The organism is Agrobacterium vitis, from assembly GCF_014926405.1.
Taxonomy (GTDB): domain Bacteria; phylum Pseudomonadota; class Alphaproteobacteria; order Rhizobiales; family Rhizobiaceae; genus Allorhizobium; species Allorhizobium vitis_H.
Map to the genome: position 1 here is coordinate 2,065,661 of NZ_JACXXJ020000005.1, position 57,671 is coordinate 2,123,331.

Sequence of the window (57,671 nt, forward strand, 5' to 3'; positions counted from 1 at the left end):
CTCGGTGGCGCTACAGCGCCGATCCGCATCCTGACCGGCCCTTAAACCGGCCCGCGCCAGCAGCGTGGCTTGAGCGTGTTCTGTGTGCATGGTTAACTGAGCGTGAGTGCTGCGCCCACCGGTTTTCCCTTTCGAAGGCTTACCAAGCCACGGTGGAATTTATTGAGTAAGTCCTTGCACTATCTCGGAAATTTCCGCACCCTCCGACCCGCAGGATAGCGGAATAAAAATCGAGATGACGCCTATATCCAGACAGAACAGGCAATCACCGATTTGTGTAGTGCGCCGCACGCTTTCGCCCCGGTTTGAGCCACCATCCCCCTCTTGACTTTGCGCAGACAGAGGCGCAGCTAATATGAACGAGCGGGAACTTCCCGCACGGATATCAACGGAGTCATCGATAAGATGCCAAGCGACAGTAGCAGTCGATTGTCCATGCCGTACGCGGCCTTCCTGCTCTGACGGTTCCGTCAGCTTGCCGGTCGGTTGCGCTACGGCGGATCGACGGAAAGGCAAGCACAATGAACATCCAACGCCTTCCTCTGCGGGCCGGTCATGCTGCCCGCCACCTTCTCAACGACAGCCTCAATGTCGTCACCGTTACGGACCGGATCGAACAGCTGAATGCGCTGGACGTTTCCGAGGCCGCCGCCATGCTGGCAAACCTGCCGCAGCCAAAGGCGCTACGCGTCATTGCCCGCCCAGAATTGGTGCATGCCGCCGACATCATCGCGACCCTGCCGGTCGATACAGCCGTGCGCCTGCTGAAAGCCACCGCCCACGACCGGGTCGCCGACATTTTCCAGGCGATGGACGACCGCTGCCGCATGGTGATCTTTTCGCGGCTCGATCCGGCCACGGCCCATGCCGTCGAACATTTGATGGCCTATCCGCAGCGCACCGCCGGATCGATCATGACGACGGAATTCGTCAGCGTTCCCGATGATTTCACGGTGGCTGAAACGCTGGCCCATGTGCGGATGGTCGAAAACGCCAGCGAGACCGTCTATGCGATCTATGTGCTTGACCGTATCACCCGCACGCTCATTGCCGTGGTCACGCTGCGGCGGCTGATCACCGTAGAGCCCGAGGCGTCCATCCTGTCGGTCGCCCAATGTCATGGCGTCGTGCATGCAGGCCCGTTGATGACACAGGAGGAAGTGGCTCGCCTGATCCGTCGCAACAACCTGCTGGCCCTGCCCGTCACTAACGACACAGGCCAGATGCTGGGCATTGTCACGGTCGATGACGTGATCGACACGATGATTGCCGACACGACTGAAGACGCCCAGAAATTCGGCGGCATGGAAGCGCTGGGCAGGCCCTATATGCAGATCGGCTTTGCCGGGATGATCAAGAAGCGGGCCGGCTGGCTGGCTGCCCTGTTCCTTGGCGAAATGCTGACGGCCAGCGCCATGCAATATTTTGAAGGCGAGCTGGAAAAGGCCGTGGTGCTGACCCTGTTCATTCCGCTGATCATGAGCTCAGGCGGCAATTCCGGCTCGCAGGCCACCTCGCTGATCATCCGGGCGCTGGCGGTGGGAGAATTGAAGCTCTCGGACTGGTGGCGGGTTGCAATCCGTGAATTGCCCACGGGCATGACGCTGGGGACCATTCTCGGACTCGTTGGTTTCGTTCGCATCGCGCTGTGGCAGCATATGGGTCTCTATAATTACGGCGACCATTGGCTGCTGGTTGGCTTCACCGTGTTTGCCGCCCTGATCGGCATCGTCACCTTCGGCTCGATGGCGGGCTCAATGCTGCCCTTCCTGCTGCAACGCCTGCGCCTCGACCCCGCCAGTGCCTCGGCCCCGGCCGTGGCAACGCTCGTCGATGTCTCCGGCCTAGTGATCTATTTCACCGTTGCGCTGGTGATTTTGAGCGGGACGCTGTTGTAAGCAACCAAGTGTCGCCCATCCCCGCGATGGGCGACACCCTCACCGCTCCGACAGAATATAATCTCGCGTCAGCGGTAGGACGTTGTTTTTCTTGGTTATCTGGATCTGGAAGACCACGAGATCCTCGTGATAGAAGGCGGCCTCGGCGGTTGATAGATAATAGTCCCACATCCGGCAGAAGCGCTCGTCATAGAGGGCAGCCGCCTCTGCCCAGCGGGCGGTGAAGCGGTCTCGCCAGTGGCGCAAGGTCTTGGCATAGTGGATGCGCAGCACCTCGACATCCGTGATCGTCAGGCCAGCCTTCTCGATTTCAGGAACGATTTCCGAGAGCGCCGGAATATAGCCGCCAGGGAAGATATATTTGTCGAGCCATGGCGTGGTGAAGCCCGGCGTTGCGGAACAGCCGATCGTGTGCAGCACCATCACGCCATCATCGGCCAGCAGTGTGCTGCATTTGCTGAAAAATGTCCTGTAGGCCGCAAGCCCGACATGCTCGAACATGCCGACCGAGACGATGCGGTCGAATTTGCCGTCCAGACTGCGATAATCCATCAGCCGGAAATCGACATTGGCTGCTTCTGTCGCAGGCTTGCGGGGCCGCTTGAGCGCATAGGCTAGCTGCTCTTCGGACAAGGTGACGCCCACGACCTCTCCACCCACCGCCCTATCGGCCAGATGAAGGGCGAGACCGCCCCAGCCGCAGCCAATATCCAGCACACGGTTTCCCGGCTTGAGGCGCAGCTTGGCGGCAAGATGGTCTTTCTTGGCGCGCTGGGCATCGTCCAAGCTCTGGATATCATGCTCGAAATAGGCGCAGGAATACTGCCGGTCTTCATCCAGGAAGAGTTCGTAAAGCCGTGCATCCAGATCGTAATGGTGCGCGACATTCTGTTTGGATCTGGCTGGAAGATTGCGATGGCGAAAGATCCTGAACCGGGTCCGCACATCGTCGATCATTCGGGCGATCAGCGGATGGGTAGCGTTTTGCGCCTCCCGCAACACCATGGATACGAAATCGAACATGGTTCCCTGATCGACAAAGAACCGCTCATCCATATAGAGCTCGCCCAGCCGCATATCAGCATCGATCAAAAAAGCCCATTGGGCAGCCGTATCGGCGAAGCGAACGGTGACAGGGTCACCCGTACGGTCACCAAATGAAAGCGTCTTGCCACTAGCCGTCACAATATCAAGACACCCAATGGTGACGATGCGCGACAGCGCCGAGGCCAAGGCCCAATCCGAAATGGCGTTAAAAATGGATCTTGGTGGTTGTTTCAAGCGGTCTGCATTTCCGGGATGCACTGCCATGATCTTCAACAGCCCTTACAGTCTGTCGGGGAAAGGTTAATGCGATTTTCCCGAAAGACAAACGAGAACAAAGGAAGCGTGAGTTTGCTTGGCTTGCAAGGGAAACCTGCGTACCTAACCAGGCAAACCATAAGAACAAATTATGCGCAAAATGTGAAAATCTACAGACAACCGTAGAATGTGCGGTGTTTTATATTGCACGTCATGCAGTAAATCATGCCGAAACATAGAAAAGAAAATCATATTTACTATTGAGAATATAATTAAAAAGGCCGGGATCACTCCCGGCCTTTTGTATCAGACGCCTTCGATCCGCCGCACCCAGCCATGCGGGTCATTGCTCTTGCCGCGCTGGATATTGACCAATTGCTCGCGGATTTTCAGGGTGGTCGGGCCGGTCTCGCCATTGCCGATCACAAAGCCACCGTCGGTGAATTTGACTTCGCCGATGCCAGCCACCACAGCAGCCGTGCCGCAAGCGAAGGCTTCCTTCAGCTTGCCACTTTTAGCATCCGCCTGCCACTCATCGAAGGAATACGGGCGTTCATGCACAGTCATGCCCTGGTCTTTGATGAGCGAGATCAACGAATTACGGGTAATGCCCGGCAGGATGGTGCCGCCTAGAGGCGGCGTCACCAGTGAACCGTCGTCCATGACGAAAAACACGTTCATGCCACCCAGCTCTTCCAGCCACTTGTGCTCGGCGGCATCCAGGAAGGCCACCTGATCGCAGCCATGCTCAACCGCTTCCTGCTGGGCAATCAGGCTTGCCGCATAATTGCCGCCGCATTTGGCGGCACCGGTGCCGCCGGGCGCGGCGCGGGTGTAGTTTTCCGAAACCCAGATCTTCACCGCCTTGGCGCCGCCCTTGAAATAGGGGCCGACCGGCGAGGCGATGACGCAGAAAATATAATCTCGTGCCGGGCGCACACCGAGAAACGCTTCGCTGGCGAACATGAAAGGCCGCAGATAAAGGCTGCCCTCACCGTCTGGAATCCACTTCGCATCGGCCTTGACCAGTTTATCGATGGCTTCGAGAAACAGCTCCTCGGGAATTTCCGGCATCGCCATGCGTCGTGCAGACTCGTTAAAACGGCGGGCATTTTCGTCCGGGCGAAACAGCACGACGCGACCTTCCGCCGTCCGGTACGCCTTCATCCCCTCAAAAATTTCCTGGGCGTAATGCAGCACTGCGGCTGCCGGATCGATGGCAAATGGCCCGCGCGCGGTAATCTCCGCCGAATGCCAGCCCTTCACCACATTCCACTGAATCACCGCCATATGGTCGCTGAACAGCGTACCAAAGCCCAGGCTCTGGAACGCCTCAAGGCGCTCTGTTTCCGGCATGGGGTTCGCATTCGGCTTGACGATGAATTCCGGCTTTGCAGTTGCGGCAGACATGACAGGTGATCTCCTCAAATCGGTCAATAGGTCAACATTACTGACCTATTGACGTTTCGTATAGACGATCACCAGCTTTCGCAAGGCATTTCAAGTGCAAACCGGTACGGTTGACAAAAATATCCAACCAACGGCCTTATTCAGGCATTAAGGACGTGCGGGCCGCCTCACCCGAACATTACATGTTCGGATAAACCGGCCCTTCGCCTCCTTGTGGCGGCACCCAGGTGATGTTCTGGTTCGGGTCCTTGATGTCGCAGGTCTTGCAGTGGACGCAGTTCTGGGCGTTGATGACGAAGCTCGGCTCGCCCTCCTTCTCCACCCATTCATAAACCCCGGCGGGACAGTAGCGGCTGGACGGACCGGCATAGACGCCAAGCTCGGAGCTCTTCTGCAGGGCCATGTCCTTGACCTTCAGATGCACCGGCTGGTCTTCCTCGTGATTGGTGTTGGACAGAAACACCGAGGACAGGCGGTCGAAGGTCAGTACACCATCAGGCCTGGGATAATCGATCTTCTTATGCTGTGCCGCCGGTTCAAGGCTCTGGGCATCGGTCTTGCCATGTTTCAGCGTGCCGAAGACAGAAAAGCCGAGGAGCTGGTTGGTCCACATGTCCAGCCCGCCCAGCGCCACGCCGAGCACCGTGCCAAGTTTCGACCACAGCGGCTTGACGTTTCGCACTCGCCGCAAATCCGTGCCGATTTCGCTGCCGCGCCAGCTGTTTTCGATCTCGACCGGCTCATCATTGGCGCGGCCTGCGGCAATTGCCTCAGCAATCTTTTCCGCCGCCATCATCCCCGACAGCACAGCATTATGGCTACCCTTGATGCGCGGCACATTGACCATGCCCGCCGAACAGCCCAGCAACGCCCCACCGGGGAAGGACAATTTCGGCACCGACTGATAGCCACCTTCGGTAATCGCCCGCGCTCCATAGGAAATCCGCTTAGCACCCTCAAAGGTTTCACGGATCGCCGGATGGGTCTTGAAGCGCTGGAACTCCTCGAACGGATAGAGATAGGGGTTCTTGTAGTTCAGATGAACGACAAAGCCGACCGCGACCTGATTATCCTCGAGATGATAGAGGAAGGAGCCGCCACCGGTTTTCATGTCCAGTGGCCAGCCGAAAGAATGCTGGACCAGGCCAGGCTTATGGTGCTCAGGCTTGACCTGCCACAGTTCCTTGATACCGAGGCCGAATTTCTGCACATCGCTATCGCGTGACAGATCGAATTTGGCGATCAGCTGCTTGGCAAGCGAGCCACGCACGCCTTCGCCGATCAGCACATATTTGCCCAACAATTCCATGCCGCGCGTGTAACTGGAACCGGGTTCGCCGTTCTTCTCGATGCCCATGTCGCCCGTGGCAACACCAATCACCGCGCCAGCCTCATTATAAAGCATTTCAGTGGCGGCAAAGCCCGGGTAGATCTCGACGCCCAGCGCCTCGGCATGGCCCGCCAGCCAGCGACAGACGTTGCCGAGCGAGACGATGTAATTGCCGTGATTGTTCATCAGCGGCGGCATCAGGGCGTTGGGCAGGCGAATGGAGCCTGCGGGACCGAGAAACAGGAAATGGTCGGCGGTGACTTCGGTCTTGAACGGATGATCGGCTTCCTGGCGCCAATCCGGGAGAAGCTTATCGACGCCAACCGGATCGACCACAGCCCCGGAGAGAATATGGGCTCCGACTTCCGCACCCTTTTCCAGCACGACAACCGTCAGATCGGGATTGACCTGCTTGAGGCGAATGGCAGCCGATAGGCCCGCAGGCCCTGCCCCAACAATCACCACGTCAAATTCCATGCTCTCGCGCTCGGGCAGCTCTTGTTCGCTCATCGTTGTTCTCCGCTCGGCTTTTTCCCCAGATGGACCTCTTCCTTGTCAAATCAAACCGGGCTTGTCGAGCCAGGTTGCGACAGGGCAAGGCGTGAAATCCCTGCTGGGTGCTATGAGGCGCAAGAATATCTTCCGTTTACGTGCACGTCAATTACTGCAAGAGCAGGAAATGTGTGACATCCTTGATCACCGAAGCTTATCGCTTTCTGCGCCTTTGATTTTGCATCCCCGCTTGTTACGGTCTGATCGACATCGCATCGTCATTCACAAAAAGGAATTCACAATGGATCTCGGCATTTCCGGCAAGCGGGCGGTTGTTCTCGCCGCATCCCGCGGACTTGGGCAAGGCATCGCCAATGCACTGGCCGCCGAAGGCGCACATGTGCTGATCTGCGGACGCACAAAAGATAAGCTCGAGGCCAATTGCGCTGACATCGTCAAGGCTGGCGGCAAGGCGGACTATGTGGTGGCGGATCTCTCGGATACTGATTTCGTCGCCACGCTCGTAGAAGCGATCGCCGCAAAACTTGGCGGCATCGACATCCTCGTCAACAATACGGGTGGGCCGACACCCGGCACCGTGGAAGACATGGACGATGAAAAGCTCCACACCTTCTTTCAATCCATGGTAGTGCGTATCATTACGCTGACCAACGCGCTGGTTCCCCAGATGAAGGCGCAGGGCTTCGGACGCATTCTCACCGTTGCTTCGTCTGGCGTGATTGAGCCAATCGCCAATCTGGCACTTTCCAACACGTTGCGCGGCGCGTTGGTCGGCTGGAACAAGACGCTGTCTTCCGAAATCGCCTCCTTCGGCATCACCGCCAATCTACTCCTGCCTGGAAGGATCCATACCGACCGGATTGATGAACTGGACGGCGCCAATGCCAAACGCCAAGGTAAAACGCTGGAAGAGGTTCGCGAAAGCTCGATCAAAACCATCCCGATAGGACGGCTTGGCAAGGTGGAAGAATTTGCCGCCGCAGGTGCTTTTCTCTGCTCGGTCCCTGCCGCATACATCACCGGCACGATTCTGCGGGTCGATGGCGGCGCCGCCAAATCTCTTTGAACACAGTAGCCCAATCGCCGTATTTAGTGACGAACGAATGTTACTGTCACTAAATACGGGTTTATTACAAGAATTTAAGGATAACTCACCGCGAGTTGATCGATAGTGTGCTTCACTGTTATTTTCGCGGTGCATTAATTCAATAATGATAGGATGAACGACCAGCTCAAGCTTTATCAGGCCCTGACACATGAAAAAATTCTGGACCGCCTCCAGCATCATCGCAATCCTTGCCGTCGGCGGGTGGATATATCGCGACCATATTCCTTATCTCGACAAGGTTCCGTTTCTGAGCCAAGCCAGCCAGACGGCGGGCCACAAACCGGGTACCGAACAGGCAGCCCAAGCCAATGGGCAGCCAGCAGGACAGGAAGCCGGCAAACCGGCTGGCCAGGGAAGTGGCCAAGGGAGCGGCCAGGGGAACGGAAAGAGTGGTGGCCGGCGCAATGGCGGGCCAGCATCGGTCAAGACCGTTGCCGTCAGCATGGGCAATCTGCCAATGGATGCCACGGCGACTGGCTGGGCCGAAGCGGAGGATACCACGACACTGGCGGCCCTCAAGAGCGGTCTGCTTCAGGACGTGATCGCCAAGGACGGACAGGAAGTAAAGGCCGGAGATCTGATTGCCCGGCTGGATGACCGGATCGCAAAGGCGACAGTGGACAAGGACCAGGCCAATATCGTTTCCGATCAGGCCAGCCTGGCCGAATACGAGGCTGCCTTGACGCGCGCGGAAAGCTTGCTCAAGCAGAATGCGCAATCACAGCAGGCCTACGAACAGGCAAAGGCCTCGCGGGATTCGGCCGCCGCCAAGGTTGACGCCGATAAGGCCACGCTGGCCTCAGATATGGTCGACCTGGAGCACATGAAAATCCGGGCACCCTTCGATGGCCGGCTCGGAAGTATCCAGCTCAGCATCGGCGCCTATGTCAGCGCCGGAACCGCCATCGTCAGCATCACCCGTTACAACCCGATCTATGTGAAGTTCCAGATGGCGGAACGCTACCTGCCGCAATTGCATCAGGCGTTTGCCGGCAAGGATGTTGTGGTCGATGTCGATCCAGCCTCGACCGGCGGCGTGCCGGTTCAAGGCAAGCTGTCCTTCTTCGACAATAGCGTGGACACCTCCTCGGGGACTATTCTCGTCAAGGCAGAGTTTCAAAACGACAAGGGCATTCTTTGGCCCGGACAGAGCGCCAATGTTACTGTTCGCTTCCAGACCGAAGACCGCAACATCCTAGTGCCAACTGTCGCGGTTCGCCCCGGCGCTGAAGGCTTCTTTGTCTATACGGTCAATGGCGATAGCAAGGTCAAGGCGACCAAGGTTTCCGTCCTGCGTGCCAATGGCGACATGACGGCGATTGCCTCGGGTCTCAAGGAAGGCGATCACGTCGTGGTCGAAGGCCAGGTGCAGCTTGCCGACGGCCAGACTGTTCTGGAACAGTTTGCCGGCCAGAAAGTGGCTGAAAACGAGCCGAAGGATATCACCCGATGATCCCTGCTTTTTGCATCAATCGGCCTGTTGCCACTATTCTACTTGCCATCGGCCTGGTCCTGGCTGGATTGGCCGGTTATCGGCTTTTGCCGGTGGCCGCTCTGCCCAAGGTGGACTTTCCCACCATCAACGTGACGGCGACCCTGTCAGGCGCATCGCCGGAAACCATGGCGACGTCGGTTTCCACCCCGCTGATCAAGCAGTTCGAGACCATCCCCGGGATCAGCGAAATCAGCGCGACCAACTCGCTGGGCAATTCCTCCGTCGTTCTCCAGTTCGATCTGAACCGTGATATCGATGCCGCCGCCGCTGACGTTCAGGCGGCAATTTCCCGCGCCAGCCGCCAGTTGCCCAGCAACATGACGTCGGATCCGAGCTATCGCAAGACCAATCCAGCCGACTCGCCGGTGCTGCTCCTGGCCATCAACAGCGATGAGATGCCGCGCAGTCAGGTGGATTCGATTGCCGAAAATATCATTTCCCCGCTGCTGTCGACACTGAACGGCGTGGCGCAGGTCAGTATCTATGGTTCGCAGACCTACGCGGTGCGGATCGGTGTCGATCCCGCCAAGCTGCAAGCGCGCGGGCTTGGCGTCGACACGCTGACCTCGGCGATTGCCGATGCCAATAGCCAGGTGCCGATCGGCACCTTGCAGATGGCAAATCAGTCGCTGACCATCAATGCCAATACTCAGCGCACCAATGCCGAGGAGTTCAAGTCACTGGTGATCTCCACCAGCAATGGCGCCCCCATCCACCTTTCCGATGTCGCCAATGTGCGCGACAGTGTCGACAATCTCGACGCGGGCAGTTGGTTCGATGGCAAACAGGCGATCATCCTCGCCATTCAGCGACAGCCGGACGCCAATACCGTCGAGGTGGTCGACGAGATCATGGCAAAGCTGCCTGCCCTGCAAAAACAGCTGCCGCCTTCGTTGAAGATCAATGTGATGAACGATTCGTCAAACTCGATCCGCGAGGCGATCCATGACGTTCAGTTCACGTTGTTCCTCACCATCGCCCTTGTCATCCTGGTCATCTATCTGTTCACCGGCCATCTGACCGCGACCCTTATTCCCGGTCTTGCCGTGCCGCTTTCGCTGATTGCCACCTTTGGCGGCATGTACGTGCTTGGCTACAGTATTGACAATATCTCACTGCTCGGCCTGACGCTGGCAGTCGGCCTGGTGGTGGATGACGCTATCGTCATGCTGGAAAATATCCTGCGCCATGTCGAAGAAGGCATGCCGCCGCTTCAGGCCGCCCTTAAAGGCGCCGGCGAGGTCAGCTACACGATTATTTCCATGTCGATCTCACTGGTGGCGGTATTCATTCCTATCCTTTTGATGGGTGGTGTTGTCGGACGCCTGTTCAATGAGTTCGGCATGGTCGTCACCATGGCCATTCTGTCTTCCGCCCTGGTGTCCCTGACGGTCACGCCAATGCTGGCAGCCCGCATTTCCTCCCACAGCAGTCGCCCTCCGCTGATCGTGCGCTGGTTCGACGCCGGTTTTGCCAAGACGCAGAGCGGCTATGACAAGTCTGTCCGCTGGTGTCTCAACCACCGTTTTGTGGTGATGATGGTCTTTGTGGCCTCCATCGCAGGCTCCGGCTGGCTGTTCCACACGCTGCCATCCAGCTTCTTCCCACAGGAAGATATTGGCCGGCTGACGGTCAGCACCCAGGCCCGTGAGGATATTTCCTATGCGGCCATGCGCGATCTTCAGCAAAAGGTCGCTGACGAATTAAAGACCAATCCGGCTGTCGATCATGTTACCTCCATCGTCGGTGGCTCAAGCCGCAGCCCGCTCAACAACGGCACGATCTTCGTGCAGCTGAAACCGAAGGACAACCGTCCGCCTCTCGCTCAAACCCTCAACGAGATGCGACAGAAGCTGTCCAAGATCGCCGGCATCCGCAGCTATATCACCCCACAGCAAAATCTGCGTTTCGGCGGCCGAAGCACCGCCAGCCAGTATCAGCTCGTCGTCCAGGCACTGAGCACGACAGCAACCGATGAATGGTCATCGAAGATCCAGGCCGCTATGCGCCAGGACCCGTTGTTTACCGATGTGACCAGCGATGCGCAGAACAATGCTATTGCTGCCGATATCAACATCGACAACGGCAAGGCCGCCGCTTTCGGCATTACCAACGACCAGCTTCGCAAGACCCTGGAAATGGCGTTCAGCGGCTATAATGCTGCCCAGATTCAGTCGACCGGCGACAGCTACGATGTCATCGTCGAGTTCGACAGGAACAAGCCATGGGACGACGAGTTCCTGCGCGATATCCTGGTGCGGTCATCGTCCACGGGAACGCTGGTGCCGCTGTCGAACTTCGCCACCGTCAAGCGTCATAATGCGCCTGTCACTGTGAACCAGACCGGCCAGCTGGTCTCGACCACGGTGTCGTTCAACCTGCCTGACGGCATATCGCTTAGCGACGCTACCGCCCGGATCGATCAGATCAAGACCGAGATTGGCGTGCCCAATGACGTCTTCACCTCCTATGGTGGTACGGCGGCGATTTTCCAGCAGTCGCAAAGCAATACCGGCCTGCTGATCCTGGCTGCCGTGCTGACGATCTATGTGGTGCTGGGCGTGTTGTATGAGAGCTTCATCCATCCGCTCACCATTCTCTCCGGCCTGCCAGCGGCGGCTTTCGGGGCGCTTCTGGCCTTGAAACTGCTGAATTTCGACATGTCGGTCATCGCACTGATCGGCCTGCTGATGCTGATCGGCATCGTCAAGAAAAATGCGATCATGATGATCGACGTGGCGGTGGAATTGATCCGCGAGCATGGCGAGACACCGGCAAAGGCCATTCACGAGGCCTGTGTGCGGCGTTTCCGGCCGATCATGATGACCACCTTCTGCGCGCTTCTCGGAGCACTGCCCATTGCGCTTGGCCATGGCGCCAGTTCCGAACTCCGCCAGCCACTTGGCATCGCCGTTGTCGGCGGCCTGATCGTCTCACAATTGCTCACACTGTTCATCACACCTGTCATCTTCGTGGAAATGGACCGGTTCGGCAAATTCCTGACCCGGCTCGTTCGCCGCGACAAGGGTCACCACGCGGCAAACAGCGAAGATGGGCCATCCAAACCAGCCATGGCGGCTGAATAGCGGGAGCAAGTCAAATGATTGTCGTGCGTTGGGCTTTAACAATTGTCGGCTTGCTGGCCATCGCCATGGGCATTCTGTGGATGGCGCAGGGTGCCGGGATTTTCCCCTACCCACAATCCAGTTTCATGATCAACCAAAGCCCCTGGATCATCTGGGGGGGCTTGCTGGCCCTGTTCGGCCTTGTCCTAACCTGGGGGTCGGGCCGGATTTTGCGATAACCTCGCGCAGTTCATAATTGCCGCTTCAAAGCGCCGCGTTTGACCGAACGCGGCGCTTTCATCTGTCAAGCCGTAGACGCGCTGGCAGCGGCTCTTTCTGGAAATCGATCCTTGCATCCTGCCCCAGCCTGTGTCATCAGGCCCGCTCGTTAAGCAAAGCCCCTCTCAGGCAGAGGCGCGCCCGCAACCGTCCAATCATTCACGCCAATAGACAGGCATCAGGGAGCAGCAGCCATGGCAAACGCGCTTGGGCTTGATTTCGGCACGACCAACACGGTCCTGGCACAGAGCATCGACGAGACCACCACCCATTCGGTGCAGTTCACCTCCATGGCCGGAACCACTGACAGCATGCGCACGGCGCTGTCCTTCATGAAGGATGCCCAGCTTGGCGCGCGCGCCCTGAAGGTGGAGGCCGGGCAAGCTGCTATTCGCCAGTTCATCGACAATCCCGGCGATTGCCGTTTCCTGCAATCGATCAAGACCTTTGCCGCCTCGGCACTGTTTCAGGGTACGTTGGTCCATGCGCGACGGTTTCAGTTCGAAGACCTGATGGAAGTGTTCCTGAAACGGCTGGAAGCCTATGCTGGCAATGGCTGGCCTGCGAATGCCAGCCGCATCGTCGCGGGCCGGCCCGTGCATTTCGCCGGTGCCTCCCCCGATCCAGAGCTTGCCATGCGCCGCTACAACGAAGCGCTGACCCGGTTGGGCTTTCCGGAAATCCACTATGTCTATGAGCCGGTGGCCGCGGCCTTCTATTTCGCCCAGCACCTGACGACGGATGCCACGGTGCTGGTGGCCGACTTCGGCGGTGGCACCACCGACTATTCGCTGATCCGGTTCGAGCGCAAGGCAGGCGTATTGTCCGCAGTGCCGGTCGGCTATTCCGGCGTCGGATTGGCCGGCGACCAGTTCGATGCGCGGATCATCGAGCATCTGGTCGCCCCTGAAATCGGCAAGGGCAGCCAGTTCAAGAGTTTCGACAAGATCCTGGATATTCCGAGCAATTATTACACCAGTTTTTCGCGCTGGAACCAGCTGTCGGTGTTCAAGTCCTCCAAGGAATTCGCTGATCTGAAGCAATTGGTGCGCCAAAGCCTTTCCCCGGACAAACTGGAGCTGTTTATCGATCTGGTCGAGCATGACGAAGGCTATCCGCTCTACCAGGCGGTATCCTCCACGAAAATGGCGCTGTCTGCGGCGGATGAAGCGGAATTCAACTTCTCGCCACTTGGCGCGGCCGGCCGCAAGACCGTCAAGCGCCAGGATTTCGAAAGCTGGATTGCCGACGATCTCACACGCATCGAATCGGCACTCGATGATGTTCTCACCCGGACAAACACCGAGGCAGGCGCCGTGGACAAGGTGTTTCTGACCGGCGGCACATCCTTCGTTCCGGCAGTGCGACGGATCTTCACTGAGCGCTTCAGCCAGGACCGAATCGAGAGCGGCGGCGAAATGGTATCGATTGCCCACGGACTGGCGCTGATTGGCGATCGCGACGATATTGCTCTTTGGACCGCATAACCGGGAGAAAATACGGTTTTCTGTTCCTTTCTGCCAATTGCTTGTCTAGAACAGACCAATGATTACCGCTCAGGACATGACTGCCGCCGAACTTGCCGCCCTTCTGGCTTTTCACGCCGAAGCCGGGGTCGATTGGCTTGTGGAAGATGCGCCTGTTGACCGGATCGCACAATTTGCAGCAGAACGGCAGGCGCGGACCAGGGGTGCGCCACAACAGGCCCCAGTTCAGGCCCGGGACCAACGGACCTCAGATCAGCGGATGGCGACCGCCCCTGTCGGTTCGCAGAATGGCCCTGCCCTCAACCGCGACCGCCCGGCGCCTCGGCCTGCTGCATCGACACCGCTTGCCATTCCCGATGAAACGGCAATCAACGACGCCCGGTTTGCCGCCGAGAGCGCTCGTTCGCTGGCTGAGTTGAAAGCGGCTTTGGAAGGATTTTCCAGCTGCAATCTGAAGACCAGTGCCCGCTCCACCATCTTTGCAGAAGGCCTCGCTGAGGCAGGCATCATGGTGATCGGCCCCATTCCGTCAGCCGATGACGATCGCGAAGGTCTGGCCTTTTCCGGCCGGACTGGCGCGCTTCTCGACCGGATGCTTGCTGCCATTGGCCTTCGTCGCGACGCGCTGCTATTGACCACCGCCATTCCCTGGCGCGGCCCTGGTGACCGCATGCCGACCCCGGCTGAAGCCGCCATCTGCCGACCCTTCATAGAGAGACAAATCGCACTGGCTGAACCGAAAGCCGTTCTCCTGCTCGGCAATTTCACCGCCCGGTTCTTCTTCGGTGGAACGGCGACAATCCATTCGATGCGCGGAGAGTGGCGTGACGTGGCCGCAGGCGGTCACGGCGTTGCGGCCATGGCAACCTTTCATCCGCAGGAATTGCTGCAAGCCCCGGCCACCAAGGCACTAGCCTGGCGAGATCTTCTCGCCTTCCGGCAGCGATTGGCTTGACACACAGCTTGCGACGATTGCCGGTTGTTCGCTTTCTCAACGAACCCATGCGCAAACCGCATGGCAGTCATCATTTTAGAGCCATTGAATTTTCTATATTGCAGTGCAATATATCCACTGTTGCAGGTGTTTGTCGGACATGAATGGTCGGCAATCGCCGCAAAGTCTTGGGAGGACCCTTTACAGGAACCAGGACGATGAACCGGAAACGCATTACACGGCCAATCCATAGCAAGTTCGAAACAGTGCGCGGGCAAATCCGTTCGCTTAAGGGCCTGCATAGCTATTACCGCATGGGCTATGTCGCCTGCGAACAATTGGCCTCTACGGCCTGGATACGATTGGAAAGAGACATTCGATGACCCACAGTTTCGACGGGACAAAGGCCAGACGCCTCGCAATCCGCCCGATGCGGGCTATTCAACAGATCCACGCGGCGGTCAGCGCATCGCGCGATTTCAGCCGTTCCGCCCGCACCGACGGGGATGACACCGTGCTGCAGGCAGCCATTCCATTTTAAAATGATCCCGCTTGAAAGCGGGACGGCGGTTTTCATCTGGAATGGATTTTGACTGAAACATCCTTGGTTGCGGCGTCTCGTTCAGCATCCTCTGCTTGATACCGAACGCGCTGCCGCAATAGGTTCGTTTTGCGGATGTGCTTGCTCCACTCCTGCGGCCAGCATCACCTCTTTTTCAAAGACCGCATCGAGAATAGCTGATTTGCGCGCCAGCCAATCGCGATATTCCTGATAGAAGTCTGCCGCCAGCCAGATGTGGCTGGCCCGGCCCGATCCGTTACGGCGAATGCAGCCGTGCTGTTCGGCCTTTCTCAAAGCCCTTTGCAGATGAGTGCGTGACATGACGAAACGTTCTGCCATGGCCGGGATGTCAATTGTCCCCAAATCGTAGAAATCATCCTCAAGGACTGCATTGGGTGTGAGGGATATGAACCTATCCATCACCAGAGCACCACTTTCCGTCCAAAGAAACAGGCCGATACGCTCACCTGGCTCGCGCCATTGCCGATCATCAAGGCACAGGCGCGCAAATTCCGGCTGAACCAGGAAAAGCAATTCTGGACGCTGCCGAAAGTGCTGCAATCGCTCACCACCATCGACATGATCGAGCACGGCGAGATTAACGCCAAGCCATCGCTGCATGGCGTCAATGCTGGCCTCGCTTGCCTCAAAACTGCGCGGGCGCTTGGCGCTGGCGGGGTGAAGGCGGATGAAGCGATAGGATAATAGTTGATCGACATAGGTCAGAACCGTATTGCGGCTGGCAATTTCGGTCTGGCAAATCCAGTCCACCAAGCCGCTGGCCGTCATTCCAGGACCGCTACTGCGTCCCGCCAGGTGATCCGCATAGAGCGCAAAGGCGGCTTGGGTCATCATCCAGCGCTGGTGCGAAACAAGCGCACGCGCCAATCGTGGCGTCTCATCGAACTGATCGCCGAACTGTGCCGCCATGACAGCTATCGCCTCGGCGAAGCGCCAGGAGGATGCAAGCGTTGCAACAGAAAGCGCCATGGACAATCCCAAGTTCAGCAATACATGAATAAGGAAAGCAGCAAAAGCCTACACCCAGCGAGCCATCGCCACCTACATCATTAATTTTTTATTGATCATAACAACAAAACCCGCCCTATTGCCAATCAATTCTTGTGAGACCCATCACAATTGCCAGGAATACAAGGAGATGCTTAACCTAAAAATGATTGATACGGTCATGCCACTTGAAATAGTGTCATTTTTACAAAACCAACATTATCCAAACTACGTCATCCTCATCCAAACGGCGCATGTCCGTCGTAGAGAGGCGATATTATACCATGTCACAGTCGACTTTGGAGCATCTTTTCACTACAGCATCCTTTATGGCTCCCTATCGCACGTATCCCAGCACTCAGAGCAAGGACCTTTCCACGACGCGTAACACGGAAAACCACTGAAAATGGCTCTTCGTATTCCACTTTTGCGTATCTTAAGCCTCCGGTGCGTTTGAGGGATTCAAAATTCATACAAGGCGAGGATGCGTCAGCGTCTTCGATGCCTTGTTCTATAAAGCATGCTGTTGCCTGTCATATCTGCGGCATAATCTTCGCCGTAAGTGGGTCCCAGTTAGAGTCGCTTCCCAGTCGCAGCCCCATTCCTGTTCGGACCATGCCATGATTGCCAGTCTCGCCTCCATCGGCGCCCTCATGCTCTCAACCCTGCTGATGATGGCTGGATTCGGGCTGATGAATTACATGCTGCCAATCCGGGCGATTGCCGAGGGGTGGTCGACATTCACCATTTCAATCATCGCTACCGGTTATACATTTGGCTTCACCACATCCTGCGTCGTCACGCCTCGCCTGGTGCAGAAGGTGGGACATGTCCGGGTTTTTTCCGCCTTAATCACTCTCCTGACCATGTCTGTCCTACTCTGCGCCATCGTTGTCGACTGGCGGGCCTGGACCTTGTTCCGAGGCATTGCTGGCTTTGCCATTGCCGGCAGCTACCTGATCATCGAAAGCTGGCTGAATGAGCGCAGCAACAATGAAAACCGTGGCGGATTGTTTTCCATCTATATGATTTCCTGCCTGGTTGGCTCGATTGGCGGTCAGTATATCGTGCCGCTTGGCGATCCAAGCCAGGTGACACTGTTCGTCGTCTGCGGATTGATTTTCTCCGCGGCTCTGTTTCCAACCGCTCTCTCCACCGCCCAATCGCCGGCACCACTGGCCCAGGCACGTTTCGACCTGAAGAAACTCTATATCCGCTCGCCCATTGCGTTTGTCGGTTCACTGCTGTCAGGCGCTCTATCGGGAACCTGGAGCAGTCTCGGCGCAGTTTACAGCCAACGGGTCGGTCTTTCGACGGCGGAAGGCGCTACCTTTCTGGCAGCCGTACTGGCCGGAGGCGCCATCGCGCAGATGCCGCTCGGGCGGCTGTCCGATCGCATGGACCGCCGCCGCGTTATGGTTGGCGCTGGCTTGTTCGGGGTGTTTTGCTGCGCGGTGATGATCATGCTGGGGGGAATTTCGCCATTGGCGCTCTATATCTGCGGCTTCTTTGTCGGCACCGTGCTTTATCCGGTCTATTCACTTAATGTCGCTCATGCCAATGATATGGCCGATCCCGATGAATATGTGACGATTTCCAGTGCCATCATGATTCTCTACGGCTTCGGCACCGTCACCGGTCCGCTGATAACGGGCGCAATCATGCAGGGCGTCGGTCCCAACGGACTGCTATTCAGCCTCGCCATCAGCTTTCTTCTCTACGCAGGCTATGCAGCATGGCGGATGCGGCAGCGCAGCGCTGTCCCTGACCAGCCCGGCAAGACCGAGTTTCAGGCCTCCTCCATCCCGCTCCAGGGCACGGAAGCCGTCTCCAGCAAGATCACCGATCTCTAACCCAATGCGGCTCAGGCGCCAGGAGTGGATGCCTTGCGCGCCGCACGGCGCTCGAGTCCCAATTGATGCTCGCGCAGGATGATGAAAATTCCCGCACCCGCCACGATCAGCGTGCCAACCAGGGTGTGAATGCTCGGAAGATCGTCAAACAGCAGATAACCGATCAGCGAGCCAAACAGGATGGAGCTGTATTCGAACGGCGCAATTGTCGAAATATCGGCATGGCGGTAGCTTTCCGTCAGCAAAATCTGGGCGAGGCCGCCGCAGATCCCCGCAAAGGCCAGGAGACCTAGCTGGCGGATGGAGAGATCGTTCCATCCGAATGGCAGACTGACAAGCGATATCAGCGCCGCGATGATCGAGAAATACAACACGATCGTGGCCGTTTTTTCTTCACGAATGAGTTGGCGGACCTGCAACATCGCTGCGGCTCCAAGCGTAGCGGAGGCGAGCACGGCAAGCGTCCCCATGCCAACCTCGGAACCATAAAACCCGTCCTGCAACAGGGTCAGCTTCGGCCAGGAAATAATCACCACACCGACAAGGCCGATGGCAACCGCCGACCAGCGATAGAGCCTGACGGTCTCGCCCAGGAAAACCGCAGCAAACACCACGGCAATCAGCGGCATGGCATAACCGATGGCAATAGCATCCGGCATCGGCAGATGCACGAGGCCGTAAAAGCCGCAAGCCATGGCGGCGATGCCGATCAACCCGCGCTTCACGTGCCCAAACACATTAGCCGTTCTCAAGCCGGTCCTGATCTGTCCCAGGCAGGCAAGATAGGCCAGGATGGGGATGAGCGCGAAGGCGGAGCGATAGAAAGTGATCTGTCCTGCAGGCACGTCATCACCTGCCAGTTTGATCGCTGTCTGCATGGCAACAAAGACCGTAACAGAGGCGACCTTGAACACAATGCCTCTGATCGGGCCTCTGATCGGACCCGCCGATACTTCACTGTTCATGACGCTGGACTCACAAGGCCGGCTGATATGCGGGCCATGACATCAGGGAGACGACCGGCCATGGGGTATCAGCCAGCACGTCAGATAACTCGACCATTGCCGATTCGGACCAACCGCGCAAGAACAAGGTCAGCATTTACGAACATTACCGCCTCGCAAACATGCGAAGCGCACTGTTGTTGGACAACCAAGAATACTGTCGCAACCATAAATAAAAATTACACAATTATTATTTATAAATCATACACTTAACTCAAATCGACAAAAATCATTAATCTATCCTCGACAACAAATCGCACCCAAAAACAATAGATTTTAATTTATTATTACTTAACCAAGTCATGCGTTACTTTGTTGCAAAGCAATATATTATTTTTCTTCCCACTTTGGGTCATCGCGCCCCTGGCTTCAGGATTTATCGCCATGTCAAATTCGCCAGCACCCCTCCGCCAGAACCGGGTCGTGAACGCAACGCCTCGCTCCATGCGGCTGATCACCGAAAGCATTGGCGGTGATCTCGAAACATTCAGCATGAACAATACATTGGTGGTCAAGCAGATCCGCCTGCTGGCGATCAATGCCCTGATTGAAGCCGCGCGCGCCGGTGACACGGGCAAGGGCTTCGCGGTCGTGGCCAATGAAGTTCAGCGCCTGGCTCAAAGTGCAGCCGACATCGCCAAACAGTTCGAGGACAATGTCCTGAGCCGCATAAAGCTTGGCAGGGCCATGGCCGATGGTTTGGTTCAAGAAATGGAAGGTGTGCGGCTGACCGATCTCTGCCTGACGCTGGTGCAGTTCATCGTCCGCAATCTGTTCGAACGCACCGCCGATGTCCGTTGGTGGGCGACAGACACCGCCCTGTGGTCGGCGTTGCAAAATCCAAACATCGAAAACTTCAACCATGCCTCGGAAAGGCTGGGCGTCATCAATCGGTTCTACACGGTCTATCTCGACCTGGTGATGACGGATGCCAGTGGCCGTGTCGTCGCCTCTGCCAATCCGCGCTACCGAAACAATCTTCAAAACAAGAATTTTGCCCAGGAACCATGGGTCAAGGCCGCCGGTCAAACGAAAAGCGGCGACGACTATATTGTTGACGAGGTCAAAAAAAGCCCTCTGCATGACAACCGAGACACGCTGGTCTATGCAACCGGCATTCGGGCGGGAGGCCGTTCGGACGGCGAACTGCTAGGAATGCTTGGCGTCTATTTCGACTGGCAGGCCCAGGGTCAAGCCATTGTCGAAAAAGAAGCCAATCTGCCGCCGCATCTCGTCGACAAGACCCAGGTCATGCTGCTCGATGGTTCGATGAGGGTGATTGCCAGCTCCCATCCGAGCCGGATCTACACCCATTTCCCGCTGCACAATAGCCAAGCAAACCAAAAAGGCAGTTACTATGATGACAGCGGAAACATCATCGCCTTTGCCAAAACTCTTGGTTACGAAGACTATGACGGTCTTGGTTGGTACGGCGTGATTATTCAACAAACCGAGGCGGATCAGGATATTCGCGCAAAGCTTGATATCGGTCTGTGACCCAGGGCAATACCCCGGTGGTTCCAGCTGAGACCTGCCGGCACACCCAAAGCCAGACCTCGGCCCAGGATATTTCTCGAGCATTTCCAACAAAAGTACAATGCGGCTTTGGCAAACGGAAATCTTTGAAAACAATGAGATAGCTCATTTTTCTGTTTTCGTGAGACAAGGAAATGATCTGGTGCCATCAAGAATAGACAATAATAGATCGGATTTTAGCAATCGTTCAGAAATTGATGTCATCATACCCATGAATTGCGCTGGCCCGTTCCATCGAAACGCTTGCGTATAGTCGATTTGCAATAGGACGATCAGGATATATTGATGCGTACAGAAACGGGCCAGGTTGTCAGCCTGGCGGATTATCGCCCGACCGAGTTTGTCCTGGAGCGAGTGGACCTGACTTTCGAGCTTGATCCAACAGACACAAAGGTCGAGGCCCGCCTGATCTTCCATCGTCGTGAAGGTGCCGATGTCGCCGCACCGCTGGTGCTGGACGGCGATGATCTGGTTCTCTCCAGCGTGCTGTTCGACCAGATCGAACTGGAGCCGGAGCGCTACAGCGCCACCGCGCGCTCATTGACGATCCGCGACCTTCCTGCTGCCGAACCCTTTGAGATCACCATTACCACGCTGATCAATCCTGAGGCCAATACCCAGTTGATGGGGCTTTACCGCTCGAACGGCATCTATTGCACCCAGTGCGAGGCCGAGGGCTTCCGCCGCATCACCTATTTCCCGGATCGACCGGACGTGCTGTCGGTCTATACCGTCAATATCATCGCTGACAAGCAAGCCAATCCGCTGCTGTTGTCGAATGGTAATTTCCTGGGTGGCGCGGGCTATGGCGAGGGCAAGCATTTTGCCGCATGGTTTGATCCCCATCCCAAGCCCAGCTACCTGTTTGCACTGGTGGCAGGCGATCTCGGCCTGATCGAGGACACGTTCACCACGGTGTCGGGCCGCGAGGTCGCGTTGAAAATCTATGTGGAGCACGGTAAGGAACCACGCGCCGCCTATGCCATGGATGCGCTGAAGCGCTCGATGAAATGGGATGAAGATGTGTTCGGGCGCGAATACGATCTGGATATTTTCATGATCGTCGCCGTGTCGGATTTCAACATGGGGGCCATGGAAAACAAGGGCCTGAATGTCTTCAACGACAAATATGTGCTGGCCGACCCGCAAACCGCCACCGATGCCGACTATGCCAATATCGAAGCGATCATCGCCCACGAATATTTCCATAACTGGACCGGCAACCGCATCACTTGCCGCGACTGGTTCCAACTCTGCCTGAAGGAAGGGCTGACAGTCTATCGCGATCACCAGTTTTCCGCCGATCAGCGCTCACGCGCCGTCAAGCGCATCGCCGAAGTCCGGCATTTGCGCGCCGAACAGTTTGTGGAGGATTCCGGACCGCTCGCGCATCCGGTACGCCCGAATACCTACAAGGAAATCAATAACTTCTACACAACCACCGTCTATGAAAAAGGCTCTGAAGTCACCGGCATGATCGCCACCATCCTCGGGCCGGACCTGTTCAAGGCTGGGATGGATCTCTATTTCGAACGTCACGACGGCGATGCGGCAACGGTCGAGGATTTCGTTGCCTGCTTTGCTCAAGTGTCCGGGCGCGATCTTACCCAATTTTCTCTCTGGTATAACCAGGCCGGTACGCCGAATGTGACGGTATCCTGCGACTACGATGCTGGCACGAGCCTGTTTACTGTCGAGTTGGAACAAGTGATCCCGCCGACACCCGGCCAGCCAAACAAGCAGCCGATGCATATACCGCTGCGCTTCGGGCTTCTGGCGGCGGATGGCACACCACTCGATACAGCAACTGTGGACGGTGGTGAAATCAGCGGCGACGTGCTGCATCTGACCGAACGTCGGCAGGTATTCCAATTTTCAGGCGTGAAGGAACGTCCGGTCCTGTCGCTCAACCGGGGCTTTTCGGCACCCGTCATCCTGCATTTCAGCCAGGCAAGTGCGGATCTGGCGCTGATCGCCCGCCACGATAGCGACCTGTTCTCTCGCTGGCAGGCGCTGACCGACCTCGCCTTGCCGGTTCTATGCGACAACGCGCGCCAACTCTCCACCAAGAGCGGCACAGACAAGAGCGCAACCGATAAAGCATCCATCGCGGCAAGCGATGCCCTGAAACAAAGCCTGCTTGCCATCATCGCCAACGATGCGCTTGAGCCTGCCTTCCGCGCCCAGGCGCTGGCGCTACCGAGCGAAGCCGATATCGCCCGAGAACTGGGCAGCGACATCGACCCGGACGCCATCCATCAGGCACGCCAGGCGGTGCTGGCTGATATCGCCATTGAGGGCGCGGATCTATTTGCCCGCCTTTACGATAACATGGCGACTGAGACCCCCTACAGTCCGGATGCTACTGCCGCAGGCAAAAGAGCGCTGAAAAATGCCGCGCTTGGCTATCTCGTTCAGGCTAAAGGCGAGCCGGCCAAGGCCGCCGAGGCCTATGGCAAAGCCGACAATATGACCGACCTGTCGCATGCGCTCGGCGTTCTCGCCTATCACTTCGGCGATACGGAAGAGGCGCAGGCTGCACTGGCCAATTTCCAGACCCGGTTTGCCCAGAACGCATTGGTACTGGACAAGTGGTTTTCCATCCAGGCCACCATTCCGGGACACGGTGCGCTGGAACGGATTGAAGCGCTCATGCAAAATCCGCTGTTCAACGCCAGCAATCCGAACCGCGTTCGCGCGCTGATCGGCAGCTTTGCCTTTTCCAACCCGACCGGCTTCCACAGCGCCGATGGCAAGGCCTATGACTTTCTTGCCGAGGAAATTCTGGCCATCGACAAGCGCAATCCGCAGCTTGCTGCCCGCCTGCTGACCTCGATGCGCACCTGGCAAAAGCTTGAGCCCGTTCGTGCAGCCAAGGCCAAGGCGGCCCTTGCCCTTATCGAAAGCTCAAACGGCCTTTCCAACGATGTCCGAGATATCGTCGAGCGGATGCTGAAAGGCTGAATGCCTCCCGCGTTTGGTCTTCCCAAAGCGGCGGTCGCACATGCGTCCGCCCCTTTTTTCTGCGCAAGCCTGGAGTGAATGCTCATGTGCTGACAGCGCAGGCCTGATTCGAGGCCTGATATGTGCGGCTGCAACAGTCACGCGATCATGAAAAGCTGATTCTTCGCAAGAGGTTAACAAGCGGTTAGTTTTTTCGACTGGACAGGAAGAATCCCTGATGATTCATTAGGTTAGATTTGGAGCGAGCGGCGCGCCGAATCAGGACGAGGGATCAAGGCAGGGACAATGGCAAACGTGCAGCGGGCGACCGCAGCCGATGATCGGTTGCGACCGGAATTTCCCGGATATCTGTCATTTCTGGATGCGGTCAAGAACCACGGAGGCGTTGCATACGTCGTCCGAAGCCTTTCGATTTCCAATACTGATGCGGCTCTTCGCCAAGTCATTCCTATTCTGGTGGTTGCTTTTCTGATCGTCATCGCCATGGCACGCGGCATGGGGCTTGTCTCGGAATATGCGCGAATGGAAAGCGCCATCCGTCATTCCACCGCGATGATGGCCTCTGCGGCGGCGGCCGCCTTATCATCCGGCCCCGAGCTTCCGGCAGAACTTGGCAGGGATAAGGCAGAAGCGCTGATCAAGCGCTTCTTGCCACCCAATCTTCTCGATGACGAAAGCTTCGTTCTCTTGCTCGACCCTGAAGGCAGGGTGGTCGCCAGTTCCGGCAATGGCAGCAGTTTTGTCGGCATGCAGATCATGGCGCTGTTTCCGCAAGTCGCGGTGCTCCGTAATTTCGGAGACCAGACGGGCGCGGTAGAAACCGACATCAACGGCTTTCGCCATATCGCCGTGCTGACCCCAACCGGCACGGACGGCGCCCTGGTATTGGCCGCCCATTCGCTGAAATCCGCCGCCGATTACTGGCGGGCGGAACTCGCCCTCAACGTCACACTGTTTTCCGCCATCTCGCTGATCCTGATGGGCATTCTCTATGCCTATTTCGCCCAGGCAAAACGGGCGCGGGAAACCTCTGACGTGTTTGTCGATTCCAACCGCCGGGTCGAAACCGCCCTGTCTCGCGGTCGCTGCGGATTGTGGGATTTCGACCTCGCCAGCCGAAAACTGGTCTGGTCGCGCTCGATGTTTGACATTCTCGGCCTACCGCCGTCCAACGAACCGCTCGGCTTTGCCGACGCTGCCCGGCTGATGCACCCCGATGACGGCAATCTTTATGCGCTGGCCCGCACCATTGGCCGGGATGGCGACCGCCATATCGACCAGGTGTTTCGCATGCGTCACGCCAATGGCCATTATGTCTGGCTGCGCGCCCGCGCCCAGGTGATCCGCACCAGTTCCGGCAGCCCGCATGTGATCGGCATCGCGATGGACGTGACGGAGCAGCACCGGCTGGCACAGCGCTATGCCGAGGCCGACCAGCGGCTGGCCGATGCCATCGAATGCACCTCGGAAGCCTTCGTGCTCTGGGACAAAAACGACCGGCTGGTGATGTGCAATGCCCATTTCCAGCATGTCTACGGCCTGCCCGATAGCGTGCTGGTGCCAGGCGTCGAGCGCGCCGTGGTCGATGCGGCGGCTGCCCGACCCATCATTCAACGGCGCATTGCCGATCCCTCAGCCAAGGGAAGCTCGCGGACTACCGAGCTACAACTGGCCGACGAGCGTTGGCTGCAAATCAACGAGCGGCGCACCCGCGATGGTGGCCTGGTCTCTGTCGGTACCGATATTACTCTGCTGAAGCGCCATCAGGAGCGGCTACGCGAGCAAGAGCGCCGGCTGATGGCGACCATTGGCGACCTGTCTTCGTCGCAGAAAAAGCTGGAACGGCAAAAGGCGGAACTGTCGGAAGCCAACGAGAAATATCTGGCCGAAAAACAACGCGCCGAAGCCGCCAACAAGGCCAAGTCGGAGTTCCTCGCGAATATGTCGCATGAGTTGCGCACGCCGCTCAACGCCATCCTCGGCTTTTCCGAAATCCTCTCCACCGGCATGTTCGGGCCGATCGGCTCGCCGAAATACGGCGAATATGCGCGCGATATCCACGATAGCGGCAAGCACCTTCTCAACGTCATCAACGACATTCTCGACATGTCGAAGATTGAGGCAGGCCATATGCTGCTGAGATGCGAAAATGTCGATTTCGCCTCGCTGATTGATGAGACCCTGCGACTGACGACGATTTCCGCCAAGGACAAGAATATCGCCATTGAGCAACGCATCGCGTCGGGCCTGGCCATGACCGCCGACCGGCGCGCCCTGAAGCAGATCCTGCTCAACATCCTGTCGAACGCAGTGAAATTCACCAATGAAGGCGGACGGATTTCCGTGCGCGCCCACAAGATCGATGGTGCCGTGCGGCTTCTGGTGTCGGATACCGGCATCGGCATTCCCAAACAGGCCATCAGCAAGATCGGCCAGCCCTTCGAGCAGGTGCAGAGCCAATATGCCAAGAGCAAGGGCGGATCGGGCCTGGGTCTGGCGATTTCCCGCTCGCTGATCATGCTGCATGGCGGCAGCCTGCGGATTCGCTCACGCGAGGGCAAGGGGACGGTCGTCTCGATCAACGTGCCGGATAGCCCCTCACCACTTCCCCCCTGCCGCAAATCCGCCGCTCAGGGCCGGGTGCTGACAACCGTCTGAAAAATCCGCCGAACCGCCTTGGACAGTCGTTTCAACTCGGCCTCCAGCACTTTCAGGTCCGGGCAATCGGCAACCCGCAGGACGACATCGATCAGGCCCGCTGGCGCATCCTGCGGCCTGAATCCTCCCTCGACACAGGCCCTGATTGCCTGCGACAGTTCCGTGTAGAGCGTGAGGGCTGCAACGCAGAGATCGAGATCACCCGCATCCATCGCCCGCTCACCACCCTGCTTCAAACGCTGGGCGGTGGTGATATCCGCCTGCGAAAATCCCGGCCCGTCCTGTGCCTTCACTCCATGAACCGGTTCTATCAGGGCCAGATATTGAGCGAGAAATTCCAGGTCGACCAATCCGCCGGGTATCAGTTTAAGGTCCCATCCGTCCTTAGGCGGCTTTTCGGTGTCGATCAGGCTGCGCATCTCACTAACATCGGCTGCAATCGCGGCGCGGTCGCGGGTCTGCGCCAGGATATCGACAATGATGGTTTGCGCCTTGGCAACCAGCGGGCCATCGCCGGTGATCAGCCGGGCGCGGGTCAGTGCCATATGCTCCCAGGTCCAGGCCTCCTCACGCTGATAGCGCTCGAAAGCTCTCAGCCGGGTTGCCACCGGCCCCTTGTTGCCGGAAGGGCGAAGCCGCATGTCTACCTCATAGAGCACGCCTTCTGCAGTCGGTGCGGACAAGGCTGCAATCAACCGCTGGGTCAGACGGGTATAATAGCGCACGGCATCGAGCGGCTTTGCTCCATCGCTCTCCCCGGCACTGGCTCCAGCGTCATCATCATACTCATAAAGCAGGATCAGATCGACGTCGGAACCTGCCGTCAGTTCCCGCGAGCCAAGCTTGCCCATGCCGACCAGTGCCAGTTGCCCGCCAGCGATCCGGCCATGCACCCGTTCCACTTCACGGCGCACGGCGTCGAAGGCCTGCTCGATCACCAGATCGGCGAGATCGGTAAAGGCATGACCTGCCACCGTTCCAGAAATCGCCCCGGTCATCAGGCGAATGCCAATCAGGAAACGCTGTTCGGCGGCAAAGATCCGCAGGCGGTCCAGCAATTCCTCGTAATTCGAAACACCGCCAATAAAAGCATCGAGCCGCATGGCGAGATAATCGCGCGTCGGCAGATCGGCCATCAGACCGGGGTCGAGCATGCCATCAAAAACATGCGGGCGGCTGGCAATGGTGGCGGCAAGCCGGGGCGCGGCGGCCATGATGGTAACGATCAGTTCCAGCAGTGCCGGGTTGTTGCCAAGCAGAGAAAACAGCTGGATACCGGCGGGAAGGCCCGACAGAAACGCATCGAACCGCAACAGCGCCTCATCGGCGCGGCGGCTTTCGCCAAATGCCTTGAGGAGACGCGGGGTCAGCTCCGTCAACCGTTCGCGGGCCTCCACCGATTGCGTGGCGCGGTAGCGTCCGTAATGCCAGGTGCGGATCACTCGCGAAATGTCTTCAGGTCGCTGAAAACCGAGCTTTTCCAGGGTCTTCAGCGTATCGGGATCATCCTTCTGACCGGTAAACACCAGATTGCCGCCGATAGAAAGATCATCTTCCTGTTCAAACAACTGACCGTAACGCCGCTCCACCAGCCGCAGCCGTTTTTCCAGGGCCTGCGAAAAGCCCGCCGGTGTGTCGAAACCGCACATCAGCGCGATCCGCTTCAACTCAGTCTCGGTGGTCGGCAGCGTATGGCTCTGCTCGTCATGCACCATCTGGATGCGGTGCTCGATATCCCGCAGGAACCAATAGGCCTCCGTCAGTTCATCGCGGGTGGTCGCATCGATCCAGCGGGCCTGTTCCAACGCCGCCAGTGCTGCCTCGGTGCCGCGCACCCGCAGATCCGGCATCCGTCCGCCAGCGATCAATTGCTGGGTCTGGGCGAAAAATTCGATCTCGCGAATGCCGCCGCGCCCAAGCTTGATATTGTGGCCCTTGACCGCAATCGCACCGTGGCCCCGGTGGCTATGGATCTGCCGCTTGATCGAGTGAATATCGGCAATCGCCGCATAATCGAGATATTTTCGAAACACGAAAGGTGCCAATTCCTTGAGAAAGGCCTGACCTGCGGCAAGATCCCCTGCCAGCGCCCGGGCCTTGATAAAGGCGGCCCGCTCCCAGTTTTGCCCACGTCCCTCATAATAAATCAGCGCTGCCTCAACCGGCATGGCAAGCGGTGTGGCCCCCGGATCGGGCCTTAGCCTCAAATCGGTGCGGAACACATAGCCATCACCGGTGCGCTCCTGCAGAATGCGGATCAACCGGCGCATCATCCGGCCATAGGTTTCGGTTGCTTCCTCGGGCGCAACCAGGATTGCCGCATCCGGCTCGAAAAACACCACGAGATCAATGTCCGACGAATAGTTCAGCTCAAACGCGCCAAGCTTGCCCATGCCCAGCACGATCAGGCCGCTGTGTTTCGATGGCGCGTCGCGGTCGATAAGCCGCAACTTGCCCGCCTCATGGCCCGCCAGCAAAAGATGGTCGATGGCGCAGGCGATTGCCGCATCCGCCATTCGCGACAGCCATAGCGTCGTCTGGCGGGGATGAAACAATCGGCCCAGATCGGCCAGTGCCAGCAAAAAGGACAGGCCCCGCTTGGCCTGACGCAACCTGGTCATCACCATGGCCTCGGTCGGCGGCACTCCTCCCTGCTCCGGTCGCCAGGCATGGCGCGCATGCTCCACCAACCCATTCAGGCTCTCCTCCAAAGGGGTATGCAGCGCGCGCAGAAGCAAATCAGGACGCAGCGCCGCCGTCTCACGCAGATAGGGAGACAGCGTCAAGGCAGCGATAATGAAGGATTTGAGCGGCGTCTCATCCGAAAGCAAGGCTGCGATCTCAGGCGTGTCCCTGCCAAGCTCCTTCAGCACAGCAAGGATAGCCTTGGTCTCGACCTTGTTCAGCGGTTTGACGACATCTTCGGCGACATCGCGCAGAAAGACGGTTTCCGGCGAAACGGGCTGATCCTTGGGCATGCACATCCTCCATCCCGCCTGTTTATGTCGGTCCTGCCTTTTACAAAGCGGCCATAGCGGGTTGGGAGAAGTTTATGCGGTTACACGCGGAAAGACCATGGTGGCCGTCAGTCCGGGACACTCGGAATTGGCCGTATCGGTATCGCTCAGCTCCAGTCTGCCGCCATGCAGCGCCATCACCGCCTCGACCAGCGACAGGCCAAGACCGGTGCCCGGTTTACTGCGGCTTTCATCCAGCCGCACGAAACGCTTGACGACATCTTCCCGGCGCTCCGCCGCGATGCCGGGGCCATGGTCGCAGACGCTGAGGCGGGCCTCGCCGTTCGCTGCCGTCACCAGTTCGACGCGGATTTCGCTGCCGCCTTCACCCGCATATTTGATGGCATTGTCGAGCAGATTGAAAATCGCCTGACCGATCAGTTCGCGATTGCCCCGCACAGTGATGCCGGGGACAATAGCGCTTGCCAGCACATAGCCCGCCTCCTCGGCCACCGGCTCGTAAAGCTCAGCGGTATCAGCAGCAATGGTGGAGGCATCGAGGTCGGAAAGCTCGGCGGCAATCGAGCCTGCCTCTACGCGAGAAATCATCAACAGCGCGTTGAACGTGCGGATCAACTGATCCGATTCGCCGATAATCCCTTCTAGCGCCTGACGGCGCAGCAGGTCATCATCCTCGGCCAGCGCATCGGCGGCCTTGTTGCGCAGCCGGGTCAGCGGCGTCTTCAGATCATGCGCTATATTGTCGGAGACTTGGCGAAGGCCCTCGTTGAGCTTTTCAATCCGCTCCAGCATATCGTTCAGCGAGCGCGACAGCCGGTCAAATTCATCGCCGGAACCGGAGACCGGCAGACGCTGGCCAAGATCCCCCGCCATGATCTTCTTGCTCGCCGCAGACACCCGGTCGATGCGCTTTAGGGCATTGCGACCGATGGCAAACCAGATCACCAAAGCCCCTGCCCCCATGATCGCCAGCGCCACCATCAGCGCCTTGCGCACCAGAATGCGGAATTTGGTCGGCTCACCCAGATCCCGCCCGACCAGAATGCGCAGCCCATTGTCCAGCGCCAGCACATTGGCAATCGCCAGATGCGGGCGGGCAGGCCTTGTTTCGGCATAGCGGTTATAAGCGAAGGGAAAATTCGTCCAGCCCTCGCGGTCCAGTACGCCCGGCTCGACGGAGCTGACATTGCCCGCCAGAAATTCGCCGTTTGGCCCGGCAATGACATAGAGATTGGCACCGGGCTGACGCATGCGCCGCTCCATCAGCCGCAGCAGATTTTCGACGCCACCTTTTTCATAAGCGCGCTCGATTTCGGTCACTTCCTGTTGCAGGCTCTCTCGCGTCTGCTGATTGAGCAGCCGTTCCGAAAGCGCCGTGACATAGATCACCAGAAGGGCGGCGCAAAGCGCGAACAGAATGATGTAAAGCGCCGAAAGCCTGACGGCGGTAGACTTGAACAGAAATCCGGCACGCGACATCAGGGTTCGTCAGCTTTCGTCTTTGATCATATAGCCGGCACCGCGCACTGTCTTCAGCAGCGGCCGGTCGAAATCCTTTTCGATCTTGGAGCGCAGCCGCGACACATGCACGTCGATGACATTGGTCTGCGGATCGAAATGATAGTCCCAGACATGTTCCAGCAGCATGGTGCGTGTCACCACCTGCCCGGCATTCTTCATCAGATATTCCAGCAGGCGGAACTCACGCGGCTGAAGCAGGATTTCCTTGCCCGCCCGGCGCACTTCATGGGAAAGCCGGTCAAGCTCCAGATCGCCGACCCGGTAAATCATGTCCTGTTCCGGCGTCCCCTTGCGTCGCCCCAGGACTTCAATCCGGGCCAGAAGCTCGGAAAAGGCATAGGGCTTGGGCAGGTAATCGTCGCCACCGGCGCGAAGGCCAGTCACCCGGTCATCGACCTGGCCAAGGGCAGACAGGATCAGCACCGGCGTATTGATGCTGCGCTTGCGTAATTCTGAAATCACCGACAAGCCATCGCGGCGCGGCAGCATCCGGTCGATAATCATCACGTCATAGGTATTTTCGCAGCCCATGAACAGGCCCGCCTCGCCATCACTGGCGTGGTCGGCCATGATCCCCGCCTCACGGAAGGCCTTGGTCATGTAAGCGGCGGCTTCAAGATCGTCTTCGATCACAAGTATTTTCATGCGTGCGACATTAGTGCCCGCATTGCCCGATGCACAGCCTGTTTTACCGGTTTCCATGGTTTGTCCCGTCCCGAATGCCATGATCTGCGCCTCTTCGTTCACGAAAACACATCCTGCCGGAAGATTTGGCGGCGACTGAAATGGTCCAGCCGCCGCCAGAGGCCTGATCATCAGCCCTGGTTGATCGGCAGGGCGATGAAGCGGCTGCCATTGTCGGTTTCCACCTGGAAGAGCGCCTTGGTGCGACCGTCCTTCTTGGCCTGTTCCAGGATCTTCTTGACCTCGGCGGCGCTGGAGACCTGCTGGTTGTTAACGGACGTGATCTTCTGGCCCGTCTTCAGCCCCTTGTCGGCAGCGTCGGAATCCGGATCGACATTGGTGATCGTCAGGCCCTTGCCGTCATCGGCACGCTGGACAGTGACTCCGAGATTGGCAAGCGCCTGCTCGGTGGCCGGTGCATTCTGTTCGGGCGCGCCCTGGTCCTCATCACCGCTGGCCGTTTCCTTTTCAGCAGGCAAGGTGCCGAGATCGACCTTGACGGCAGTCGGCTTGCCATTGCGCCAGATCGAAATATCGACCTTGGTATTGGGCGGGAAGGCAGCAATGCGCTTGGCGAGGTCACGCGGGTCCTTGACCGGATCGCCATTCACAGCGGTAATCACGTCGCCCTGCTTGATACCGGCCTTTTCACCGGGAGAACCGGTTTGCGGCTCAGCCACCAGCGCACCCTTGGCATCGGCCAGACCGAGCGATTCGGCGATATCCTTGGTGACGGGCTGGATCTGCACGCCAAGCCAGCCGCGCTGCACCGAGCCATGCTTGATCAATTCAGCAACCACATCCTTGGCAGTCGCCGCCGGAATAGCGAAGGCGATGCCGACGCTACCGCCCGATGGCGAGAAGATCGCCGTGTTGATCCCGACCACCTTGCCGCTGAGGTTGAAGTCCGGTCCACCCGAATTGCCCCGGTTTACCGGTGCGTCAATCTGGATGTAATCGTCATAAGGACCGGAGCCGATATCACGGCCAAAAGCCGAAACGATACCCGAGGTCACGGTTCCGCCGAGACCGAAAGGATTGCCGACAGCCACGACCCAGTCACCAACGCGGATCTTCTCGTCCTGCGCCCATTCGACATAGGTGAATTTCTTGGTCGGCTGATCGACCTTCAAAACGGCAAGGTCAGTGCGCGGGTCCTTACCGACCAGCTTGGCATCATATTCGGTGCCGTCATTCATCACCACTGTATAGGCCTGGCCATCGGAAACCACGTGATTGTTGGTCACGACATAGCCGTCCTCAGAGATGAAGAAGCCCGACCCCTGGGCAATTGGACGAAGCTTGCCATGACGCTCGGCATGCGGGCCACCCTTGGGGCCTCCTGGACCACCCGGACCGCCGGGGCCTGGCATGCCCCATTCCTTGAAGAAGCGCTTCAGCGGATCGGGAAGCTGGTCGAAATCACGGCCATTGAAGGAGAAATTGCTGCCGTCCTCGGAGGCCTGCTGCACATCCGATTTGACGCGGATGGAGACAACAGCGGGGGAAACGGCGCTGACCAGATCAGCAAAGCTCGGCACCTGCGGCGCCTGAACCTCGACGGGCGCGGCCAGCGCAGGCGTTACCGTCACGGCACCCGCCAGCATCAGGGCCGCCAGCCCTGCCGCGGTACCTGCCCGCAGCCTGGAAGTAACGGAGCGATTATGGAAGGATTTCGACATGGATCTCTACCTTATCTTGTTCTGGTTGGCATCGTATCGTGCGAAGACCGGAGCGACCCGGCTTCAGGCGGTGGATGACAAAGATATAGGATGGATCACGTTACAACGAACTGTCCGGAACATGAAAAATTGGTAATGCGGAAATTTACGCGCCGGAAAGGTTTTTCAATAGGTTCGATGACGGGCGCTTGATAAAGTTTGGACGGCCTTTACACATCCTGAGCCGATCCGGGGATTTCTATGCATCGTATTTCACTCTGTTTATTCGCGGCAATACTGACAGGCTGCGCCGCCGCCCCGCACAAGGAGATTGGCGCCATTCGTTTGGTAACAGACGCCAAAGGACGTCCCGCAAAGATCTATATGGAAAAATCAACCGGCAACGCGATAACCGATCGTCGAGTCATGCTTTTCATGCGCACAACTTTCGCCAAGCGCGTGCCAGCCCCGCTTCCCAACCATGTCTATCGTCAAGGCGTGAGTGGCGTGGCGAGCGATCACCCCACAACGATCGAGATCCCGCTTTTCTGACAGGGACATATCCCCGCGTCCTGCCGCAGGACTCCTGCCGGTTTTCGTGGGAACCGGCCCCTATTCTTCCAAGAGCCGCTTCAACCGCGCCTCTTCATCCGCACTCAACGGCTGCGCCGCAGCCACGCTCCTGCGTCGGCGGCTGTAGGCAAAGGCTGCGCCCACGCCGACGACAAGCAACAGGCCGGGCGCGCCCCATAGCAGCAAGGTCTCTGACGTCAATCGCGGCTTCAGCAGCACGAATTCACCATAGCGCGACACCAGATAGCGGATGACGTCATCATCGCTATCGCCCTTGACGATCCGCTCGCGCACCAGAAGCCGGAGGTCGCGGGCGAGTTCGGCATTGCTGTCGTCGATGGATTGATTCTGACAGACCATGCAGCGCAATTGCCCCGACAGGTGCCGGGCACGGGCCTCCAAGGCCGGGTCTTTCAGCATTTCATCGGGATTGACGGCAAAGGCGGGCTGGACCAGCAACAGCCAGAAGCCGAGGAAGATGGCAAAAAGCTCCCTCATTCCGCCGCCTCCAGGCCCTTGACGGCACCATTGGCCGCCACTGCCTTTGCCTTGCGGTTTGGAGCACCGACGCGCAAACGCCGGTCGGAGAGCGAGACGAAGCCGCCGATCATCATCACCAGCGCCCCGCCCCAGATGCAGAGAATCCAGGGCTTCCACCAGATTCGCACCACCATGCCGCCATCGGCCATGGCATCGCCAAGCGAAACGTAAAGCTGGCTAAAGCCGAAACTACGGATACCCGCCTCTGTGGTGGGCATGCGTCTTGCCGTATAAAGCCGTTTCGACGACCAGACATCGCCCTCGGAGACCCCACCGCGCCGGATGGTGAAATGGCCGCGATCCTCGGTATAATTCGGTCCCTTGGCGGAGCGCAGCCCGTCATAGGTCAGGGAAAAGCCCCCGGCCTCCACGGTCTGACCGGGCTTCATCTCCACCACCATTTCACTCTCAAACGTGGTGACAGCAACAATGCCCAACACAGTGACGCCGAGGCCAAAATGCGCGAGCGCCGTGCCGAAAGCCGAGCGCGGCAGACCGATCAACCGGCGGAAGGCGACGCTTGCCGTCTGCTTGCCGAAAGCCGAACGAAAAGCAAGATCGGCCAGCGCACCGAACATCAGGAAAAAGCCCGCGGCAAGCCCCAGCACGGACAGAACCGGGCCACCATTCTGGAGATAATAGAACACAAGCCCAACCAGAAAGGCCAGCGCCGCCACCAGATAAAGCCGTTGCAGCGCCCCTAGCAGATCGCCGCGCTTCCAGGCCAGCATAGGCCCGAATGGAACAGCGACGAGGAGCGGGATCATCAGCAGGCCGAAGGTCAGGTTGAAGAAGGGTGCGCCAACCGAGATCTTCTCACCGGTCAGGGTTTCCAGCAGCAGCGGATAGAGCGTGCCGATCAGCACGGTCGCGGTCGACACCGTCAGGATCAGGTTATTCAACACCAGTGCGCCTTCGCGCGAAATCGGCTGGAACAGCCCGCCCGCCTTCAAATGCGGCGCGCGCAGCATGAACAAAAACAATGCACCGCCGATGAACAGGATGAGGATAGCCAGAATGAAAATCCCACGGCTGGGATCGGTGGCAAAAGCATGCACCGAGGTCAATACGCCGGATCGCACCAGGAATGTGCCAAGCAGCGACAGCGAGAAGGTGAGGATGGCGAGCAGCACCGTCCAGATTTTCAGGGCATCACGCTTTTCCATCACCAGCGCCGAATGCAACAGCGCAATGCCTGCCAGCCAGGGCATGAAGGAGGCGTTCTCAACCGGGTCCCAGAACCACCAGCCGCCCCAACCCAGCTCGTAATAGGCCCAGTAGGAGCCCATGGCGATGCCCGCCGTCAGGAAGGTCCAGGCCGCCAGCGTCCAGGGCCTGACCCAGCGCGCCCAGGCGGCATCGATCCGCCCGTCGATCAGGGCGGCGATGGCAAAGGAAAAACAGACGGAGAAGCCGACATAGCCGAGATAAAGCAGCGGCGGATGAATGGCGAGGCCGGGGTCCTGCAAAACCGGATTGAGATCCTGCCCCTCAGCAGGGGCCGGATTGAGGCGGATGAAGGGATTGGAGGTGATCAGGATGAACAGGATGAAGGCCGTGGAAATCCAGGCCTGAACGCCGAGCACATTGGCTTTCAGCCGGTCGGGCAGATTGCTGCCGAACAGGGCGACCAGCGCCGAAAACAGCGTCAGGATCAACAGCCACAGCATCATCGATCCCTCGTGATTACCCCAGACAGCCGAGAAGCGATAGATGGCGGGCATCAGCGAATGGGAATTCTGATAGGCATTCAGCAGCGAGAAATCCGAGACCAGATAGGCGTAAGCCAGCACACCAAAGGCAAACAGCACCAACGCAAACAGCGCATAGGTACCGGTAACCGCCGTCTGCATCATGGCGGTATCGCCCCTGCGGGCGCCCAGCATCGGCAGGACCGAGAGCAGGAGTGCGGCGGCCAGCGCCAGCACCAGCGCGTAATGGCCGATCTCAATGATCATTTCGCCTCTCCCTCGCCCTTCCAGACGCCGTCCTTCTTCATCCGGTCGGCAACTTCCTTCGGCATATAATTCTCGTCATGCTTGGCCAGAACCGTATCGGCATCAAACAGCGTGCCGCCAGCGCCAAACACGCCTTCCGTCACCACGCCCTGCCCTTCACGAAACAGATCCGGCAGAATGCCCGTATAGGTCACCGGCACCGTGGCCGTACCATCGGTCACGGCAAAACTGACGGTGGAACCGGTGTCGCGCTTGACCGAGCCTTCCGCCACCAGTCCGCCCAGCCGGATGCGGGTGCCCGGCCCGACCGGTGTCTTGGCGAGATCGGAAGGCATGTAGAAATAGGCGATGGACTGGCCGAAAGCGAACAGAACCAGCAGCACGGCCGCCATGATGAAACCGACGCCCCCGACGATGACGGCCAGACGTTTCTGCTTGCGGGTCATTTCAGCGCCTCCTCGACCGGCAATCCCAATTGCTGCGCCATGGCGATCAGCTGCTTGCCTTGCTCCCCGTCGGCGGGGAAGGTCTTCAACCCGGTTTTCAAGGCCTCGAGCGCCCGCTGGTTGTCCTTCAACACGGTATAGGAGCGCACCAGCCGCACCCAGCCTTCGAAATTGTTTGGATCGGTTTTCAGCTTGGCATCCAGGCTTTCAACCATGCCCTTTATCATCGCCTGACGGTCGCCGTCCGGCAAGCCCTGGGCTGCGGCCACAGCGGCGGCATCGGGATTTCCGAGGGGTGCCGCCGTTGCCGCAGCCTGAGGATCATTGCGGGCGATATGCCGGGCGACCAGCGGTTGCCACGGGGCATTGGGCGGGGATTGGGCCGCAATCGCCTTAAAGGCGGCCAGCGCCTCGTCGCGTTTGCCGGATTGTTCCAGCGCCAGCGCCAGATAATAGGTGGCACGCGGATTGTCGCGGTTCAGCGCCACGGATTGCGAAAACAGATCGCGTGCGGCATCGGTCACCACGCCGTCGCTCTGGGCGATCAGCGCTTCGCCAAGCCCGTTGAGCCGCTCGGGGCTGGCGCCCTTCAACCGGATAGCGTTGCGAAAGGCCAGTTCCGCCTCGCCCATGCGGTTTTGTTGCAGATAGATGGGAGCCAGTACATCCCAGCCTGCACCATCATCGGGCTTTTGCATCAGATGGCGTTCAGCCTGGGCAATCAACAGGCTCATGTCATTGCCGGGATTTTCCAACCGGGCCTGCAAGGGTTGTGATGGCAGGCCGGGACTGCCGAGGGCAAGATAAAGCCCAAGGCCGACTGCTGGTACCAGCAGAACAACAAAGGCCTGCGCCAGACCATTGCGCGAGGTTTTGCGAGGCGCACTTTTGACAGCCTGAGTTTCATCACCCTTATCGGCGGCCAGAAGGCGGCGGGCAATCTCGGCGCGGGCATAATCCACCTGCTCGGCGGAAATCAACCCGCCCGCCCGGTCACGCTCCAGTTCCTGCAATTGATCACGATAGACGGCCATCGCACCATCACGGGTCTCGCGCTCGCCACGCTGCTGCGCTCGCGTCAGTGGCAACAGAAAGGCTGCCGCAACGGCAAAGGTCAGAACAGCAATTTCAACCCAGAACAGCATAAGGCTCCCTAGAGTCTTTCAGCGAAACGCTGAAATGCTCTATCTCTTTTTTGTACGCATTTCCGGACGGAAAACCGTTTTACACTTTTCCTGGAAATGCTCCGAACCCGAAGGGTTCCATGACGTTTTGGAACGCCGTCCATACTATCGTGCAACTGATGACGTTTTAAACAACCGACCTTCCATCAGCCTTGACTTAAGTCAAGGGGAAGCTGCATCGACCCGCGATGATGTGATTCAGGTCAGAGGCGTCCATGTCCCGTCCTCATTGCGGCAGGCAACGCCGCGTGCCTCAACCGCTTTGCCATCGACGGTCACCTTGTGGCGATATTGGCGGCAGTTCTGATTGCCCACCTGATAAGGGGCTGCGGCCACCACTTCGCCGGAAACATCGTCATCGCGCCATGTCACCGTCTGGCCGCCGGGGGCCACTTCCAGGGCCTGATATTCGGCCGCCAGGGCCCGCTGCTTCTGGCTGTTGTCCAGTTCAGCACCGGTCCGCGACACAATGCCGCCCTGCAGCGCGTTGAGATAGAGCGAGCTTGAAGTGGTGGATTTGCCAAGCAAGCCGGTGCTGCCACCGGTCGTCTTGCAGGAGGTCAGTGCCAGGGCGCAGCCCAGCAGGGCAAATGCAAAACCGGTGCTGATCTTCCTCATAGCCTGCAATTCCAAATTCTGTTTTTCATGACATTTTGTGGGCAAACCACACGTTGCTATAGTCTCTTATGATAAGCCCGACACCGCACGACTTTGCAAGCCGCCATTTCGATCCCTGCCATAGAGTTTGCCAACTTGACATTTGTTAAACTGGAGCGTGTCAGGAAAAATCCGAATTCGGCTTTTCAATCCGACATCCGCTGGCAGACATCATCTGGCGCCAAAGCCACCTCACGCTCCGTCCCGCGACAGGGCCGGTAAAACCAGCCTGGCCAGCAGCCCCCCGTTGACGCCGCGCGACAGGCCAAGCTTGCCCTGGTATTCCGAGGTTATTTCCTTGACAATCGACAGGCCTAGCCCGGTCCCGGGCTTGCTTTCATCCAGCCGGCGACCGCGCTTCAGCGCCTCGCCGATCTGATCCGGGTCAAGACCCGGGCCGTCATCCTCGACGATGATTTCCAGCCAAGCCCTACGACCCGGATCGAGCCCAACTTCGCCGGTCGGCGCGATCCGGGCCGTCACCGTAACAGTGGTTTCTGAGTGCCGGGCAGCATTTTCCAGGAGGTTGCCAAGGATTTCCTCCAAATCCTGGCTTTCCATCGCCAGAACCAGGCCTTGCCCCGAGGCTTGGCTCTCCAGGTGAACCTCGAACTGCTTGTCCGGATTGAGCTTGCGCATCACCCGTACCAGGCGCTCCAGAACGGGTTCCACCTCGGCGCGAGACAGCACCGATTCGCGCTGGGCAGCGATGCGGGCGCGGTTGAGATAGGTGCCGACCTGGCTCTGCATGGCTGACGCCTGGGCCTTGATGACCTCGCCATGCGGCGGGTCGAGCACCCGCGCCTCGTTGAGCAGCACGGCAATCGGGGTCTTCAGCGAGTGGGCAAGATTGCCGACCTGCATGCGGGCGCGCTCGACAATGCGATGGTTACTATCGATCAGAGCGTTGATTTCATTGGCCAATGGCTCGATCTCACGGGGGAATTCACCCTCAATTCGTTCGGCCTCGCCGCCCCTGATCCGCTCCAGCGCCCGACGCGCCCGATCCAGCGGCTTCAGGCCGAAGATAATGGTAACGGCATTGACCAACAGGCCGCCGACCCCGAACATCGCCAGAACGGCGTAAAGCCGGTGGGAAAATCCGGTGATTTCGTCTTCCACCACTTTCAGATTGCCCGATACCCGGAACCGTGCCGCCCGGCCGGATTCGTCCAGGATAACCTCGGTCTCGGCGATCCGCAGCCGGTTGCCGAAACTGTCGGTCATGCCGTAAAAACGCTCGTAATTCTGGTCGAACGGGCTTTCCTCAAAGCTTGGCACCGGCAGATTGGTCAACCCCAATGAGGTGGAGGCCAGCGGCGCGGCATTGAAGGAACCGAGCGGCTCGACCAGCCAGTACCAGCCGGTTCCGGGCTGTGAAAACCTGAGATCGCCGAGCGCCGGACTGCCAGACAGGCTTTCACCATCGCCCACCGTGACGGAATTGACGACATTATAGAGCTGGGCGCGCAACAGATCGTTGAAGGAGCGCTCTGCCCCCTGCCGATACAGCGCCGAAATCACCACGGCCATCGTCACCAGCGCGATGATATACCAGAGAGTGGCTGACAGCAGGACGCGAAGGGTGAGAGAGTTGACCCGGAACACCTAGCCCTCGACGCTGTCAGGCGCTTTGATCCGGTAGCCTAGACCGCGCACGGTCTCGATCATGTCCAGACCGATCTTCTTGCGCAGCCGCCCGACAAACACTTCGATCGTGTTGGAATCGCGGTCGAAATCCTGGTCATACATATGCTCGACCAGTTCGGTGCGCGACACGACCTCCCCCATGTGATGCATGAGATAGGACAGCAGCCGGAATTCATGCGAGGTGAGTTTCAGCGCCTTGCCCGAAACCGTGACTTTGGAACTCTTGGTATCGAGCCGCACCGGCCCGCAGGCGATTTCCGAGGAGGCATGGCCGGCGGCACGGCGAATCAGCGCCCGGATGCGCGCCAGCACCTCTTCGACATGGAACGGCTTGGTGACATAGTCGTCGGCACCGGCATCGATACCGGATACCTTGTCGCTCCAACGGTCGCGGGCCGTCAGAATCAGCACGGGCATGACGCGCCCGGCAGAACGCCATTTCTCCAGCACGGTAATGCCATCCATGGTCGGCAGACCGATATCGAGGATCACGGCATCATAGGGCTCGGTATCACCGAGATAATGCCCCTCTTCGCCATCCATGGCCTGGTCGACCACATAGCCTGCCTCCTGAAGCGCTTCGACCAGCTGGCGGTTCAGGTTGACATCGTCCTCGACGACGAGAATGCGCATTCTTCACTTCTCCGTTTTGCCATGCTGGCGCCAGCCGGGCGATCTTGCGTGCAGGCCCCGAAAACCAGGCCGCATGAGAAAAAATATCCAACAGATAGAAAGCCTTACACTACTCCTTGGCCCAAAACCAGCCTCAGCGGGACACCTGGACCGTCATCTTGCGGGGCCTTGCATTGTCGCCAGTCCCCGGCACGAGGATGGTAATCACGCATTGACCGCCCGACAGCCGCACGGAAAGCAATTGCCCACCCGCCTGCTCCACGGCTCTGAGCGCCGCCGAACGGCAATCGACCCTGCCATTGGATTTGCTGTCGTTACTGTCGGAATTGTCGTTGTTCTGATTCTGGTTCTGCGCCTGGACGATGACAGGTGCAGACGACCCACTGGGGCCAGACACCATCTGCGACATAGGCACGGCATCGGGGACCGGCGTTGTGGTCGCCGGTACCGTCCAGGCAATAAGCCCGGCTGCGATACTGCCTATGATCGATTTGGATGCCATCAACTGCCACTCTGCCGCATTCGGTTATCGTGGTGTCAGTGTTACCGAAGAGCGGCTGAATGGCAAATGAATGCATGGTAATCTTGGCCTGTGGCACGATCTGCATGACAGATCTGCGACAGGGCAAGCATTTCAATTTATGAGATTATTGGCAGATTGAATGCGATATCCATTGCCGTTCAGGGTTTTTCCGGGGGCGGCCGGTTCGCCTGGGGGACGATGGCGTGGCTTGCCACCAGCCGACCATAGAGCGCCACCAGCCCGCCCACCGATCCGGCCAGCGCCACCAATCCGTCGGTCAACTGCCCCTGTTCCAGAAGACCTAGCTCGAACCCGCCAAGTTGCAGGCCGGGCGCCAGGATAGCGACCAGCGCACCCCAGACAGTCTTGGACAGATACCACGGTTTGCCGTCATTCATGTCGATTTCCCTTGCTGTTCGGTTGATATTTTCGGGTTGAAGATCAGAAAGTGAACTGTGCTTCAGCCGCAATGCCGCTGGCATGACGGCCAATCTGGCGGACCCGGATGGCGAGCGCCGAGGGTGCTGCGCCAAAGTCTTGGGCCTGCAAAGCGGCGCTTTAGGCATAGGCCGCAGAGGTCAGGGTGACGCTGCGCAGCACCGCCTTTCCAGCGTCGAGAATATCGAGTTGGTAGCGTTCGCTTTCCTCATCGAGCGGAATATCGGATGGCGTCCAATTATCGGCATCGGTGCGGCCGCGTCGGACCCAGCTCAGCGCAATATCGCCGCTTGCTCCCCGGCTGGCGCGCAGATGCACCGGGGCAAGCGGGGTCAACGCCCGCACTCCGCCGGAAAAGCTGACCGGCCCCTTGGCCGCAAGGCTGGTGCCAGCGGCCTCGGCGATCCAGTTCAGCGTCAGGCCGATTTCGCTATCGGCAAGGTCAAGCGCCGTCACCGCGTTGTTGAGCAGAACCACCTGCGCGCCCGAGACCGCGCCCGCCGCCATGGCATCCTCCGTGCCATAGAGACCGCGCAGCAGGCCGGACAATTGCCAAACGCCGCTTTGCAATTCCTCCGCCGTCAGAAAGCCAATCACCTCCCAGACATCGTTAGCGGCCTTGACCGCCAAGCGGTTGTCGCCATTCAACACCGACAGGCGGGAGCCGGAGGAAAAACTGCCATAGGACAGAGTGACACTCAGACGATTGGTCCTATCGAACCGGCCCGACACGCCCGAAGCCAAAGCCGAAGACAGGCTACCAAGCGTCGCAGGCCCTTCCACCACGGCGCGGGTCGCATAATTCTCGGTCTCGGCGGATGACGACAGTACGATCTTGCGCCAGGGACTTGCATAGGCCGCCGCGCGCGCAAAACTGCCGTCCTCGCCATCATCAAGGCGTGGCAGGTCCATCAGCCGCCACAGCGGCGCAAACCCGTCCGAGGCCCGCCCGCTCTGCACCCGCCCGCTGCTGGCAACCGTGATCGCACTGGACACCGGCGCTGCCACTTCGGTCAGTTCCAACGACAGCGTGCTGCTGTCTTCGATCCGGGTGATCAGGAACCGGCCGGATGGCCCTTCCGGCAAGGTCAGCACGTCACCGGGCTGAAGCGCCAGCTGCGAGGGCGACAGCGACAGGGTCAGGCTGCGCCGCCCGATCCGGTGATCGCGCAATTGCGTTTCAACCACGGCCAAAGCGCTCGCCTCATCGAGCACCCCGGGCAGATCGCTGGATAAAAGCTTCGCGGATGTTCCCACCACGCGGCGCGAGCGGACACTGGCATCCTCGTAATCATTGGCGGGATCGTAAAAATCCAATACGGCCTGCCCAGCGTAATCGGTGCTGTCGCCCCGGGTCTCGGTCCAGAACGGCTCATCTTCGGTATCAACGAAAACCCGGGTTTCGATGGCCTTCAGGCTGGCGGCCTGGCGGGAGCGGAACCGCAGCACGGCACCGTCCTCGATCACGTCGATCAGGAAAGCCTCGGTCAGCGGCTCGATCAGGCTACGGGCCGAGGATATATCGCCCTGCACATAGCCCGAGAGATCGCCGGTGACGGCGGACACATCGTAATCGGTAAAGCCGCAATCTTCCAATATCGCGGCAATCACCTCGGCCAGCGTGCCGCCGCCCAGCCGCCCGTTCAGCCAATGGCCGCTGCGCCAATTGTCGCCATCAGCAAACAGATCAGTATCATAGGGAAAGGCCGGAAAGGGCCGGCTATCCCAGGTCCAGAGAAAGATATGATCGGCATCGACCATGCCAGCGGGTGCCGCTTCCCCCTGCCAATAGCCCAGATGCGCCTCCAGAAACCGCCGCTGCATGGCATCCGAGCGCATGCCGGAAGAGAAATAGGGAAGCGCATTTTCCGAGGATTTCGGATCGGGAAACACGTTCGGCTGGTTGGCACCACGCTCCACCGCCGGGCAGCCCAATTCGGTAAACCAGATCGGTTTCTGCTTCGGCATCCAGGCGCTTGGCGCGGAAAGCTCAACACCGCCGACCCTGTTGTAATGGTGGTTTTCCCACCAGGACTGAATGTCCTTATAGCGATAGACCCAGGGCTTGCCCGCCAGCCCATCCGTAATGGCGGCACGCTCGCGTTTCTTACGGGCGACAAGACTTGGATAATACCAGTCATAGCCCTCCCCGGCGGCAATCTGCGCCTGCATGGCCGTCCTGTCATCGGCAATGGTGAAGCTATCAGGATTGTCAGCGGTGAAATCCGCGTCATTCCAATCCGACAGCGGCATGTAATTGTCGATGCCTACAGCGTCGATGGCCGCGCAGGCCCAGAGCGGATCGAGATGGAAGAACACATCGCCGGACCCGTCATCAGGGTGATAGCCGAAATACTCGCTCCAATCGGCCCCGTAGGTCAGCTTGGTCTGGCTCCCCAGAATGGCGCGCACATCCTCAGCCAGCCGCATCAAGGCGGCAACGAAGGGAAAGCTGTTGCCCGCACCGCGCAGGGTGGTCAGGCCCTTCAGTTCCGAGCCGATCACGAAACTGTCCACCCCACCCGCCGCCTTGGCCAGCAGCGCAGAATGCAGCACCAGCCGCCGATAGCCGCTATCGCGGCCGTTCTTGTTGCCGGTATAAAGGATCGTGGTGCCGAGCACGAAGAAATCATCGACCGTGGTCTTGCCCATGAAGGCCTCGATGATGGCGTCCACCGCGTCCGTGCCATCAGGCGAGCCGGCAAGATCAGGGGCCGGTGAACAGGTGATGCGCCCACGCCAGGGATAGGCCGCCTGTTCTGTCCCGCCATAAGGATCAGTCAGTCCGTTATCTGAGGGAATATCCATCATCACAAAAGGATAGAGGCAGGTGGCAATGCCCCGGCTGTTCAGATCCTTGATCGCCTCAATCACGCTTTTATCGCTCGGTGTGCCGCCATAGGCGGGGCCGCCACCGTTCTGGCTGACTAGCCGGGCCTGTGAGCGCCCAATGCCCGCAACACTCCAGGCGCGGCTCTCCTCGTCACGCCTCGCCACTTCGACACCCGGCACGATGGCGCATTGATCGGCCCGCAGATCGGTGCCGAACCAGCTGACAACAAGGGCGGCACGGACGAGATTGGGACACACCGCCTGCAATTCATCCAGCGAGGCCTGCCAATCCGTGGCGGCCACCAGCGTGTTGCGGTTGATGATCCGCTCTTCGCCATCGCCGGTTTCCTCGGTAATGGCTTTCGTCGCATAGCCATGCTCGGTGGCACCGGGAATGATGGTCACAGCCCTGACCTGGCTTTCCAGCACGCCCAACGAGCGGATCACCTCGAATTGCAGCACGGGAAGACGGTTGCCGTAATCATCAAGCGGCAGGCGCTCAAACACCACATAGGCGACGCCGCGATAGGCGGGCGCATTGCCCTCGCCCTGTTTGGCGGCAATCAGCGGATCGACGCCCTGATCCTCACTGCCAGGATAAAAGCGCATCTCAACCTCGGTCAGATCCACTTCCTCACCATCGGCCCAGACCCGACGGATCGCCGCCACAGGGCCTTCGCACAAAGCCAGCGCCAGATTTCCGTAATAATCATAACTCTTGGTCTTGCTGCCGGTGGATTTACTGCCGGAGGTTTCGGTGGTGGTCTTTTCCTCAAACCGCGTCGCCCAAATCAGCGTGCCGCCAATGCGCACCGTGCCATAGGCCCGGTTCAGCGCCGTGCCTTCGCTGGCCCCACCGATCCGCGCCGACGACAGATGCGAGCCAGACGTGGTGGAGCTGCCGTTGATCAGCGCCTGATCGACCATATTGCCAGCCAGCGACCCGACGGCGCGGCCCAGCATGGTGCCGACCGACCCGAATATGCCGCCGATGGCCGCACCGGCTGCCTGGAAAACAAGAGTTGCCATCGATCACTTCTCCGGAAAACGATAGACGCCCGCGACACGCCGCCGCCAGGCGGGCACCAGAGCGGAGCGAACCACCGCCGCCTGCTCATAGGCGTGAATGAAATGCTGGTCGGGTGCCAAAAGCCCCAGATGCTTGGCGGCGTAATGGGCGCGAAACCGGAAGACCAGGAGATCGCCGGGCAAGGCCTCGCCAAAGCTGTCGATCGAGATGAAATGCCGCCCCGCCGCCTCAATCAACCGGTCCTCTCCCGACCGCTCGGCCCAATCAGGCGCATAGGCAGGCGTTACCTCTGGCTCCTGCCCATAAAGCTCCCGCCAGATGCCTCGGACCAAGCCAAGACAATCGCAACCGACGCCCTTGGTGGAGGCCTGATGGCGATAGGGCGTACCAATCCAACCCTCGGCGAGGGTGAGGACATCCGTGTTGATGGAGGGCATGCAATCCCCCTCACTCAAACAGCACCGACCCGTCATGGGTCGTCTGGCCGCTGACATAGGAATAGGCGAAATCGCTGCCAGGCATATGCGGGAAGCCCCGGAAGTTGGCGGCGTTGGCAAAGCTGTCGTGGCAGGTGGCGAAGCGTTTGTCGCAGCCGATGGTAACGGTCAGTGCATCGCCCGGTGACAATGTCACTTCCAAGGGCAGCCACAATGTCAGCTCTGTGCCGTCCTCACCGGGGCGGCTGGTCTCGACCTCGGCGGTCAGGCCGGTCTCGGCCCCTGATGTGACAGTGATCCGGCCATAGCGGAAATGGTCGTCGCCATAGGCATCCAGCCCCGAAACGATGAGCCGGTCGGACCCGCTCATACTCACCAGAACAGCGCTGACGGTGCGGCCCTCAATGCTCAAGTCGATACCGCAACGATTATCGCCCAGGCTGGCATCGCAGCGACGGCCAAGTGTGCGGCCCTGGTCCTGGGAGAGCTTGGCGGCAAAGCTGCGCAATTCGGCGGTAAACTGCCCCGTTTGGCGCTTGACCTCGCCAACATCCTGCACCTTGAGCAGAACATGCTGGTCCGGCACCTGCCAGTTGACACGGTAGACCTCGATGCGCGCCCCATCATAGCGCCCGGCAATCAGATCGGCTTCGGTAATCACCTCGCTGGAAAAACCACCGGCAACTTCGGAGGTCGGAGCCGACAAGGTGTTTTCCGCCTCACCATCGCTGGCGGAAAAACCGCTGGCGGCATGAAACAGCGTGCCGCGCAGGGTCAGATCCCGGTCATGATCGGTAAAGCCCAACACCAGCCCATCGCTGCGGGTGACGCGCCAGCAGGTGCAGAGCGTCGTGGCGTCGCCCGCCAGATGGCGCGCCAAAGCGGCATCGATTGTCCTCATGGAAGGATCTCCGTCAGCGAAATGGAGGGAATGCTGCCAGCATTAAAGGCTTCGAGATTGATCTCGATCCGGTCAGTATCGAAACGCACCGGCACGTCGAATTGAAAGCCCGCCCTGATAACGGCACCAGACATAGGAATAAAATCCTGATTAAATGTCACCAGCCCGGTGGTGCTATCGCAGACGAAGCCGTTGACCGGCACACCATCCACCGAGATCAACACCGTGCCATCGACCGGCTTGGCAATGGTGCGGTTCCAGCCGCCACCGGCATCGCCATAGGTCTTGACCAGTTGAAAGCTGGTGGTGACGCCATCGCCGATGCCGATCTGCTGGTCTTCAGCGCTTATCGCCCGGCCCGGCCCGGCAGAATTGGCATCCAGCGGATCTCGAAACCGGAACCCGGCCATCTGGCCACCGCGCGCCTCGAAAAACTCCAGTATCGTGTAGAGATCGGCAAGCGATTTCACTCCCGATCCGGCGTCATAGCTGCGGCGCGAATTGGCCCAGCGCTGGTTGCGCACTTCGCGCCCATTCGACAGGTTGACAATATCCGTGCGCCGCACCGGCCCGCCGCTGGTTGAAAGCGACACGCGCAGCGGAAAGCGCACCTCGTGAAAGGCGGTTGCCATGGTTTCACCTCACAAATTGCGCTGACCGCGCTTGACGGAACGCGCCAGCAGGCTGGAAATCTGCGACTGGCTCTTGGTGAAGCTCGACGCATCCTGGGTGGTGACGTTGACATTGACCTGCGTGCCGGAGGAGCCGCCGCCCTGGGTGGCAACCCCAAGCGAACCGTCCGAACCGCGTTTCAGCGGCAGGATCGCCTCGCTGCCCGCCTCACCCATCAGCCCGGTATTGCCGCCATCCATGCCGAAATAGGTGGGGCTGGACACCACCCCACCTGACGCAAAAGGCGTGATCGAGCCGGGCACGCCGCCCTTCTCGAAGGCAAACAGCGAGCTGATCCCCGATGAAAGGCTGGATGTGGCGCTGGAGGCCAGCGACGACAGACTGCTTTGCAGCGGTTGCAGCCCGGATGACAGGGTAATGCTGGACAATTGGCTCGCCAGCGATTTCAGCGTGTCTTCCAGATCGCCACCGCCGCTCGTGGCGGATTTCAACGCTGATGTCAGCGCGCTGCCAAAGCTTTTCGAGCGGCTTTCCAGATCGTCGAGGGTCTTGGTCGCCCCGGAAGCATCGAGATCGATCCCGAAGGACAGGGTTTCGTCATCGGCCATGGTCTACCTCTTCTAGAGTCTGTCAGGTTCAGATTGAACCAGACAGACTCTCGATTCCTTTGTTTGAGTTTGTCTTTTCGGGAAAACCGGATTCCACTTTTCCCTGACAAACTCTATGTTGCGGTCAGGAAAGCATGGTCAGGATAGCGGGCCATCAGCACCTCCAGATCGGCACGGGCAAGCTCAGTGCGGGCGGTGGCGACGGGGCGAAACGCCCCGCTCATGGCGGCGAATTCACGCGGGGTCAGCGCCCAGAAGGCCTGCGGGGTCAGCCGCAGCAGGTGAAATCCGGCATGCATCACCGCCTCCCAGGGAAAGGGAGGCGGCTTTGCCATGTCGGATCGACCCGCTGCGGCACTCAAGGGCGGGCGGGATCGCCCTCCATGGCCGGGGCGTGGCCGGTCGAGGTGTGGCCGGTCGAAGCCGCCTGATCAGCAGTTCCAAACGTAACGAGCAGCAATTCGCGGACAATGGCGACGCAGGCCGCAAGCCCACCCTCGACGCACATGTCGGCGACATCCTCATCGGCGCAACAATTGCCGCCGCCCCGCAAACCGACCGCCAGAATGCGGATCAGGTCGCGGCTGGAAAGCTTGCCGCTGGAAAACCGCAGGGCAAGATCCGCCAGACTGTCGGCGGCAAAGGCGGTTTCCAATTCGGCCAGCGCGCCCAGCGTCAGGCATAAAATCCGCCGCTCGCCATCAATCACCGCTTCCACTTCGCCGCGCCTGCGGTTGGCGCGCACGCCCATACTAACATTCCCCGTCCCCCCGTTCATGCCGTCACCTCAAAGGCAATCGCCCCTGCCGATTCCAGCGCGATGTCGAATTTCAACTCGCCATCATGCTCGCCGGAATAGTCCAGCGCCGTCACCTGAAACAGGCCGGTCACCGTGCCAAAAGCCGGGATCACCACCTGCCAGCTCAACACTGAACCGGCAAAAAACGCCGCCCTGACCAGTTCATCGGAGGACTGGTCCTTGAACAACCCGGCCCCCGATAGCGAGGCGCGTTTGGCACCGGCACCGGCCAAAAGCTCACGCCAGCGCCCGGCGCTGTCGGCATCGGTCACATCGACGGTTTCGGTATTGAAAGCCAGCTTGCGCGACCGCAATCCTGCAACGGTTACATAATCGCTGCCGCTGATAATCTTCAGCAGCAGGTCCTTACCCCTCTGGGCCACCATAAAAAATCTCCTTGAAAATAACTAGAAATCCGCAAACCGGCCGCCAACCACGCCAGGGCGACATCCACCCCCTCCCCGTTTTCAGGGGTCTCTCCCACGCGCGGACCCAGCCAAACCGGCACGACCGCCCGTCCCTTTTTCAGAGAGAAAACCCAGGACGAAGGTAAGGAGACCAAGAGGCCCGCAGGGGAAGCACCAAAACTGGTGTGACCGCGAAAACTCGCGTAAAAAGACAGTAAAGGTTGTCCGCACCGATGCTGCAAACAGATGTAAATGTCTGGACCAGACACAGCCGTGTCTTGAAACTTACACAGATGCGGCACTATGCTGATCTGCCGATTAGGTTGCTTGCATGTCCGCTCTCCCCGCCGATTCTCCCAGTCCCGTTCCCCACAATGCCGCATCGCTGGCGCGCTTGCGGCTGCTGGCCGTGCTATCCATCAGCCAGATTGTCGGCTGGGGCACGAGTTTCGACCTGTTCGGCATTCTCGGTCGCACCATCGCCGCCGATATCGGCATCAGCAACGAGACCGGCTTTCTCGGCGCCACGGTGATGCTGCTGATCATGGGCTTTGCCGGACCGGCCAGCGGCCGCCTGCTGGAAAGGCACGGGGCCGCCAAGGTCATGGCGGCGGGTTCGGTTGTGTTTGCTTTCGGCCTCGCACTGCTCTCGCAGGCGCAAGGCATGGCTTCCTATTTCGCCGCCTGGTTCACCATCGGCATTGCCGGCACCTTGGCGCTCAGCGTTGCCTGCTATACGGCAGTCGTCGAGCGCGAGGGCTCGTCGGCGAAAAGCGTCATCGGCCTGCTGATGATTTTCACCGGCCTTTCAACGGCGATTTTCTGGCCGCTGCTCAGCTGGTTGAATGGCCTGTTGGGCTGGCGCGATACCTTGCTGATTGCAGCAGCCTGCCATCTTCTGGTGCTGGTTCCCCTGCATCGCTTCGCCCTGCCACCCATCAAAACCCGGTCGCAAACGGCGCAGGCCGCAGCCGACCGCGAACCAATGCCGCTGACAGCACTCCAACAAAAGCGGGCGATGATCGCGCTTGCCGTCATCAGCATCGGCTTCAGCAGCGTCACCTTCGGCGTCTCGTCATCGCTGATCGAAATGCTCACACAGGCTGGCGCCACACCGGCGTTGGCGCTGCAACTGGGGTCGCTGCGCTCGGTGCTGGGCATTTCCGCCCGCGCCGCCGATACAATTGCCGGAAAACGCGCCTCGCCCGTCACATCCGGCCTTGTGGCCACCGGGCTGATCGTCATCGGCTTTCTGGCGCTGATATTCGGCCATGGCTCCGTATGGATGCTCGGCCTGTTTATCGGCGCCTATGGCGTCGGCTCCGGCCTGTCGGCCATTTCGCGCACGGTGTTGCCGCTCGGCTTTTTTTCCGCCAGCCGCTACGCCGGGATTTCCGCCAAACTGGCACTGCCCGGCAATATCTCGCAAGCATTGTCGCCGGTGGTGATCGCTGGTCTGCTGGATCGCGGCGGCCTGCCGCTGCTTCTAACCTTCACCCTCGCCGTCAGCGCTCTGGTGCTGACAGCACTGATCTTTCTGGCCATGCTGGCGCGCCAGGCCAAAATCATTCGATGACAGCGCGAAATTGCAGCTCGGCCAGATAAAGGCCGGTCTTTGCCTCGCGGCGACTGACAGTCTTGATATGGCGCAACGCGATCAACCGGGCATGGGCCAGCGATAGCGCCGCATCCTGCAACACGGCACGCACCATCGCCGCCAGGCTTTCCGCCTCGCGGCGACTGAGCGAGGACCAGGCCTGCACACTGACCAGCGCCTCAATCAGCCCATCATCATCGGTGGAAAGATCTGTGACCGTCACCTCACCCACCATCAGGTAAGGTTGGGCGGAGCGCAGCAACCGCCGATCCTTCATCCCATCGGCGCCGATAATCGCCGCAATGCCGGTATCGGCGAGCGCCGCCGCCGTCATCGCGGTGAGCAGGTCATTGACCGGACTGTGCGTGGTCATCGGACATCTCTCCAATTTTCTCGCCCTTCGGCACCTCAGCCATGCCTTGCCTGTTGGCAGCCACCCGGCTGGCGGCCTCTTCCACCCTGCGCCGCAGCGCAGCGGTAAAATCCGCCACGGCACCCTGCTGCCCGCTTGCTGAAAATTGCAGGCTCATCCGACCTCCTCCTCACAATCCAGCAGCAGAAACCGCTTGGTCTCATCCGGGTCGCGCAGCGCCCGGACCGCGAGAATGCGCGTTCCCTTCACCAGCCGATGGCCGCGCGCCACATCAGTGCGAAAGCGAATGGTCACCGTCTGGTTAATGGTGGCTATGTCCGCTTCGCCCCGCTCTTCACGGGTGAAGGATTGCGGCTCTATCAGCGCCCAGAGCGTGGCAATCGCCTGCCAGCCCTGGCTCACCCCGCCCTGGCCGTCAGGCTCATTAACTGGCCGTTCCAGCGTGAGGCGCGCCGTCATCCGGCCCGGATCGAGCATGGTGAAAGCGCCCATCACAGGCGCCTGCGGCAGAAAGGCGCGATCAGCCGCTCATAACCGACCGGCACGGCGGCAGGCTGATCGGCCAACGAGACTGCGCCCCGAAACGCATGCATGGCCACAACATGCAGGCTCATCGCCCGGCGCAGCGTATCCGGCACATCGGTGGCTGCCGTGCCAAAGCCTGCGGTAAAGTCGATCTCGATGCCGTTGATTGGCCGTCCAGGCAAGGGCCGGTCGCGCAGCCACAGCCTTGATGGCCGCGCCTGTCCATTCAGCAGATGATCTTGCAGTGAAACATGAAGTTCATCGCCGTTCTCATCAAAAACCGTCACGGCATCAATGGTTTGCACCGGACCGCTGGGAAGCTGAATCACGTCGCTGTCAGGCCAGTCATCCAGATAGAGCCGCAGCGATTGGCGCATCAGGCAAAGCCCGGTCTCGGCCTCCAGATGCAGGCGGGCAGCGGTGATCAGGCCGGAGAGAAGATCGTCTTCATCATCGGTATCAATCTTCAACTGCGCCTTCACATCGACAAGGGTCAACGGCTCCGCCTGCGGCGGAGTGAGGGTGGTGATGGTCATGTGTTGGGGGTCTCCGGAAGGTGAAATGCCCAAAATACAAAGGGCGCTCTCCGTTTACGGGAGCGCCCTTCCTGCCGCAGCCGACAGCTCGTGCAGGAATTCCTGCTGACGTGGCGAAAATGGTGAATTCGAGAACCGGCGCGCAGCGTACTCAAGTACGTGAGCACTGGAAGCGCAGAATTCGCCATTTGCAGCCCGTCAGCGGGTATTCATGCGCGGGCTGTCAAGCGGCAGCAAACTTGATCAGCTTGAGCGCTTCAAAGTTCTGCATTCCACCGCCAACCCGCTTGGTGGTGTAGAACAGCACATAGGGCTTGGCCGAATAGGGGTCGCGCAACACTCGCACGCCCATCCGGTCAACCACCAGATAACCGGCCTTGAAATCGCCAAAGGCGATGGAAAAGGCGTTGGCGGCGATATCGGGCATGTCCTCGGCCTCGGCAATCGGAAAGCCCATCAGTGAGGCCTCAAGGCCGGGGCCTGCGGGCGGCAGCCAGAGGTAATTGCCGTCAGCATCCTTGAACTTGCGGATTTCGCCTTGCGTCTTGCGGTTCATCACAAACGTGCCGTTCTGACGATGGCCGGCCTTCAACGCATAGATCGTGTCGAGCAGCACGTCGGATGGCCCGCTTGCGGCAAAGCCACCGGCGGCACCGGTCGCCTTGAAGCCGATCTTGCCCCAGGCCCAGGCGCTGTCGGCCACCGTGTCATAGGCCAGGAAGCCCTTCGGCTTGTTGACGCCGTCACCCGCCACAAAGGCCGCCCCTTCCTGCTCGGCAAAGGCGATGTCCACCTCGCCTGCAATCCACGCCTCGACATCAACAGCCGCATCGTCCAGCAGCGACTGGGTGGCGGCGGGCATGGCGTAAATCTCCATGGTGGGAAAGCTGAGTTCCGTCAGCTGCGGCGTATCGGTCTGGGTGCGCGCCGCGGTTTCCGCCACCCAGCCGGAGGCCATGCCCGTCGGGGCAAACGGCTTTTTCAGCACCGCGCCCGACACCTGGCGTACGCTGGCCAATTGCCGGATCGGCGAGATGGAGGCGAGCCTACGGCCAATCTCGCTATCGGTCTCATCCGTCACCAGATATCCGCCATCCGCATCCGACCCAATCGCCATGGATTTGGCGTCAAGATCGCGCAACGCCGTCTCATCGCCGCGCCGGATATAGGCCTCGAAGGCCGCCTTGCGCTCCGTCATGTCAAGGCTGGTGGACCCGCCGCGATTGCCGTTCGACCCCAGCGCCGGGCGCAGTTTTTTCAGCGCCAGCTGGTCCAGCAACCGGGACTGTTCGTCCATTGCCTTGTTGATCCGCTCCACCTTGTCGCGGGTGACGACATCGGCGGTCAGTTTCTGCTCGATTTCGCCAAGCCGCTGGTCATTGGCCTGCTTGAAGCCTTCGAACGCTTCCATGAAATCGTCGAAAGCGGCGGCCATGGTTTCTGGGATCGCCTTGATTTCGGGGGCAGTCATCTGATGATCGCTCATAAATCCATCCTTTATTTGAAATTGCTGGTGGCCATCGTCCGGGCTGCCCGGCGCATCGCCCGGATCAGCTCGGTATCCTTGTCGCGGAAAAACCGCTGATGCTTGACATTGGAAACCCTGGCCGAAGGGGCCATGGGAAAGGTGACGACGGAAATTTCCCAGAGATCGGCCTCCAGAATGCGGCGAATGCCGGTCTTGGCGTCCTGACGGGATTTCACCGTCTGGAAACCGATCGACAACCCGTCCAGCGCGCCTGATTTCATCAGCGCGCGCACCTCCTCGGCGCGCTTGACACCGGGGGAAAGCCGCCCCTCGACATAGAGTCCCCGCGCATCTTCCTTGAGCAGCGTCCAACTGCCAATCGGCTGGTTCGGATCATGCTGGTAAAGCATGCGGATGCCGGTGGCACCACGCCCCTGCAAGCTGGTGCGAAACGCCCCTGGCTCGATCACGTCGCGCCCCAGATCCACCTCGCCGAACACGCTGGCATAGCCGCTGAACGTGCCGTCGCCGCTGAGATCCGACAAGGTCAGATCGGCAAATTTGCGCACCAGCTTTCCTGGCCCGCGATAAGCGTGCATGAATTTCTCCTTCAATGGTTGAAATTGTGAGGCTGGCTCAGCCGCCCTTGGAGCCGTATCTGCCCGCCAGCCGCGCCAGCGCGCCCAGCGCCCACCAGGCCGAAAGGCTGGCAAATGTCGCCCCCGCCAGCATGATTTCGGCACCGGACAGGCTTTGCAGAATGTCCAGCTTGCGGGCCAGCCATTGGCCGGTGGCGCCGCCGAAGATCAGCCCGAAGGCCAGCCCGGTGAAAAGCCGGCTGGCCGCCTCGCGCCGGCCCCTCGGCAGTAGATAGACCAGCGAGATGGCGGAGCCCGCCAATGCGCCCGCCAGCCGCGCACCCCATAAGGGGGTGTCGGGTGTAAAGTCGCTCATTTTGTTAATCTTTTCGTCTTATGATTGTGGAAACGGACACCAATCCGCCCTGGTTTATCCGAGAATTCTAATCTTTAGAATCGCTTAGGCGCGTCTGCTCGCAAACAGGGTGCAGATGTTCACACTCTGAATCACCCTTCTGCGCAACAGAGTCCGGATCAGGCATCAACCTCTTGAAACTTCCAGGCTTTACGCGTCATACCCAACCGCCTGGCGCTTTTCCTCGTCGGTGAGGAAGCTGGCGGAGCCAACCCGTGACCACAGCGCGTCACGCTCGCTGGACAGGCCCTCGACCTGATCGAGATCGGGCTTCAGGCACAAGACCTCGCCAAACCCATCGGACAGAAACCCCGACAGGCTGGCGGCGGTGCGGCGGATCAGCGGCAGCACCGTCAGCCGATAGAAGGCGCGGTTGGCCTCCTGGTAATTGGCATAGGTATTGTCGCCGGGAATGCCCAGCAGCATCGGCGGCACGCCGAGCGAGAGCGCGATATCACGGGCCGCGCCATTGCGGGCATCGGTAAAATCCATGTCGCGTGGGGTCAGGCTCATCGCCTTCCAGTCCAGCCCGCCTTCCAGCAGCATCGGTCGGCCCGCCTGCATCGGCCCGGAATAGCCTTGTTCCAGCTCCTCCTTCAGCCGCTGATATTGCTCCGGGGGCAGGTTGCCGCCCTCCTTGGGCTGATAGACCAGCGCCCCGGAGGGTCGGGCGGAATTGTCGAGCAGCGCCTTGTTCCAGGTGGCAGCGGCATTGTGCAGGTCCAGCGCGTTATGGGCCGAGGCCAGCGGCGCATAGCCGCTGATGTCATCGAGCGGATGAAACAGCTTGAAATGCAGGATCGGCTGCGGCTCGCCCTCGGCAGCCAGACGCCGCGTCACCCCGGCGGCGCGATAGTCATAGGCGACCGGCCAGCCATCGGCCCCCTCGACGACGCTGACCCGGTCGGGCCGCAGCAGATGCAGTTCCATCAGCCGACCGCCAAGCCAGAGCGGCTCCAGATAGGCATTGCCCGACAGCAGCAGATGGCCATAGAGCATTTCGAAAAAATCCGCCCCCGTCGCCCGCCCGGTAGGCCGGGCCAGAAGCGCCAGCGCCGGATGCTCGCTCAATTCCCCCGCCCCGTCCTGCGGCAGGCCCTGATAAAGCAGAAGCGGCACAGCCGCCGCTGCCTCCGACAGCAGCCGCACCGCCCGATGCGCCACCGGATTGCCGAGAAAGCCCGCGCGTGACAATGCCGCATAAGACCGGCCCGTGCCGCGCCCGGCACCGGTGGAGAGCAGCATTTCCAACCCCGCTCGGGGTCTTACTCCTGCTTTTGTCTGGCCGGACTTTGTGTTGAGTGGGTCCGATGACGACATAGCAGCACGATTGGCCCGCCGGAACGGCAGGCGAAAGGAAGACAGCATGATGTTCTCCTGAAATTGAAAGTGTCCCGTCGGGTATTTGCGCAGATGTGTCCATCAACAGAGAGAAAGACACGACACATGCGGCTCTTGCCGCTTCTCCTCATCCTTTCGGGAAAATTGGCCTCTCGGAAAAATTGGCCTCTCGGGAAAATTGACGGGGAGAAGAAGGAAAAAGCCGCAGCGTTTATGGCTTCCTCTCCCCAGCGGGGGTCCGCAGGACGGGCAGAGACCCGTGGCTCTGCCCCGGTCAGTCCGCTGAGCGTAGCGGAGGCGGGGTGAGGGGGAACCCAGCACGCAAAGCTAAAAGTGACGTGTACTATGTCGCCTTACAAAACCCATGGCGCTTTCATCCACGCTCTCAGCAAACCTCACCCCAACCCCGCAAAGATCACCCGCCCATACCCGGCCACCAGGTCCGCCCGATCTTGCCCATTGACGATACGCCGAGCGCCGGTCCAGTCGCTTGCCGTGGCGGTGAAGACATCACCAAGTCTGACACCCGAAAACAACCCCTCGCGCATACCGACCACCAGAATATCCGCCGCCGTCGCCATATCCAGGGCGCGGGCAGGATCAGCAATGAGATCGACGCCCAGCGCCACCGACAGCGCCTGATAATTGCGCTTATGGGTGAGCTGCACGAAGCCTCGGCCAAACCAGCTGCGCCCCGCCTCGTCCAGCCGCCAATACGGCGCGCTCACCTGCGGCAAACGGCCTGCCGCATAGGCGCGCTCCAGCCGGTCGATGGCCTCAGCATCGGTTTTCGCCAGCGTTTCCCGCAGGGGCTGAAAGCGACCCGCCGTTTCATGAAAGGCTGTGGCCAGCACATAGGCGATATGGCGGTGGTCGGTCAGACCATGGCGCGCGCAGCCCGCCAGAATGGCGTTGATGCCCTGCACCTGAGCCGTGCCGAGCCGTCCGCCACACAATTCACCGCGGATCAGGTTGAAGAGCCATTGCAAAGCCGTGCTGTTCATAAACTGTCGATTCCCCTTAAAATAGCAGGGTCCAACCGAACGCGGCGAGATTGAACCCAAAAAATGCTGGGATTTAAATCGGTTAAACGAAATTCAATCGGTTCAGGCGCTGTCACGCCATATTTACAAAGATTTAAGCTTATGGAACTTTCAGCTCCACCGCTGGTTATGAGCGGCACAGAGCAACAAGCCCTGCCGCGCCATGACGGGCGCCGGGCGGTTAACACAGGAGACATGTGATGGACGCCAAGAGCAGCAGCCAGATCAGCAAGACGATCGCAGAGGCCAGCCGGACCATTCCTGCCCATATCGTTGAACGCCTCGAATCCGAATGG

51 protein-coding genes and 1 pseudogene (2 of these 52 running past the window's edge) are annotated in these 57,671 nt (G+C 59.5%); 17 read left to right on the forward strand and 35 right to left on the reverse strand.

The window, feature by feature from the left end:
* Positions 1-34, forward strand: the 3' end of a protein-coding gene (locus IEI95_RS20935) for an MFS transporter (protein WP_156535212.1). 1,196 nt of this gene lie to the left of the window's left edge; only the last 34 of its 1,230 coding nucleotides appear in the window; its start codon lies beyond the left edge, outside the window; the stop codon is at positions 32-34.
* A 487-nt stretch (positions 35-521) separates the two neighbouring features.
* Positions 522-1,898: a magnesium transporter gene (mgtE, locus tag IEI95_RS20940; protein ID WP_156535210.1), complete on the forward strand. Its 1,377-nt coding sequence runs from the start codon at positions 522-524 to the stop codon at positions 1,896-1,898.
* 39 nt (positions 1,899-1,937) lie between these two features.
* On the opposite strand, the gene IEI95_RS20945 is transcribed toward mgtE, so the two are convergent.
* From IEI95_RS20945 to IEI95_RS20955, 3 genes are all read right to left on the reverse strand, one after another.
* Positions 1,938-3,209: a class I SAM-dependent methyltransferase gene (locus IEI95_RS20945; RefSeq protein ID WP_156535208.1), complete on the reverse strand. Its 1,272-nt coding sequence runs from the start codon at positions 3,207-3,209 to the stop codon at positions 1,938-1,940.
* Positions 3,210-3,506: 297 nt separating this feature from the next.
* The gene (locus IEI95_RS20950) at positions 3,507-4,610 is read right to left on the reverse strand and encodes a branched-chain amino acid aminotransferase (RefSeq protein WP_156535206.1); all 1,104 of its coding nucleotides are present in this window, start codon (positions 4,608-4,610) and stop codon (positions 3,507-3,509) included.
* A gap of 178 nt (positions 4,611-4,788) precedes the next feature.
* Positions 4,789-6,450, reverse strand: a complete 1,662-nt coding sequence (locus tag IEI95_RS20955; RefSeq protein WP_156535204.1) for an electron transfer flavoprotein-ubiquinone oxidoreductase — start codon at positions 6,448-6,450, stop codon at positions 4,789-4,791.
* A gap of 283 nt (positions 6,451-6,733) precedes the next feature.
* Between IEI95_RS20955 and IEI95_RS20960 the strand changes: the two genes are divergently transcribed.
* The 8 genes from IEI95_RS20960 (at position 6,734) to IEI95_RS20995 (ending at position 15,362) form a co-directional block, all read left to right on the forward strand.
* Entirely contained in the window at positions 6,734-7,519 is a 786-nt protein-coding gene (locus IEI95_RS20960) for an SDR family oxidoreductase (RefSeq protein ID WP_156535202.1), read from the forward strand.
* 190 nt (positions 7,520-7,709) lie between these two features.
* Positions 7,710-9,014, forward strand: a complete 1,305-nt coding sequence (locus tag IEI95_RS20965; protein ID WP_156535200.1) for an efflux RND transporter periplasmic adaptor subunit — start codon at positions 7,710-7,712, stop codon at positions 9,012-9,014.
* Positions 9,011-12,142 (forward strand): efflux RND transporter permease subunit, encoded by a 3,132-nt coding sequence (locus IEI95_RS20970; RefSeq protein WP_156535198.1) that lies wholly within the window; start codon positions 9,011-9,013, stop codon positions 12,140-12,142. Before IEI95_RS20965 ends, IEI95_RS20970 begins: the two co-directional genes overlap by 4 nt.
* A 14-nt stretch (positions 12,143-12,156) precedes the next feature.
* On the forward strand, positions 12,157-12,360 hold the full coding sequence (locus tag IEI95_RS20975) for a hypothetical protein (RefSeq protein WP_015915412.1): 204 nt from the start codon (positions 12,157-12,159) through the stop codon (positions 12,358-12,360).
* Positions 12,361-12,594: 234 nt separating this feature from the next.
* Positions 12,595-13,887, forward strand: a complete 1,293-nt coding sequence (locus IEI95_RS20980) for an Hsp70 family protein (RefSeq protein ID WP_156535196.1) — start codon at positions 12,595-12,597, stop codon at positions 13,885-13,887.
* 58 nt (positions 13,888-13,945) lie between these two features.
* A complete protein-coding gene (locus IEI95_RS20985; protein ID WP_156535194.1) occupies positions 13,946-14,842 on the forward strand; it encodes a uracil-DNA glycosylase in 897 nt (298 codons plus the stop codon).
* 197 nt (positions 14,843-15,039) lie between these two features.
* A complete protein-coding gene (locus IEI95_RS20990) occupies positions 15,040-15,204 on the forward strand; it encodes a hypothetical protein (RefSeq protein ID WP_156535192.1) in 165 nt (54 codons plus the stop codon).
* Positions 15,201-15,362, forward strand: coding sequence for a hypothetical protein (locus tag IEI95_RS20995; protein WP_156535190.1), 162 nt, complete (start codon positions 15,201-15,203; stop codon positions 15,360-15,362). Before IEI95_RS20990 ends, IEI95_RS20995 begins: the two co-directional genes overlap by 4 nt.
* Positions 15,363-15,443: 81 nt before the next feature.
* Here IEI95_RS20995 and IEI95_RS21000 read toward each other — a convergent pair whose 3' ends face one another.
* Positions 15,444-16,373 (reverse strand): hypothetical protein, encoded by a 930-nt coding sequence (locus tag IEI95_RS21000; protein WP_156535188.1) that lies wholly within the window; start codon positions 16,371-16,373, stop codon positions 15,444-15,446.
* 638 nt (positions 16,374-17,011) lie between these two features.
* On the opposite strand from IEI95_RS21000, the gene IEI95_RS21005 reads away from it, so the two are divergent.
* Positions 17,012-18,244, forward strand: coding sequence for an MFS transporter (locus IEI95_RS21005; protein ID WP_156535186.1), 1,233 nt, complete (start codon positions 17,012-17,014; stop codon positions 18,242-18,244).
* A gap of 11 nt (positions 18,245-18,255) precedes the next feature.
* Here the strand turns inward: IEI95_RS21005 and IEI95_RS21010 are convergent, their stop codons facing one another.
* A complete protein-coding gene (locus tag IEI95_RS21010) occupies positions 18,256-19,209 on the reverse strand; it encodes a DMT family transporter (protein WP_194416948.1) in 954 nt (317 codons plus the stop codon).
* Between the two features lie 423 nt (positions 19,210-19,632).
* On the opposite strand from IEI95_RS21010, the gene IEI95_RS21015 reads away from it, so the two are divergent.
* The 3 genes from IEI95_RS21015 to IEI95_RS21025 all read left to right on the forward strand — a co-directional run bounded on the left by IEI95_RS21015 (position 19,633) and on the right by IEI95_RS21025 (position 26,406).
* Positions 19,633-20,745, forward strand: coding sequence for a methyl-accepting chemotaxis protein (locus tag IEI95_RS21015; RefSeq protein ID WP_156535182.1), 1,113 nt, complete (start codon positions 19,633-19,635; stop codon positions 20,743-20,745).
* 324 nt (positions 20,746-21,069) lie between these two features.
* On the forward strand, positions 21,070-23,748 hold the full coding sequence (pepN, locus tag IEI95_RS21020) for an aminopeptidase N (protein ID WP_156535180.1): 2,679 nt from the start codon (positions 21,070-21,072) through the stop codon (positions 23,746-23,748).
* A 285-nt stretch (positions 23,749-24,033) separates the two neighbouring features.
* The gene (locus tag IEI95_RS21025; RefSeq protein ID WP_071585332.1) at positions 24,034-26,406 is read left to right on the forward strand and encodes a PAS domain-containing sensor histidine kinase; all 2,373 of its coding nucleotides are present in this window, start codon (positions 24,034-24,036) and stop codon (positions 26,404-26,406) included.
* Here IEI95_RS21025 and IEI95_RS21030 read toward each other — a convergent pair.
* The 4 genes from IEI95_RS21030 to IEI95_RS21045 form a co-directional block, all read right to left on the reverse strand.
* Complete coding sequence (locus IEI95_RS21030) at positions 26,379-29,390, reverse strand: bifunctional [glutamine synthetase] adenylyltransferase/[glutamine synthetase]-adenylyl-L-tyrosine phosphorylase (RefSeq protein ID WP_420360307.1); 3,012 nt, start codon at positions 29,388-29,390, stop codon at positions 26,379-26,381. The two genes, IEI95_RS21025 and IEI95_RS21030, sit on opposite strands and share 28 nt — an antisense overlap.
* 66 nt (positions 29,391-29,456) lie before the next feature.
* A complete protein-coding gene (locus IEI95_RS21035; protein ID WP_194416949.1) occupies positions 29,457-30,863 on the reverse strand; it encodes a sensor histidine kinase in 1,407 nt (468 codons plus the stop codon).
* Positions 30,864-30,872: 9 nt separating this feature from the next.
* Positions 30,873-31,607, reverse strand: coding sequence for a response regulator transcription factor (locus IEI95_RS21040; RefSeq protein ID WP_420481804.1), 735 nt, complete (start codon positions 31,605-31,607; stop codon positions 30,873-30,875).
* 113 nt (positions 31,608-31,720) lie between these two features.
* Entirely contained in the window at positions 31,721-33,271 is a 1,551-nt protein-coding gene (locus tag IEI95_RS21045) for a Do family serine endopeptidase (protein WP_156535172.1), read from the reverse strand.
* A 240-nt stretch (positions 33,272-33,511) separates the two neighbouring features.
* Between IEI95_RS21045 and IEI95_RS21050 the strand changes: the two genes are divergently transcribed.
* Positions 33,512-33,802 (forward strand): hypothetical protein, encoded by a 291-nt coding sequence (locus IEI95_RS21050; RefSeq protein ID WP_156535170.1) that lies wholly within the window; start codon positions 33,512-33,514, stop codon positions 33,800-33,802.
* Positions 33,803-33,862: 60 nt separating this feature from the next.
* On the opposite strand, the gene IEI95_RS21055 is transcribed toward IEI95_RS21050, so the two are convergent.
* The 17 genes and pseudogenes from IEI95_RS21055 to IEI95_RS21135 all read right to left on the reverse strand — a co-directional run bounded on the left by IEI95_RS21055 (position 33,863) and on the right by IEI95_RS21135 (position 49,478).
* On the reverse strand, positions 33,863-34,321 hold the full coding sequence (locus IEI95_RS21055) for a cytochrome c-type biogenesis protein (RefSeq protein WP_156535168.1): 459 nt from the start codon (positions 34,319-34,321) through the stop codon (positions 33,863-33,865).
* Positions 34,318-36,321: a heme lyase CcmF/NrfE family subunit gene (locus tag IEI95_RS21060; protein ID WP_194416950.1), complete on the reverse strand. Its 2,004-nt coding sequence runs from the start codon at positions 36,319-36,321 to the stop codon at positions 34,318-34,320. Before IEI95_RS21060 ends, IEI95_RS21055 begins: the two co-directional genes overlap by 4 nt.
* Complete coding sequence (gene ccmE / locus IEI95_RS21065; protein ID WP_194416951.1) at positions 36,318-36,767, reverse strand: cytochrome c maturation protein CcmE; 450 nt, start codon at positions 36,765-36,767, stop codon at positions 36,318-36,320. The genes IEI95_RS21060 and ccmE overlap by 4 nt, the downstream gene beginning before the upstream one ends.
* Entirely contained in the window at positions 36,764-37,912 is a 1,149-nt protein-coding gene (gene ccmI / locus IEI95_RS21070; RefSeq protein WP_156535164.1) for a c-type cytochrome biogenesis protein CcmI, read from the reverse strand. The genes ccmE and ccmI overlap by 4 nt, the downstream gene beginning before the upstream one ends.
* Positions 37,913-38,149: 237 nt before the next feature.
* Positions 38,150-38,569 (reverse strand): RT0821/Lpp0805 family surface protein, encoded by a 420-nt coding sequence (locus IEI95_RS21075; RefSeq protein WP_156535162.1) that lies wholly within the window; start codon positions 38,567-38,569, stop codon positions 38,150-38,152.
* A gap of 231 nt (positions 38,570-38,800) precedes the next feature.
* Positions 38,801-40,216: an ATP-binding protein gene (locus IEI95_RS21080; protein ID WP_015915394.1), complete on the reverse strand. Its 1,416-nt coding sequence runs from the start codon at positions 40,214-40,216 to the stop codon at positions 38,801-38,803.
* Positions 40,217-40,891, reverse strand: coding sequence for a response regulator transcription factor (locus tag IEI95_RS21085; RefSeq protein ID WP_060715959.1), 675 nt, complete (start codon positions 40,889-40,891; stop codon positions 40,217-40,219).
* Between the two features lie 133 nt (positions 40,892-41,024).
* Positions 41,025-41,393 (reverse strand): hypothetical protein, encoded by a 369-nt coding sequence (locus IEI95_RS21090; RefSeq protein ID WP_156535160.1) that lies wholly within the window; start codon positions 41,391-41,393, stop codon positions 41,025-41,027.
* 179 nt (positions 41,394-41,572) lie between these two features.
* Positions 41,573-41,812 carry a dehydroquinate synthase/iron-containing alcohol dehydrogenase family protein gene (locus IEI95_RS21095; protein WP_156535158.1) on the reverse strand — a complete coding sequence of 80 codons (240 nt, stop codon included), beginning with the start codon at positions 41,810-41,812 and terminating at the stop codon, positions 41,573-41,575.
* 43 nt (positions 41,813-41,855) lie between these two features.
* A pseudogene (locus IEI95_RS21100) lies at positions 41,856-45,713 on the reverse strand (baseplate multidomain protein megatron).
* Between the two features lie 3 nt (positions 45,714-45,716).
* Positions 45,717-46,151: an NlpC/P60 family protein gene (locus tag IEI95_RS21105; protein WP_156535156.1), complete on the reverse strand. Its 435-nt coding sequence runs from the start codon at positions 46,149-46,151 to the stop codon at positions 45,717-45,719.
* Between the two features lie 10 nt (positions 46,152-46,161).
* Positions 46,162-47,052, reverse strand: coding sequence for a phage/gene transfer agent baseplate hub protein (locus IEI95_RS21110; protein ID WP_194416952.1), 891 nt, complete (start codon positions 47,050-47,052; stop codon positions 46,162-46,164).
* Positions 47,049-47,684, reverse strand: coding sequence for a DUF2460 domain-containing protein (locus IEI95_RS21115; RefSeq protein ID WP_194416953.1), 636 nt, complete (start codon positions 47,682-47,684; stop codon positions 47,049-47,051). The genes IEI95_RS21110 and IEI95_RS21115 overlap by 4 nt, the downstream gene beginning before the upstream one ends.
* Before the next feature lie 9 nt (positions 47,685-47,693).
* The gene (locus IEI95_RS21120) at positions 47,694-48,293 is read right to left on the reverse strand and encodes a phage tail tape measure protein (RefSeq protein ID WP_070167832.1); all 600 of its coding nucleotides are present in this window, start codon (positions 48,291-48,293) and stop codon (positions 47,694-47,696) included.
* Positions 48,294-48,406: 113 nt separating this feature from the next.
* Complete coding sequence (locus IEI95_RS21125; RefSeq protein ID WP_234891102.1) at positions 48,407-48,628, reverse strand: rcc01693 family protein; 222 nt, start codon at positions 48,626-48,628, stop codon at positions 48,407-48,409.
* A gap of 23 nt (positions 48,629-48,651) precedes the next feature.
* Positions 48,652-49,071 carry a gene transfer agent family protein gene (locus tag IEI95_RS21130; RefSeq protein ID WP_015915384.1) on the reverse strand — a complete coding sequence of 140 codons (420 nt, stop codon included), beginning with the start codon at positions 49,069-49,071 and terminating at the stop codon, positions 48,652-48,654.
* Entirely contained in the window at positions 49,068-49,478 is a 411-nt protein-coding gene (locus IEI95_RS21135) for a phage major tail protein, TP901-1 family (RefSeq protein ID WP_070149403.1), read from the reverse strand. The genes IEI95_RS21130 and IEI95_RS21135 overlap by 4 nt, the downstream gene beginning before the upstream one ends.
* Before the next feature lie 352 nt (positions 49,479-49,830).
* Between IEI95_RS21135 and IEI95_RS21140 the strand changes: the two genes are divergently transcribed.
* Positions 49,831-51,075: an MFS transporter gene (locus IEI95_RS21140; RefSeq protein ID WP_194416954.1), complete on the forward strand. Its 1,245-nt coding sequence runs from the start codon at positions 49,831-49,833 to the stop codon at positions 51,073-51,075.
* Here the strand turns inward: IEI95_RS21140 and gp17 are convergent.
* From gp17 to IEI95_RS21185, 9 genes are all read right to left on the reverse strand, one after another.
* A complete protein-coding gene (gp17, locus tag IEI95_RS21145) occupies positions 51,065-51,469 on the reverse strand; it encodes a DUF3168 domain-containing protein (protein WP_194416955.1) in 405 nt (134 codons plus the stop codon). The genes IEI95_RS21140 and gp17 overlap by 11 nt on opposite strands.
* Positions 51,444-51,626 carry a hypothetical protein gene (locus IEI95_RS21150; protein ID WP_194416956.1) on the reverse strand — a complete coding sequence of 61 codons (183 nt, stop codon included), beginning with the start codon at positions 51,624-51,626 and terminating at the stop codon, positions 51,444-51,446. The genes gp17 and IEI95_RS21150 overlap by 26 nt, the downstream gene beginning before the upstream one ends.
* Complete coding sequence (locus IEI95_RS21155) at positions 51,623-51,961, reverse strand: phage head closure protein (RefSeq protein ID WP_234934243.1); 339 nt, start codon at positions 51,959-51,961, stop codon at positions 51,623-51,625. The genes IEI95_RS21150 and IEI95_RS21155 overlap by 4 nt, the downstream gene beginning before the upstream one ends.
* Positions 51,961-52,530: a head-tail connector protein gene (locus IEI95_RS21160; protein WP_194416957.1), complete on the reverse strand. Its 570-nt coding sequence runs from the start codon at positions 52,528-52,530 to the stop codon at positions 51,961-51,963. Before IEI95_RS21160 ends, IEI95_RS21155 begins: the two co-directional genes overlap by 1 nt.
* Before the next feature lie 223 nt (positions 52,531-52,753).
* Positions 52,754-54,016 (reverse strand): phage major capsid protein, encoded by a 1,263-nt coding sequence (locus IEI95_RS21165; RefSeq protein WP_194416958.1) that lies wholly within the window; start codon positions 54,014-54,016, stop codon positions 52,754-52,756.
* An 11-nt stretch (positions 54,017-54,027) separates the two neighbouring features.
* Positions 54,028-54,597 (reverse strand): HK97 family phage prohead protease, encoded by a 570-nt coding sequence (locus IEI95_RS21170; protein ID WP_194416959.1) that lies wholly within the window; start codon positions 54,595-54,597, stop codon positions 54,028-54,030.
* A gap of 37 nt (positions 54,598-54,634) precedes the next feature.
* The gene (locus IEI95_RS21175) at positions 54,635-54,952 is read right to left on the reverse strand and encodes a DUF6107 family protein (protein WP_194416960.1); all 318 of its coding nucleotides are present in this window, start codon (positions 54,950-54,952) and stop codon (positions 54,635-54,637) included.
* 189 nt (positions 54,953-55,141) lie between these two features.
* On the reverse strand, positions 55,142-56,359 hold the full coding sequence (locus tag IEI95_RS21180; protein ID WP_194416961.1) for a phage portal protein: 1,218 nt from the start codon (positions 56,357-56,359) through the stop codon (positions 55,142-55,144).
* Positions 56,360-56,727: 368 nt separating this feature from the next.
* The gene (locus IEI95_RS21185; RefSeq protein ID WP_194416962.1) at positions 56,728-57,336 is read right to left on the reverse strand and encodes a glycoside hydrolase family 19 protein; all 609 of its coding nucleotides are present in this window, start codon (positions 57,334-57,336) and stop codon (positions 56,728-56,730) included.
* Positions 57,337-57,575: 239 nt separating this feature from the next.
* On the opposite strand from IEI95_RS21185, the gene IEI95_RS21190 reads away from it, so the two are divergent.
* On the forward strand, positions 57,576-57,671 hold the 5' portion of the coding sequence (locus IEI95_RS21190) for a hypothetical protein (RefSeq protein ID WP_174082350.1). The gene runs 48 nt beyond the window's last position; the window shows 96 of its 144 coding nt (coding positions 1-96); its start codon is at positions 57,576-57,578; its stop codon lies off the right edge, out of view.

Coding starts and splice junctions, on each gene's coding strand:
- mgtE (WP_156535210.1), top strand. CDS start 522: ATGAACATCCAACGCCTTCCTCTGCGGGCCGGTCATGCTGCCCGCCAC.
- IEI95_RS20945 (WP_156535208.1), bottom strand. CDS start 3,209: ATGGCAGTGCATCCCGGAAATGCAGACCGCTTGAAACAACCACCAAGA.
- IEI95_RS20950 (WP_156535206.1), bottom strand. CDS start 4,610: ATGTCTGCCGCAACTGCAAAGCCGGAATTCATCGTCAAGCCGAATGCG.
- IEI95_RS20955 (WP_156535204.1), bottom strand. CDS start 6,450: ATGAGCGAACAAGAGCTGCCCGAGCGCGAGAGCATGGAATTTGACGTG.
- IEI95_RS20960 (WP_156535202.1), top strand. CDS start 6,734: ATGGATCTCGGCATTTCCGGCAAGCGGGCGGTTGTTCTCGCCGCATCC.
- IEI95_RS20965 (WP_156535200.1), top strand. CDS start 7,710: ATGAAAAAATTCTGGACCGCCTCCAGCATCATCGCAATCCTTGCCGTC.
- IEI95_RS20970 (WP_156535198.1), top strand. CDS start 9,011: ATGATCCCTGCTTTTTGCATCAATCGGCCTGTTGCCACTATTCTACTT.
- IEI95_RS20975 (WP_015915412.1), top strand. CDS start 12,157: ATGATTGTCGTGCGTTGGGCTTTAACAATTGTCGGCTTGCTGGCCATC.
- IEI95_RS20980 (WP_156535196.1), top strand. CDS start 12,595: ATGGCAAACGCGCTTGGGCTTGATTTCGGCACGACCAACACGGTCCTG.
- IEI95_RS20985 (WP_156535194.1), top strand. CDS start 13,946: ATGATTACCGCTCAGGACATGACTGCCGCCGAACTTGCCGCCCTTCTG.
- IEI95_RS20990 (WP_156535192.1), top strand. CDS start 15,040: ATGAACCGGAAACGCATTACACGGCCAATCCATAGCAAGTTCGAAACA.
- IEI95_RS20995 (WP_156535190.1), top strand. CDS start 15,201: ATGACCCACAGTTTCGACGGGACAAAGGCCAGACGCCTCGCAATCCGC.
- IEI95_RS21000 (WP_156535188.1), bottom strand. CDS start 16,373: ATGGCGCTTTCTGTTGCAACGCTTGCATCCTCCTGGCGCTTCGCCGAG.
- IEI95_RS21005 (WP_156535186.1), top strand. CDS start 17,012: ATGATTGCCAGTCTCGCCTCCATCGGCGCCCTCATGCTCTCAACCCTG.
- IEI95_RS21010 (WP_194416948.1), bottom strand. CDS start 19,209: ATGAACAGTGAAGTATCGGCGGGTCCGATCAGAGGCCCGATCAGAGGC.
- IEI95_RS21015 (WP_156535182.1), top strand. CDS start 19,633: ATGTCAAATTCGCCAGCACCCCTCCGCCAGAACCGGGTCGTGAACGCA.
- pepN (WP_156535180.1), top strand. CDS start 21,070: ATGCGTACAGAAACGGGCCAGGTTGTCAGCCTGGCGGATTATCGCCCG.
- IEI95_RS21025 (WP_071585332.1), top strand. CDS start 24,034: ATGGCAAACGTGCAGCGGGCGACCGCAGCCGATGATCGGTTGCGACCG.
- IEI95_RS21030 (WP_420360307.1), bottom strand. CDS start 29,390: ATGTGCATGCCCAAGGATCAGCCCGTTTCGCCGGAAACCGTCTTTCTG.
- IEI95_RS21035 (WP_194416949.1), bottom strand. CDS start 30,863: ATGTCGCGTGCCGGATTTCTGTTCAAGTCTACCGCCGTCAGGCTTTCG.
- IEI95_RS21040 (WP_420481804.1), bottom strand. CDS start 31,607: ATGGAAACCGGTAAAACAGGCTGTGCATCGGGCAATGCGGGCACTAAT.
- IEI95_RS21045 (WP_156535172.1), bottom strand. CDS start 33,271: ATGTCGAAATCCTTCCATAATCGCTCCGTTACTTCCAGGCTGCGGGCA.
- IEI95_RS21050 (WP_156535170.1), top strand. CDS start 33,512: ATGCATCGTATTTCACTCTGTTTATTCGCGGCAATACTGACAGGCTGC.
- IEI95_RS21055 (WP_156535168.1), bottom strand. CDS start 34,321: ATGAGGGAGCTTTTTGCCATCTTCCTCGGCTTCTGGCTGTTGCTGGTC.
- IEI95_RS21060 (WP_194416950.1), bottom strand. CDS start 36,321: ATGATCATTGAGATCGGCCATTACGCGCTGGTGCTGGCGCTGGCCGCC.
- ccmE (WP_194416951.1), bottom strand. CDS start 36,767: ATGACCCGCAAGCAGAAACGTCTGGCCGTCATCGTCGGGGGCGTCGGT.
- ccmI (WP_156535164.1), bottom strand. CDS start 37,912: ATGCTGTTCTGGGTTGAAATTGCTGTTCTGACCTTTGCCGTTGCGGCA.
- IEI95_RS21075 (WP_156535162.1), bottom strand. CDS start 38,569: ATGAGGAAGATCAGCACCGGTTTTGCATTTGCCCTGCTGGGCTGCGCC.
- IEI95_RS21085 (WP_060715959.1), bottom strand. CDS start 40,891: ATGCGCATTCTCGTCGTCGAGGACGATGTCAACCTGAACCGCCAGCTG.
- IEI95_RS21090 (WP_156535160.1), bottom strand. CDS start 41,393: ATGGCATCCAAATCGATCATAGGCAGTATCGCAGCCGGGCTTATTGCC.
- IEI95_RS21095 (WP_156535158.1), bottom strand. CDS start 41,812: ATGAATGACGGCAAACCGTGGTATCTGTCCAAGACTGTCTGGGGTGCG.
- IEI95_RS21105 (WP_156535156.1), bottom strand. CDS start 46,151: ATGCCCTCCATCAACACGGATGTCCTCACCCTCGCCGAGGGTTGGATT.
- IEI95_RS21110 (WP_194416952.1), bottom strand. CDS start 47,052: ATGAGGACAATCGATGCCGCTTTGGCGCGCCATCTGGCGGGCGACGCC.
- IEI95_RS21115 (WP_194416953.1), bottom strand. CDS start 47,684: ATGGCAACCGCCTTTCACGAGGTGCGCTTTCCGCTGCGCGTGTCGCTT.
- IEI95_RS21120 (WP_070167832.1), bottom strand. CDS start 48,293: ATGGCCGATGACGAAACCCTGTCCTTCGGGATCGATCTCGATGCTTCC.
- IEI95_RS21125 (WP_234891102.1), bottom strand. CDS start 48,628: ATGGCAAAGCCGCCTCCCTTTCCCTGGGAGGCGGTGATGCATGCCGGA.
- IEI95_RS21130 (WP_015915384.1), bottom strand. CDS start 49,071: ATGAACGGGGGGACGGGGAATGTTAGTATGGGCGTGCGCGCCAACCGC.
- IEI95_RS21135 (WP_070149403.1), bottom strand. CDS start 49,478: ATGGTGGCCCAGAGGGGTAAGGACCTGCTGCTGAAGATTATCAGCGGC.
- IEI95_RS21140 (WP_194416954.1), top strand. CDS start 49,831: ATGTCCGCTCTCCCCGCCGATTCTCCCAGTCCCGTTCCCCACAATGCC.
- gp17 (WP_194416955.1), bottom strand. CDS start 51,469: ATGACCACGCACAGTCCGGTCAATGACCTGCTCACCGCGATGACGGCG.
- IEI95_RS21150 (WP_194416956.1), bottom strand. CDS start 51,626: ATGAGCCTGCAATTTTCAGCAAGCGGGCAGCAGGGTGCCGTGGCGGAT.
- IEI95_RS21155 (WP_234934243.1), bottom strand. CDS start 51,961: ATGGGCGCTTTCACCATGCTCGATCCGGGCCGGATGACGGCGCGCCTC.
- IEI95_RS21160 (WP_194416957.1), bottom strand. CDS start 52,530: ATGACCATCACCACCCTCACTCCGCCGCAGGCGGAGCCGTTGACCCTT.
- IEI95_RS21165 (WP_194416958.1), bottom strand. CDS start 54,016: ATGAGCGATCATCAGATGACTGCCCCCGAAATCAAGGCGATCCCAGAA.
- IEI95_RS21170 (WP_194416959.1), bottom strand. CDS start 54,597: ATGCACGCTTATCGCGGGCCAGGAAAGCTGGTGCGCAAATTTGCCGAT.
- IEI95_RS21175 (WP_194416960.1), bottom strand. CDS start 54,952: ATGAGCGACTTTACACCCGACACCCCCTTATGGGGTGCGCGGCTGGCG.
- IEI95_RS21180 (WP_194416961.1), bottom strand. CDS start 56,359: ATGCTGTCTTCCTTTCGCCTGCCGTTCCGGCGGGCCAATCGTGCTGCT.
- IEI95_RS21185 (WP_194416962.1), bottom strand. CDS start 57,336: ATGAACAGCACGGCTTTGCAATGGCTCTTCAACCTGATCCGCGGTGAA.